This window comes from Paraburkholderia tropica, assembly GCF_900109265.1.
Lineage (GTDB): Bacteria > Pseudomonadota > Gammaproteobacteria > Burkholderiales > Burkholderiaceae > Paraburkholderia > Paraburkholderia tropica.
The window spans coordinates 57672-114354 of the sequence record NZ_FNZM01000003.1 but is presented as its reverse complement, the minus strand read 5'-3'; the positions used below and the strand labels follow the sequence as shown (position 1 = coordinate 114354).

54 protein-coding genes and 1 pseudogene (1 of these 55 running past the window's edge) are annotated in these 56683 nt (G+C 65.7%); 25 read left to right on the top strand and 30 right to left on the bottom strand.

The window, feature by feature from the left end:
* Nucleotides 1-127: 127 nt before the first annotated feature.
* Nucleotides 128-322: a hypothetical protein gene (locus BMY06_RS38450; RefSeq protein WP_124263098.1), complete on the bottom strand. Its 195-nt coding sequence runs from the start codon at nt 320-322 to the stop codon at nt 128-130.
* A 254-nt stretch (nt 323-576) separates the two neighbouring features.
* Here BMY06_RS38450 and BMY06_RS38445 point away from each other — a divergent pair, with 254 nt between their 5' ends.
* The 3 genes from BMY06_RS38445 to BMY06_RS05080 all read left to right on the top strand — a co-directional run bounded on the left by BMY06_RS38445 (nt 577) and on the right by BMY06_RS05080 (nt 2612).
* Nucleotides 577-855 carry a hypothetical protein gene (locus BMY06_RS38445; protein WP_124263097.1) on the top strand — a complete coding sequence of 93 codons (279 nt, stop codon included), beginning with the start codon at nt 577-579 and terminating at the stop codon, nt 853-855.
* An 84-nt stretch (nt 856-939) separates the two neighbouring features.
* Complete coding sequence (locus BMY06_RS05085; protein WP_080180775.1) at nt 940-2163, top strand: MFS transporter; 1224 nt, start codon at nt 940-942, stop codon at nt 2161-2163.
* Nucleotides 2164-2231: 68 nt separating this feature from the next.
* Nucleotides 2232-2612 (top strand): hypothetical protein, encoded by a 381-nt coding sequence (locus tag BMY06_RS05080; protein ID WP_065060994.1) that lies wholly within the window; start codon nt 2232-2234, stop codon nt 2610-2612.
* Nucleotides 2613-2677: 65 nt separating this feature from the next.
* Here the strand turns inward: BMY06_RS05080 and phbB are convergent, their stop codons facing one another.
* The 5 genes from phbB to BMY06_RS39490 all read right to left on the bottom strand — a co-directional run bounded on the left by phbB (nt 2678) and on the right by BMY06_RS39490 (nt 7349).
* On the bottom strand, nt 2678-3421 hold the full coding sequence (gene phbB / locus BMY06_RS05075; RefSeq protein WP_065060995.1) for an acetoacetyl-CoA reductase: 744 nt from the start codon (nt 3419-3421) through the stop codon (nt 2678-2680).
* 212 nt (nt 3422-3633) lie between these two features.
* Nucleotides 3634-4815 (bottom strand): acetyl-CoA C-acetyltransferase, encoded by a 1182-nt coding sequence (locus tag BMY06_RS05070; RefSeq protein ID WP_074981869.1) that lies wholly within the window; start codon nt 4813-4815, stop codon nt 3634-3636.
* 203 nt (nt 4816-5018) lie between these two features.
* On the bottom strand, nt 5019-5552 hold the full coding sequence (gene phaP, locus BMY06_RS05065) for a TIGR01841 family phasin (protein ID WP_074981867.1): 534 nt from the start codon (nt 5550-5552) through the stop codon (nt 5019-5021).
* A gap of 330 nt (nt 5553-5882) precedes the next feature.
* The gene (locus tag BMY06_RS05060) at nt 5883-7007 is read right to left on the bottom strand and encodes a porin (RefSeq protein WP_065061542.1); all 1125 of its coding nucleotides are present in this window, start codon (nt 7005-7007) and stop codon (nt 5883-5885) included.
* A gap of 195 nt (nt 7008-7202) precedes the next feature.
* Nucleotides 7203-7349: a hypothetical protein gene (locus BMY06_RS39490; protein WP_167371395.1), complete on the bottom strand. Its 147-nt coding sequence runs from the start codon at nt 7347-7349 to the stop codon at nt 7203-7205.
* 218 nt (nt 7350-7567) lie between these two features.
* On the opposite strand from BMY06_RS39490, the gene BMY06_RS05055 reads away from it, so the two are divergent.
* Nucleotides 7568-10018 carry a DNA polymerase II gene (locus BMY06_RS05055; protein ID WP_080180897.1) on the top strand — a complete coding sequence of 817 codons (2451 nt, stop codon included), beginning with the start codon at nt 7568-7570 and terminating at the stop codon, nt 10016-10018.
* An 18-nt stretch (nt 10019-10036) separates the two neighbouring features.
* Here the strand turns inward: BMY06_RS05055 and BMY06_RS05050 are convergent, their stop codons facing one another.
* From BMY06_RS05050 to BMY06_RS05030, 5 genes are all read right to left on the bottom strand, one after another.
* Complete coding sequence (locus BMY06_RS05050; RefSeq protein ID WP_074981866.1) at nt 10037-10636, bottom strand: GNAT family N-acetyltransferase; 600 nt, start codon at nt 10634-10636, stop codon at nt 10037-10039.
* A complete protein-coding gene (locus BMY06_RS05045) occupies nt 10633-12657 on the bottom strand; it encodes a heavy metal translocating P-type ATPase (protein WP_244144267.1) in 2025 nt (674 codons plus the stop codon). Before BMY06_RS05045 ends, BMY06_RS05050 begins: the two co-directional genes overlap by 4 nt.
* Nucleotides 12654-13688 carry an SPFH domain-containing protein gene (locus tag BMY06_RS05040; protein WP_074981864.1) on the bottom strand — a complete coding sequence of 345 codons (1035 nt, stop codon included), beginning with the start codon at nt 13686-13688 and terminating at the stop codon, nt 12654-12656. Before BMY06_RS05040 ends, BMY06_RS05045 begins: the two co-directional genes overlap by 4 nt.
* On the bottom strand, nt 13685-14752 hold the full coding sequence (hflC, locus tag BMY06_RS05035; RefSeq protein ID WP_124263345.1) for a protease modulator HflC: 1068 nt from the start codon (nt 14750-14752) through the stop codon (nt 13685-13687). The genes BMY06_RS05040 and hflC overlap by 4 nt, the downstream gene beginning before the upstream one ends.
* A gap of 78 nt (nt 14753-14830) precedes the next feature.
* Nucleotides 14831-16885: an SPFH domain-containing protein gene (locus BMY06_RS05030; protein WP_244144266.1), complete on the bottom strand. Its 2055-nt coding sequence runs from the start codon at nt 16883-16885 to the stop codon at nt 14831-14833.
* A gap of 347 nt (nt 16886-17232) precedes the next feature.
* Here BMY06_RS05030 and BMY06_RS05025 point away from each other — a divergent pair, with 347 nt between their 5' ends.
* Both BMY06_RS05025 and BMY06_RS05020 read left to right on the top strand, forming a co-directional pair.
* Nucleotides 17233-18663, top strand: coding sequence for a sensor domain-containing diguanylate cyclase (locus BMY06_RS05025; RefSeq protein WP_074981859.1), 1431 nt, complete (start codon nt 17233-17235; stop codon nt 18661-18663).
* A 97-nt stretch (nt 18664-18760) separates the two neighbouring features.
* A complete protein-coding gene (locus BMY06_RS05020; RefSeq protein ID WP_074981857.1) occupies nt 18761-20296 on the top strand; it encodes an alkaline phosphatase family protein in 1536 nt (511 codons plus the stop codon).
* A 15-nt stretch (nt 20297-20311) separates the two neighbouring features.
* Here BMY06_RS05020 and BMY06_RS38055 read toward each other — a convergent pair whose 3' ends face one another.
* A complete protein-coding gene (locus BMY06_RS38055) occupies nt 20312-20977 on the bottom strand; it encodes a septal ring lytic transglycosylase RlpA family protein (RefSeq protein ID WP_237181741.1) in 666 nt (221 codons plus the stop codon).
* Nucleotides 20978-21040: 63 nt separating this feature from the next.
* Entirely contained in the window at nt 21041-21814 is a 774-nt protein-coding gene (locus BMY06_RS05010; protein WP_237181743.1) for a peptidoglycan DD-metalloendopeptidase family protein, read from the bottom strand.
* Here BMY06_RS05010 and BMY06_RS38440 point away from each other — a divergent pair.
* Complete coding sequence (locus BMY06_RS38440) at nt 21789-22187, top strand: hypothetical protein (RefSeq protein WP_143064406.1); 399 nt, start codon at nt 21789-21791, stop codon at nt 22185-22187. The two genes, BMY06_RS05010 and BMY06_RS38440, sit on opposite strands and share 26 nt — an antisense overlap.
* A 196-nt stretch (nt 22188-22383) precedes the next feature.
* On the opposite strand, the gene BMY06_RS05000 is transcribed toward BMY06_RS38440, so the two are convergent.
* A complete protein-coding gene (locus BMY06_RS05000) occupies nt 22384-22875 on the bottom strand; it encodes a flavodoxin family protein (RefSeq protein ID WP_065061560.1) in 492 nt (163 codons plus the stop codon).
* A 98-nt stretch (nt 22876-22973) separates the two neighbouring features.
* Between BMY06_RS05000 and BMY06_RS04995 the strand changes: the two genes are divergently transcribed.
* From BMY06_RS04995 to BMY06_RS04985, 3 genes are all read left to right on the top strand, one after another.
* Nucleotides 22974-23498: a DUF1697 domain-containing protein gene (locus BMY06_RS04995; protein WP_065061535.1), complete on the top strand. Its 525-nt coding sequence runs from the start codon at nt 22974-22976 to the stop codon at nt 23496-23498.
* Between the two features lie 98 nt (nt 23499-23596).
* Complete coding sequence (locus tag BMY06_RS04990; RefSeq protein WP_074982169.1) at nt 23597-24262, top strand: DUF2278 family protein; 666 nt, start codon at nt 23597-23599, stop codon at nt 24260-24262.
* Between the two features lie 198 nt (nt 24263-24460).
* A complete protein-coding gene (locus BMY06_RS04985; protein WP_080180896.1) occupies nt 24461-24988 on the top strand; it encodes a molybdopterin-dependent oxidoreductase in 528 nt (175 codons plus the stop codon).
* 20 nt (nt 24989-25008) lie between these two features.
* Here the strand turns inward: BMY06_RS04985 and BMY06_RS04980 are convergent, their stop codons facing one another.
* The 4 genes and pseudogenes from BMY06_RS04980 to BMY06_RS04965 all read right to left on the bottom strand — a co-directional run bounded on the left by BMY06_RS04980 (nt 25009) and on the right by BMY06_RS04965 (nt 29341).
* Complete coding sequence (locus BMY06_RS04980) at nt 25009-25734, bottom strand: copper homeostasis protein CutC (protein ID WP_065061557.1); 726 nt, start codon at nt 25732-25734, stop codon at nt 25009-25011.
* A gap of 42 nt (nt 25735-25776) precedes the next feature.
* Nucleotides 25777-26769: an ROK family protein gene (locus BMY06_RS04975; protein ID WP_074981854.1), complete on the bottom strand. Its 993-nt coding sequence runs from the start codon at nt 26767-26769 to the stop codon at nt 25777-25779.
* A gap of 171 nt (nt 26770-26940) precedes the next feature.
* A pseudogene (locus BMY06_RS04970) lies at nt 26941-28080 on the bottom strand (cysteine desulfurase family protein); the annotation flags it as partial.
* 169 nt (nt 28081-28249) lie between these two features.
* On the bottom strand, nt 28250-29341 hold the full coding sequence (locus BMY06_RS04965) for an aromatic acid exporter family protein (protein WP_074981853.1): 1092 nt from the start codon (nt 29339-29341) through the stop codon (nt 28250-28252).
* A 346-nt stretch (nt 29342-29687) separates the two neighbouring features.
* Here BMY06_RS04965 and BMY06_RS04960 point away from each other — a divergent pair, with 346 nt between their 5' ends.
* Nucleotides 29688-30698 (top strand): glycosyltransferase family 2 protein, encoded by a 1011-nt coding sequence (locus BMY06_RS04960; protein ID WP_074981852.1) that lies wholly within the window; start codon nt 29688-29690, stop codon nt 30696-30698.
* A 16-nt stretch (nt 30699-30714) separates the two neighbouring features.
* On the opposite strand, the gene BMY06_RS04955 is transcribed toward BMY06_RS04960, so the two are convergent.
* Nucleotides 30715-32067 carry an MFS transporter gene (locus tag BMY06_RS04955; RefSeq protein WP_065061531.1) on the bottom strand — a complete coding sequence of 451 codons (1353 nt, stop codon included), beginning with the start codon at nt 32065-32067 and terminating at the stop codon, nt 30715-30717.
* Nucleotides 32068-32353: 286 nt separating this feature from the next.
* Here BMY06_RS04955 and BMY06_RS04950 point away from each other — a divergent pair, with 286 nt between their 5' ends.
* Nucleotides 32354-32806: a PRC-barrel domain-containing protein gene (locus BMY06_RS04950; RefSeq protein WP_065061530.1), complete on the top strand. Its 453-nt coding sequence runs from the start codon at nt 32354-32356 to the stop codon at nt 32804-32806.
* A 120-nt stretch (nt 32807-32926) separates the two neighbouring features.
* Here BMY06_RS04950 and BMY06_RS04945 read toward each other — a convergent pair whose 3' ends face one another.
* Entirely contained in the window at nt 32927-33871 is a 945-nt protein-coding gene (locus tag BMY06_RS04945; protein WP_065061529.1) for a LysR substrate-binding domain-containing protein, read from the bottom strand.
* 154 nt (nt 33872-34025) lie between these two features.
* On the opposite strand from BMY06_RS04945, the gene BMY06_RS04940 reads away from it, so the two are divergent.
* The 6 genes from BMY06_RS04940 to BMY06_RS04920 all read left to right on the top strand — a co-directional run bounded on the left by BMY06_RS04940 (nt 34026) and on the right by BMY06_RS04920 (nt 40450).
* Nucleotides 34026-34871, top strand: coding sequence for an HTD2 family dehydratase (locus tag BMY06_RS04940; RefSeq protein WP_074981850.1), 846 nt, complete (start codon nt 34026-34028; stop codon nt 34869-34871).
* A gap of 55 nt (nt 34872-34926) precedes the next feature.
* Entirely contained in the window at nt 34927-36090 is a 1164-nt protein-coding gene (locus BMY06_RS04935) for an acyl-CoA dehydrogenase family protein (protein ID WP_065061528.1), read from the top strand.
* A gap of 15 nt (nt 36091-36105) precedes the next feature.
* Nucleotides 36106-37284 carry a CaiB/BaiF CoA transferase family protein gene (locus BMY06_RS04930; protein ID WP_074981849.1) on the top strand — a complete coding sequence of 393 codons (1179 nt, stop codon included), beginning with the start codon at nt 36106-36108 and terminating at the stop codon, nt 37282-37284.
* A gap of 113 nt (nt 37285-37397) precedes the next feature.
* Nucleotides 37398-38807 (top strand): MFS transporter, encoded by a 1410-nt coding sequence (locus tag BMY06_RS04925; protein WP_074981847.1) that lies wholly within the window; start codon nt 37398-37400, stop codon nt 38805-38807.
* Nucleotides 38808-38964: 157 nt separating this feature from the next.
* Complete coding sequence (locus BMY06_RS39485) at nt 38965-39129, top strand: hypothetical protein (protein ID WP_167371394.1); 165 nt, start codon at nt 38965-38967, stop codon at nt 39127-39129.
* Nucleotides 39130-39472: 343 nt separating this feature from the next.
* A complete protein-coding gene (locus BMY06_RS04920; protein ID WP_065061525.1) occupies nt 39473-40450 on the top strand; it encodes a LysR family transcriptional regulator in 978 nt (325 codons plus the stop codon).
* A gap of 243 nt (nt 40451-40693) precedes the next feature.
* Here BMY06_RS04920 and BMY06_RS04915 read toward each other — a convergent pair whose 3' ends face one another.
* On the bottom strand, nt 40694-41986 hold the full coding sequence (locus BMY06_RS04915; protein ID WP_065061524.1) for an NAD(P)/FAD-dependent oxidoreductase: 1293 nt from the start codon (nt 41984-41986) through the stop codon (nt 40694-40696).
* A gap of 220 nt (nt 41987-42206) precedes the next feature.
* Between BMY06_RS04915 and BMY06_RS04910 the strand changes: the two genes are divergently transcribed.
* Both BMY06_RS04910 and BMY06_RS04905 read left to right on the top strand, forming a co-directional pair.
* Complete coding sequence (locus BMY06_RS04910; RefSeq protein WP_074982165.1) at nt 42207-42866, top strand: TetR/AcrR family transcriptional regulator; 660 nt, start codon at nt 42207-42209, stop codon at nt 42864-42866.
* Nucleotides 42867-43171: 305 nt separating this feature from the next.
* Nucleotides 43172-43660: a hypothetical protein gene (locus BMY06_RS04905; protein ID WP_231957639.1), complete on the top strand. Its 489-nt coding sequence runs from the start codon at nt 43172-43174 to the stop codon at nt 43658-43660.
* Between the two features lie 21 nt (nt 43661-43681).
* Here the strand turns inward: BMY06_RS04905 and BMY06_RS04900 are convergent, their stop codons facing one another.
* The 5 genes from BMY06_RS04900 to BMY06_RS04880 all read right to left on the bottom strand — a co-directional run bounded on the left by BMY06_RS04900 (nt 43682) and on the right by BMY06_RS04880 (nt 48152).
* Complete coding sequence (locus BMY06_RS04900) at nt 43682-44422, bottom strand: GGDEF domain-containing protein (RefSeq protein WP_074981845.1); 741 nt, start codon at nt 44420-44422, stop codon at nt 43682-43684.
* A gap of 11 nt (nt 44423-44433) precedes the next feature.
* Nucleotides 44434-44820 carry a DUF1987 domain-containing protein gene (locus BMY06_RS04895; protein WP_074981843.1) on the bottom strand — a complete coding sequence of 129 codons (387 nt, stop codon included), beginning with the start codon at nt 44818-44820 and terminating at the stop codon, nt 44434-44436.
* A gap of 17 nt (nt 44821-44837) precedes the next feature.
* Nucleotides 44838-45401: a SiaB family protein kinase gene (locus BMY06_RS04890; RefSeq protein WP_074981841.1), complete on the bottom strand. Its 564-nt coding sequence runs from the start codon at nt 45399-45401 to the stop codon at nt 44838-44840.
* Nucleotides 45402-45415: 14 nt separating this feature from the next.
* Nucleotides 45416-46531, bottom strand: a complete 1116-nt coding sequence (locus tag BMY06_RS04885) for a SpoIIE family protein phosphatase (protein WP_074981839.1) — start codon at nt 46529-46531, stop codon at nt 45416-45418.
* Between the two features lie 487 nt (nt 46532-47018).
* Nucleotides 47019-48152, bottom strand: coding sequence for a GGDEF domain-containing protein (locus tag BMY06_RS04880; protein WP_074982163.1), 1134 nt, complete (start codon nt 48150-48152; stop codon nt 47019-47021).
* 234 nt (nt 48153-48386) lie between these two features.
* Between BMY06_RS04880 and BMY06_RS04875 the strand changes: the two genes are divergently transcribed.
* Nucleotides 48387-49976: a tetratricopeptide repeat protein gene (locus tag BMY06_RS04875; RefSeq protein ID WP_074981838.1), complete on the top strand. Its 1590-nt coding sequence runs from the start codon at nt 48387-48389 to the stop codon at nt 49974-49976.
* 20 nt (nt 49977-49996) lie between these two features.
* Here the strand turns inward: BMY06_RS04875 and BMY06_RS04870 are convergent, their stop codons facing one another.
* Entirely contained in the window at nt 49997-50404 is a 408-nt protein-coding gene (locus BMY06_RS04870) for a DUF2000 domain-containing protein (RefSeq protein WP_074982162.1), read from the bottom strand.
* Between the two features lie 50 nt (nt 50405-50454).
* Nucleotides 50455-51336 carry an AraC family transcriptional regulator gene (locus BMY06_RS04865; protein ID WP_074981836.1) on the bottom strand — a complete coding sequence of 294 codons (882 nt, stop codon included), beginning with the start codon at nt 51334-51336 and terminating at the stop codon, nt 50455-50457.
* A 185-nt stretch (nt 51337-51521) separates the two neighbouring features.
* Between BMY06_RS04865 and zwf the strand changes: the two genes are divergently transcribed.
* Nucleotides 51522-53159 carry a glucose-6-phosphate dehydrogenase gene (zwf, locus tag BMY06_RS04860; protein WP_080180894.1) on the top strand — a complete coding sequence of 546 codons (1638 nt, stop codon included), beginning with the start codon at nt 51522-51524 and terminating at the stop codon, nt 53157-53159.
* 139 nt (nt 53160-53298) lie between these two features.
* Nucleotides 53299-54099: an ROK family protein gene (locus BMY06_RS04855; RefSeq protein ID WP_074981834.1), complete on the top strand. Its 801-nt coding sequence runs from the start codon at nt 53299-53301 to the stop codon at nt 54097-54099.
* A gap of 35 nt (nt 54100-54134) precedes the next feature.
* On the opposite strand, the gene BMY06_RS04850 is transcribed toward BMY06_RS04855, so the two are convergent.
* Together BMY06_RS04850 and BMY06_RS04845 are read right to left on the bottom strand one after the other, a co-directional pair.
* The gene (locus BMY06_RS04850; RefSeq protein ID WP_074981832.1) at nt 54135-54776 is read right to left on the bottom strand and encodes a DUF1109 domain-containing protein; all 642 of its coding nucleotides are present in this window, start codon (nt 54774-54776) and stop codon (nt 54135-54137) included.
* A complete protein-coding gene (locus BMY06_RS04845; RefSeq protein ID WP_074981830.1) occupies nt 54773-55318 on the bottom strand; it encodes a sigma-70 family RNA polymerase sigma factor in 546 nt (181 codons plus the stop codon). The genes BMY06_RS04850 and BMY06_RS04845 overlap by 4 nt, the downstream gene beginning before the upstream one ends.
* A gap of 448 nt (nt 55319-55766) precedes the next feature.
* Here BMY06_RS04845 and BMY06_RS04840 point away from each other — a divergent pair, with 448 nt between their 5' ends.
* Together BMY06_RS04840 and BMY06_RS04835 are read left to right on the top strand one after the other, a co-directional pair.
* On the top strand, nt 55767-56426 hold the full coding sequence (locus BMY06_RS04840; RefSeq protein WP_074981829.1) for a cytochrome b/b6 domain-containing protein: 660 nt from the start codon (nt 55767-55769) through the stop codon (nt 56424-56426).
* A 51-nt stretch (nt 56427-56477) separates the two neighbouring features.
* Nucleotides 56478-56683, top strand: partial view of a molybdopterin-dependent oxidoreductase gene (locus BMY06_RS04835; RefSeq protein WP_074981827.1) — the 5' end (the start) only. 580 nt of this gene lie beyond the right edge of the window; only the first 206 of its 786 coding nucleotides appear in the window; the start codon lies at nt 56478-56480; the stop codon falls past the right edge of the window.

The following is a 56683-nucleotide window of genomic DNA, read 5'->3' as shown; positions in this document are numbered from 1 at the left end:
GTTGTGTTTTTCTTTTAAGAACGATGATCCGCCAGGACGCCAATGGCCGCCAAGGGCGATTCGATTCGCGCTTGAGTGGCGTGGCGAAATGAAGCGATCGATACCGTCGATCGCGACTTCGCAATCGTCATCGCACACGATAAGCGGTTGCGATTGAAGCGCGTTTTTGCACCGGCTTGTGCGCCTGGCCGTTCATCTGATAGCGCGTGGCAAAAGTGAAGCGACGATCACGTGAAGGCACGAGATCTGCGCCTTCCAGCCCAGAATACCCATCGAGGCACACCGCTTCATGCGCACATTTTTTGGCAAACGGGATCGTCATTGTCTACAAATCATATAATGACGCGAAGAACTGTCCTTCGCGGACGCTTTCCATCGCCGAACGCAAGCTCACGCAACAGCCGATCAGCGCCGCGTCGCGCCGCACGATCACCACCAAGAACGCACGCTGCGTCTCGGTGTGAAAGCGATTTGCCGTTTCGTTTGCGCGCAATATAGTCAGTTGCATATCGGTGGCGAACGAAGCCGGACTCGATACACCCCACATCCGAGATGTCGGCCAACGAGCGCTGATTCGTGATCGCGGATGCGGCGTTGTCATGCGCGAACGTGCAACAGGTGATACGCTGCGAACCGGTCTCATCTGAAAGATGGCAAACCGCCGGGCAATACACCGGCAACATCACCGGCCAAATCACCGGCCAAATCACCGACCGAACCAAACTGACAGAACGCCCACTGAACCGCTCAACGCCCGCTCGCGGTCACCCAAAGCTTTCGTCTGCGCATTCGCTTCACACCGTCTTTTTGCTTGCTTTTTTGCACTTGATTTGTGCATTTATTTTGTTCATTTAACCTGCAGCCTCCGTCAACCCGCTTTCCACCACGCCAAATGGGCAAATCGCCCATCCAGTACGCAATAAGTCTTTAGAAAAATTCATGAGTGCCTCTGCAGAAACCCCTGTTCGGGAAGAACACGTCGAGCGCGTCGTGGCGCCGATCGAGCCGCCGCATGGGCTCGGCATCGCCGAACTGTCGCTTGCCCTGGGCGGATTCGCCATCGGCACCGCCGAATTCGCCGCGATGGGCATCCTGCCCGAAATGGCCGGCGATCTGCACGTATCGATTCCGCAAGCGGGCCATATGATCAGCGCGTATGCGGCGGGCGTGGTCGTCGGCGCGCCGTTGATCACCGTGTTGCTCGCGAGAATGCCGCGGCGCGCGCTGCTGATTCTGCTGATGCTGCTTTACGCGATCGGCAATGGCGCGAGCGCGATTTTCCACAGCTACTCGCTCGTGCTCGTGAGCCGCTTTATTGCCGGTCTGCCGCACGGCGCGTATTTCGGCCTCGCCGCGCTCGCCGCCGCCGCGCTCGTGCCGCCGCACAAACGCGGCGCGGCCATCGGCAAGGTCATGTTGGGACTGAGCGTCGCGAATGTGATTGGCGTGCCGGTCGCCACCTGGCTCGGTCAGGGCCTCGGCTGGCAGGCGTGTTTCGCGGCGGTGGCGATCATCGCGCTCGTCACGGCGGGCATGATCGCGTGGTCGGTGCCGGCATTGCCGATGTCGAACAAGGCGAGCCCGCTGACCGAACTCGGCGCGCTCGGCCGCCCGCAAGTGCTGCTCACGCTGCTCGCCTCGGCGGTCGGCTTCGGCGGCATTTTCTCGGTTTATAGCTATGTGGCGTCCACGCTCACCGAAGTCACGCACGTCGCCAGCTATCACGTGCCGTGGGCGCTTGCGCTGATCGGCGTCGGCATGATTCTCGGCAATATGGCCTGCGGCTGGCTCGCCGACCGCTGGCTCAAGCGCACCATGTTCGGCATGTACGCGTTCACGGCGGTCATCCTGCTCGTGTTCGTGGTCGCCGCGCCGCATCTCTGGGCGATGCTGCCGATTCTGTTCTGCGTGGGCTTCGGTTCCGCCTGCACGCCGGCGTTCCAGTCGCGCCTGATGGACGTGGCCGGGGACGCGCAATCGCTCGCCGCCGCGCTCAATCACAGCGCGTTCAATATCGCCAATGCGCTCGGCGCGTGGCTCGGCGGCATTGTGATCGCGATGGGTTTCGGCTGGATCGCGACCGGCTGGGTGGGCGCGATTCTCGCGGTGCTCGGCATCGCCGTGTTGATGGTGTCGTTCTCGCTCGACCGCAAGGCGGCCTGAGCGGCGCGATCACGTATGATGTTTCGCGAGGTCCCGCGCGTGGCGGGACCGTCGAGGAACCGAACACCATGCCGTCTTCCATCCGCAATTCGCTGGTCTGGATTTTCGACGCCTTCGAGCGCGAACCGAATTACGTCCGCAAGCTGATGTTCGGCTGCGACGCCGCCTATCTCGACGGCCTGCTCTGTCTGATTGCCGCCGATCGCGGCGAGCCCTGGAGCGGCATGCTCGTGTGCACGTCGAAAGACCGTCACGCGGCGCTGATCGACGCGATTCCGGCGCTGCGCCCGCATCCCGTGCTCGGGAAATGGCTGTATATCTCGCAGGCCGACCCGGCCTTCGAAACGGTCGTGGAGGAGTTGACGGCCCTCGTGCTCGCGCGCGATGAGCGCGTGGGCGTCGAGCCCAAGCCGCGTAATCGCAGCCGCAAGAGCCTGTTGCCGAAATAATGGCGCAACGGACAACGCGCGCACCACGGCGCGCGTTGTCTTCACTTCAATACTGCATCACTGCGTCACTGCATGTGCTGGCCGCCGTTGATCGGAATATTCGCGCCGGTCACGAAACCTGCGTCGTCCGAACACAGAAACAGCACGAGCGCCGCCACTTCGTCCGGATTGCCGAGACGGCCCATCGGAATTTGCGGCAGGATCTTCGAATCGAGAATGTCCTGCGGAATCGCGGTGACCATTTTCGTCGCGAGATAACCCGGCGAAATCGTATTCACCGTCACGCCCTTGCGCGCCACTTCCAGCGCGAGCGATTTGGTGAAACCGTGCATACCGGCTTTCGCGGCCGCATAATTGGTCTGCCCCACCGAACCCTTCGACCCGTTCACCGACGAAATATTGATGATGCGCCCCCACGCGCGCTCCACCATGCCGTCGCACAAGGGCTTCGAGATATTGAAGATCGAATCGAGATTGGTGCGCAGCACCGCGTCCCAGTTCACCTTGTCGAGTTTGCGGAACGTCATGTCGCGCGTGATGCCGGCGTTGTTCACCAGAATGTCGATCGGACCGATTTCGCTCTGAATCTTGTCGGCGCCGCGCTGGCACGAATCGTAATCCGCCACGTCCATCGCATACGCATGAAATCCGCGGCCCGCCGACTCCATGCGCGACAGCCAGTCCTTCGCTCCGGCGTTATCGGGCGAATGCGTGACGACGACCTTGTAGCCCGCGTCGTGCAGGCGCACGCTGATCGCCTCGCCAAGACCGCCCATTCCACCCGTTACCAATGCAATACGATTAGTCATCCTGTATATCCGCGAGAGTCATACTTCATATAATGGCGTGACACCACTCGATGGTTCGTCACGTTGTTCGTTGCCCGGCAAGCGTCGTGTGTGTGGGGACGCCGCAAGCAAGCGCGCGCGGGTTTTACTAACGTCTGATATTGCGCGAACACTTTTTTGGGGCCCGCCGGCACGCCGGCGCCGTGCGGGACCCCATCAACCTTAAAGGTGGATCAGCCGCGCTCGAGCGCGAGCGCCACGCCCATGCCGCCGCCAATGCACAGCGATGCCAGACCACGCTTGGCGTCGCGGCGCTGCATTTCGTGCAGCAGCGTCACCAGAATCCGGCAACCCGATGCGCCGATCGGATGGCCGATCGCAATCGCGCCACCGTTCACGTTGATCTTCGACGTGTCCCAGCCCATCTGCTTGTTCACCGCGAGCGCCTGCGCCGCGAACGCCTCGTTGATCTCCATGAGATCGAGGTCGCTCGCCGACCAGCCCGCACGCTCCAGGCAGCGCTGCGACGCCGGTACCGGACCGATGCCCATCACCTTCGGATCGACGCCCGCGCTCGCGTACGCCTTGATGCGCGCGAGCGGCTTCAAACCGAGTTCTTCGGCCTTCTTCGCCGACATCACGACCACCGCCGCCGCGCCGTCGTTGATGCCCGACGCATTCGCCGCCGTCACCGTGCCTTCTTTCGCAAACGCCGGCTTCAGGCCCGCGAGCGATTCCGCCGTCACGCCATGGCGCACGAATTCATCGGTCTTGAACACGAGCGGATCGCCCTTGCGCTGCGGAATTTCGACCGGCACGATTTCGTCGTCGAACCGACCGGCTTTTTGCGCGGCTTCCGCTTTGTTCTGCGAGGCTGCGGCGAACGCGTCCTGCTCTTCGCGCGTGATGCCGTATTCCTTCGCGACGTTCTCGGCCGTGACGCCCATGTGGTACTGGTTGTACACGTCCCACAGGCCGTCGACGATCATGCTGTCGATCAGCTTCGCATCGCCCATGCGGAAGCCGTCGCGCGAGCCCGGCAGCACGTGCGGCGCCGCGCTCATGTTTTCCTGGCCGCCCGCCACGACAATCTCGGCGTCGCCCGCGATGATCGCGTTCGCGGCCAGCATCACCGCTTTCAGGCCCGAACCGCAGACCTTGTTGATCGTCATCGCCGGCACGGCCGCCGGCAGACCCGCCTTGATCGAAGCCTGACGCGCCACGTTCTGGCCCGAACCGGCCGTCAGCACCTGCCCCAGAATCACGTCGCTGACCTGCTCGGGCTTGAGTCCCGCGCGCTCCAGCGCCGCCTTGATGACGATGGCGCCCAGATCCGGCGCCGCCACCTTCGCGAGCGAGCCACCGAACTTGCCTACCGCGGTGCGGGCGGCCGAAACGATCACAATCTCAGTCATTATCCATTCCTGCGTTAGAAGTACTCACGAAATCCGCGATGCATATTCACGCTGATCGAACGACCCACCACGCATGCGATGACATGATCGACGCAGCGGTTTGAGGTCTTATCACACGCGAATGACGAATCGGTGAAACCGCGAAAGACGCTGAGCACACGACGTCGTGCGCAGCGTCTTTCCGCGTGACGTAAAGCGAAGGATTATTGTTTGGCGGCCGCGCTGGCCGTGGCGGCGGCCGTGTCGAATTGACCTTGCGTCGCTTCGATGGCCTGACGGGTCATGCCGCGAATGCTCTCGGCAGCATTGCCGAACGCGGAAAACGTGGAGCGCATGGCCGCGATAAAGGCTTCCGAACCCGCGGGTGCATGCTGTGAGAATTGATCGGTCAACGCCTTCAGGCCGCGCTCTTGCTGCGTGGCCTGCGCTTGCACGACTTCGGTCCATGCGGCTTGAGTCTTCGTGGCGATGTCGAATAGATGGCGGCTATACGAGAGGCTTTTCGCGGCCAGTTGCTGCGAGGCGCTCACTTGCTGCGTGAAGAATTCCACCGGGCTGCCGGTTTGCAAGGCGCACTTGAACGCGGCTTCGTTCTCGTTGAGCGCCGCGCGCGCTGCCTGCATGTTGAGCGCGATCACGGCTTCCGCGCCTTGCCATGCGGGCGTGATCAGAGCAAACCAGGTCGCGACGCCGGATGCGTAATTGGCGCGAAGATGCTCGGGTGCGGAAACAGTCATCGACGATGCTCCATGATTAGAAATGCTAAATGGATTGACTAAATGGCGCATCCGAAAAGCGGCCCGGAACGTAGCGTTCGATCTCTCATTTCAGCGGCCTGCTCGATTCGCGGCGCCATTTAGAGATTTGATTCTAAGCCAGAAATTTAACAATTTTGTGCAACACGGAATTAGGTATTAACCCTGGTGTATTCGGGATGGGTTTATTTTTTGCGGTTGTCTGGCAAATAAAGAATAGCCCTTGAATACAGGCTAAAACGTATTAGCGAGCGTTGAACGGCCCAATACCGCAGCCGGACAACGCATCGCCATGGGTTGGAGGTCAGACGATCAGAAGCCGTGAATTATTGCGATGCGATAAATCATCTGGTTTTCTCCAGACGAAATATCGGCCGAACCCGGAATGTTCGCGTAGTCGAATTGGGTACCGGTGTGGGCGCTCACTGCATGCTGCCATGCGCCTTCGAGATAAACGGACGTACGCGACGAGAGGTCGTAATTGAGCTTGAGGCTCACCTGATGCCATTTCGGGCGGAAGCTGCCCACGTTCGAGGTGAGATTCGCCTGGGTGTAGGTGTACGCGCCGCCGAGATACAGCGCGTGCGTGAAGTGATAGAGCGCATTGACTTCGACGTTGTCGAACTTCCACGCGTGCCACGTGCCGCCCGCGGGCTGCGTCGAGCCGCCGTCGGACGTGAAATAGGCGTTAGCGGTCGGATCGTAGACATCGACATGCGAATACGCAATGCCGAGCAGCCAGTCCGCAAACGCGTAATTCACGCCCACGCCGATATTCTGCTGCGACGACGCACTGAACGTGCTGTCGTCGGAGACTGCGCCCGAGGTGGTGCCGGGGTGATTCAGCTTCAAATACGACGCCGCGACCGTCAAGCCGCCGTGCACGTATTGCGCGGCGAAGCCATAAAGGCGGTTATCCGCGAATCCGCCTGCCTGATTGCTGAACGCATACATGGCTTCCGCGCTGAATCCGCGGTAGGTCGGCGAAACGTATTTGACGGCGTTATTCGCGCGAAATGAGTAGTCGGTGTTGTCGTTGTCGTAGGGGTGCGCAAAGATGTAGCCGGTCCAGTTGCCGTTGGCCGTCGTCGGCGAAAACATGTCGACGCTCGGATCGTACTGGCGGCCCAGCGTCAGCGTGCCGTACTGGTCGGATGCGATGCCCACCCATGCCTGACGCCCGAACTCGCGGCCGCCCTGGCTATTGCGCCCGGTATTCACGTCGAAGCCGTTTTCGATCTGGAAGATCGCGTGCGTGCCGCCGCCGAGATCCTCGCTGCCCTTCAATCCCCAGCGGCTACCGTAGTCATACCCGCTTTCCAGTTGATACGCGCTTTGGCCCCGGGCGTTGCTCGTGTAATTGAGCCCGTCCTCGATCTTGCCGTACAGCGTCACGCTGCTTTGTGCGTGGGCCGCACCGCTCGCGACCAGCGCCATGAACAGCAGGCCGCCGCTCTTTCCCCATGTTCTTGCGTACAAATCCGATCTCCCCGATTCAATGGGAACGGCACGGCGCGCAAGCCGTGTCGATCCGTTGTTGATGAAGGGAGGAGTGTCGAATACCGAAATTTTCGCACTAAGTGCTTGTGCGAGAAGAGACCTTTGCGAGATCCGGTGGAATCAACGCGTCCTTCAGCGCGGCTGCGCGACCGATGCGATCGCATCGCGACGCACTTTGTCGATGTACTTGCCCAGCGCGACCGTGGAAATCACGCCCACGGCGAGCGTGATGGCGAAAGCGGCGAGATGCTCGAGCGGCGAGTTGTGATGATTGAACATGTGCGTGGCTCCGTTGTGCGTCGTTAAGCGCGCTGCGTTTTGGGCGGCTGCATCAATCCGAGGCGGACGAGCACGCAGCGCAAAGTAATCTATGTCGGCATCCGGACAGGCTGTGTCCAGATGCGCGAACGCGTTCGGACACAGCCGCTGCACGCTGCCGTCGCCCGGCTTGCGCCGCGCCGCACATCCGCACGTCCGCCGCCGCACGCAGCGGTACAATGCCTGCAATCCAAGCAGGCCTGCGGGTACGGGACGTGAGCGAGTTTCAGGGTGAATTGACGGCGGGCGCCGATGCCGACGCGCAGGCGAGTTTGAACGAAGGCTTCATCCTCACCCGCCATTGGCGCGACACGCCCACGCATACCGAAGTCGACTTCTGGCTGGCCACGCCCACGGGGCCGCGCCAGTTGCGCCTGCGCGCGCAAACCTCGGTGGCCTTCGTGCCCGTCGAGCAGCAGGACGCGGCACGCGCTGAATTCGACGCAAAACCCGGCGTGGAATGGCGCCCGCTCGCATTGAAGGACTTCCATCAGCGGCCCGTGTTCGGGCTTTACGCGCGGCAGTATCGGCAATTGTCCAGCGCGGCGAAGCGGCTCGCGAAAGCGGGCGTGAATATCTACGAAGCCGATATTCAGCCGCCCGACCGCTACATGATGGAGCGTTTCATCACCGCGCCCGTGCTGTTTCGCGGCACGCCCGACGCGCGCGGCGTGCTGATCGACGGCGAGATGAAACCTGCGAGCGATTATCGCCCCGCGTTGAAACTCGTGTCGCTCGATATTGAAACCAGCGCGCGCGGCGAACTGTATTCGATCGCGCTCGAGGGTTGCGGACAACGTCAGGTGTATATGCTCGCGCCCGAAAATGGCGACGCGAGCGGGCTCGATTTCGATTTCGAGTATTGCGACACCCGAGCGCAGATGCTGGAGCGCCTGAATGCGTGGATGGCGCTGCACGATCCCGATGCGATTATCGGCTGGAATCTCGTGCAATTCGATTTGCGCGTGCTGCACGAACATTCGCGTCAATATGGTGTGCCATTGCGCCTCGGCCGCGGTGGCGCCGTCATGGAATGGCGCGAGCACAGTATCAATCAGAATCACTATTTCGCTGCGGCGGCGGGCCGATTGATTATCGACGGCATCGAGGCCCTGCGTTCCGCGACCTGGAGTTTTCCGTCGTTCAGCCTCGAATCGGTGTCGCAAACGCTGCTGGGCGAAGGCAAGTCGATCGACAATCCGTATCAGCGCATGGACGAAATCCAGCGCCGCTTCGACGAGGATAAACCCGCGCTCGCGCGCTACAACCTCAAAGACTGCGAACTCGTTACGCGCATCTTCGAGAAAACCGAATTGATGGCGTTTTTGCTGGAACGCGCCTCGGTTACGGGCTTGCCCGTGGATCGCAGTGGCGGTTCGGTCGCGGCTTTCACGCATCTGTATTTGCCGCGCATGCATCGGCTCGGTTATGTCGCGCCCAATCTCGGCGACATCGTGGGCGAAAACAGCCCCGGCGGTTTCGTGATGGATTCGCGGCCCGGCATTTACGATTCGGTGCTCGTGCTCGATTACAAGAGCCTGTATCCGTCGATTATCCGCACGTTTCTGATCGATCCGGTCGGGCTGATCGAAGGCTTGCGTCAGCCCGGCGACGAGGCCTCAGTGCCCGGCTTTCTCGGCGCGCGTTTTTCGCGCACGATGCACTGTCTGCCCGAAATCGTGCGGCAGGTCTGGGAAGGCCGCGAACAGGCCAAGCGCATGAAAAACGCGCCGCTTTCGCAGGCGCTCAAGATCATCATGAACGCGTTTTACGGCGTGCTCGGTTCGACGGGTTGCCGTTTTTTCGATCCGCGCCTCGCCTCGTCGATCACCATGCGCGGCCACGAAATCATGCGTAAAACGCGTGAATTAATCGAGTCGCAAGGTTACGACGTGATTTACGGCGATACCGATTCGACCTTCGTCTGGCTCAAGCGCGCGCATTCGGAAGAGGACGCCACGCGCACGGGCCGCGAACTGGTCGCGCACGTCAACGCCTGGTGGGAAGCGCATTTGCAGACGCGCTTCGGTCTGGAAAGCGCACTCGAATTGCAATTCGAGCGTCATTATTCGCGCTTTCTGATGCCCACGGTGCGCGGCGCCGAGGAAGGCAGCAAGAAGCGTTATGCGGGCCTGTCGCGCGCGAAAGACGGCAGCGAAGAAATCGTGTTCAAGGGACTCGAAACCGTACGCACCGACTGGACGCCGCTCGCACAACAATTCCAGCGCGAACTGTATCGCCGCGTATTTCAGCGCGAGCCGTACGCCGACTATATTCGCGACTATGTGCAGCAGACCTTGCGCGGCGAATTCGATGAGCAGCTGGTGTTTCGCAAACGGCTGCGCCGCCCGCTCAGCGAGTATCAGCGCAACGTGCCGCCACATGTGCGCGCCGCGCGTGTCGCCGACGAGTTCAATCGCCAGCTCGGCCGCCCGCTGCAATATCAGAATGGCGGCTGGATCAGCTACGTGATGACCACGGCCGGTCCCGAACCGCTCGAAACGCTCAGTTCGCCGCTCGATTACGCGTTCTATCTCTCGCGTCAGTTGCAGCCGGTCGCCGATGCGATTCTGCCGTTCCTGCGCGAAGAATTCGAAACCGTGATTTCCGGCCAGGCGAGTCTCTTCTAGTTTCCGAATTCACGCAGATTAACGCGACTTCAAACGCGCTTTGAGATTCGCCCGCACGTCCGGCCATTCGTCGTCGATGATGGAAAAGCGCACGGAATTGCGTTTGCGTCCATCGGGCATGATGCGTTCGTGGCGTACGATGCCTTCCTGTTTCGCGCCGATGCGCAAAATAGCCGCGCGCGATTTCTCGTTCAATTCGTCGGTGGTGAATTGCACGCGCACACACTGCAACGTGTCGAACGCATAAGTCAGCAGCAGATATTTCGCCTCGGTATTCGCCGCCGAGCGTTGCATCGACGCCGAGAGCCACGTATGGCCGATTTCGAGTTTGCGATTCGCGCGGTCGAGTTTCCAGAAGCGCGTGCTGCCAATCACACGCCCCGTCGCGCGCTGCACGATCGCGAACGGCATGACGGTGCCTGCGCGCTCGCCTTCAAGCGCCTTGTCGATATAGGCGTCGGCGGTGCCCGGTCCCGGCACCAAGGTCACTTTGAGATTCCAGAGTTGGCCGTCGGCGGCGGCATCGATCAGGGCACTCGCGTCATCCGCGCGCAGAGGACGCAGTTCGACGATGTCGCCCGTCAGCGTCGGCGTTGAATGGGAAGACGTGTCGTTCATGATGGTTCGTGTGTTGGCGTTCGGCGCGAGGTAGCGTGCTGTTCGTGGTCCTCGCGGCGCAGCAGGCGGCCCGCGTTCGCGATCACGACGAACGTGCCTACGTTATGCAGGATCGCCGTCGCCACCGCACCCAATGCGCCCAGCGCCGCCAGCGCGATCACGGCCACCGTCCACGTCAAGCCGATCGCGGCGTTGGCCGTGGCGATGCGGCGACAGCGGCGGCCCAGCCGGATGCAGTCGGGCAGGCGGCGCAGATCGTCGGCGAGCAACACCACGTCGGCGGACGCCACGGCGATGTCGGTGCCGCGCTCGCCCATCGCCACGCTCGTCGAGCCCGCCTTGATCGCGAGCACGTCGTTCAGGCCGTCGCCGACCACGAGCGGATGATGCCCCGCATCGCTCTCGCGCAGCACGTAATCGAGCTTGTCGTGCGGCAGCGCCTGCGCCACCACAGTCGCGATGCCGACCTGCGCCGCCAGCTTGTGCGCTACGTCCGCGCGGTCGCCGGTCACGAGCGCTTCGCGTGCGATGCCGAGCGCGCGCAGATCGGCGAGCGCCTCGCGCGCCTCGGCGCGCAAGGTATCCGCGAAACCGAACCACGCGAGCAGCTTGCCGTTTTGCACGAGACCCGCGCGCGGGCCGTCGAATTCAGCGGGCGCGGACGGCAGCGCATCCACGTATTGCGCGAGCAGTTCGTCGCGGCCCAATACGGCTTCGCCGTTGCGCGTGTTCGCGTGCACGCCGAGGCCGCGAAGCTCGCGCAGATCGTGCACGTCCTGCGCCTGCGCTTCGGCTTCCGCATTCAGACCGTCGCGCACCAGCGCGCGGCACACCGGATGCGCGCTGCCTTGCGCGAGCCGCACGGCCAGCGCGCGCGCCCGCGCTTCATTCACGCCAGGCTGCCACGCGATCTGCGTGACGCGCAGCTCGCCGTGCGTGAGCGTGCCGGTCTTGTCGATCACGAGCGAATCGATCTCGGCGATCTTGTCGAGAAACGCCGCGTTGCGAAACAGCATGCCGCGCCGCGCGCCCGCCGCGATGCCCGCGATGGCCGTCGCCGGGGCGGCCAGCACGAGCGCGCACGGGCAAGCCGCGACGATCACCGCGAGCATCGCCGACGCGTTCGCGCTCACGAACCAGACAATCGCCGCGATCAGCAACACGAGCGCGAGATATGCATCCATATAGCGTTCGAGCGCCTGCGTGATGGGCGGCTTCGCGGCTTCCGCGCGCTGCATCAACTCGACGACCTTGCCGAGCGTCGACGCCTCGCCCACCTGCGTGACCTCCACGCGCAGCGGTCCGTCGAGATTGATCGCGCCGCCGTAGACGCTCGCGCCTTCGGCGGCGTCCTGCGGCAGCGACTCGCCGGTGATCGGGCCGTTGTCGACGCTCGACCGGCCTTCGCGCACGCACCCGTCGGCGGGAATGCGTGCGCCCGGCAGCACGTCGACGAGATCGCCGGGACGCAGCGCGTCGTACGCGACTTCCTCGATGGCGCCCGTCGCGCTCACGCGCCGCACGATGCCCGAGGTAAGCCGTCCGAGCGCGCGGATCGCTTCCTGCGAGCCGAGCACGCTGCGTTCTTCGAGCGCGTGGCCGAAGGTCATCACGATGGGCAGCAGCGCGGCGGTCGTCATGTCGCCGACGGCCCACGCACCCAGCATCGCGAGCGCGATCAGGCGGTCGGTCACGCCGTGCAGGCTCGGCGACTTGAGGCTGTGCCACGCACCTGCGAACACCGGCGGCGCGACGACGATCGAAGCGGCCGCCGCGAGCAATTGCGCGAGCGTCGCATCGCCCTGAACGAGATGCGGCCACGCGAGCGAGAGCAGCAGCAAACCGCCCGAGATCAGCGCGAGCAGCGTGTGGCGCGTGATCGCGCGGCGCTCCTCGGCGGACATCGCGAGGCCGGGCGCGAGGTGATCGGCGTGGGCTTCGTGCGTATGGTGAGGTGCCGCGTGCGGGTCGAGGTTCGCTGCATCGCGTTCGAGCGCTTCCGTTTGCGTATTCATCGTCATGGCGCGCGTCCCGGCAAGACGAGGCTCGACGCGTCGTTCGGATCGAGCGTCGTCACGCGCGCGGCCCTGGCCAGCACGGCCTGCACGCGCTCGCGATACGCACGCGCCACCAGCCCCGGATCGTGATCCTGCGCGAGCGCCGCTTCGAGCTGCGCGATCGTCGAGGTTTCGGATTGCGCCGTCGCCACGCGTTCGGCGGCGCTCGCCTGCGCGTCCTGCACGATGCGGTCGGCGTTCTGCTGCGCGCCCTGGCGCGTTTTCTCCGCGATCGTGCGCGCCTTCGCGACATCGCGTTCGGCGTTCTGCATCGACGTCAGCACCGCATTGAACGCGTCGATCGCCGAGCCCGGAAACGACGCCTGCACGTCCACGCGCGCGACTTCGATGCCGAGGCTCGCATGCGCGGCCGCAAGCGCATCGAGATGACGCTGGATCGCCCGCGCGAGATCGCCGCGCAACTGCTCGCGACGCACGGCCATCTGCTGATCGGCGGCCACCATTTCGGGGCGCGCGACGAGAATCGCGTCGAGGTCGCGCTGCGCCGTCGTCTCCACGACCGCCGCGCTGACGATGCGTTCGAGCGCGTCGTCGAGATGATCGAGTTGCAGCGCGTAGGCGTAGGGATCGGCGACGCGATAGAACAGCGTCGCGCTCACCTGCACCACGCCGCTGTCGCCGGTCAGCACGTAGCCCGAACCGGCGAGTGCGTCGCTGTCGAGGCCGAGCGTGGCGCTCGCGCGCGGATCGCGCGACAGCGACACGATGCGCCGCTCCATCACGCGCTCGCTGCCCGGCACGAGCAGCACGTTTTCGAACGGACGTGGCCACGCCACGAGCAGGCCCGCGCCCTGGCTGCGCGCGAACGCGCCGAAGCGCGTGACCACCGCGCTGCTGTCGGCCGGAATGCGGCGCACGTTCGAGGTCGCCCACGCGAGCGCGGCCAGCACCGCCAGCACGGCGACGAACCAGAACGCCAGGCGCACGGCCTGGGCGCCGGGTCCGAGCGCGGGGAAGTCGTCGCGTGTGCTCATCGGGCCTTTCCAGCGGCTTTGGCGCTCGCGTGCGTCGGCGGCGCCGTGAAGGTCGTGCTCGCGCCGCCCAGTCCCGGCGGCCCTTGCACGAGCGCGCGGAACGGCGCGGCGTCGGTGCGCAGAATCAGATTCGTGTTCGTATTGACGACCGAACCGAGCGTGTCGAGCGAGCGCAGCATCGTATAAAGCTGCGGATCGGCGGCGTAGCTCTTGCCGTAGATCGCGGCCGCGTCCTTGCGCGATTGCGCTTCGAGTTCGGCGGCCTTCACGTTGGCGTCGGCGATCAGCACGCGCGCGTCGCGGTCGGCGTCGGAGCGGATCTGCGCCGCTTCGCGCGCGCCTTGCGCCGTGCGCTGCGCGGCCACGGTCTCGCGCTCGGCGCGCATGCGCTCGACGGTCGCCGCGAGCGTCACGGCGGGCAGCGTGAGCTTCTCCAGCCCGACCTGCGTGACGTGCACGCCATACGCGGTGTACACCTGCGCATCGACCTGACGGCGCAGCTGCTCCTCGAATTCGGGGATATGAACCTGCGTGGGATCGGTATTCACCAGCGAGGCGAGATCGAAACCCGCCGACGTCGTCTGCAACGCGGAGCCCACCAGCGAGCGGATCTGCCGCGCCGCTTCGTCGGGCTCGTTGCGCACCGCGCGCACGAAGCGGCCGATGTCGTTCGCGTTCTCCGGCACGCGCCACGCCACGTACGCCTGCACGATGATGCGCAGACCGTCGCGCGTGCCCACGTCCTGCAAGCCGCTCGACGTCGTATGCAGACGCAGATCGACGGGCACCGCCGCTTCGATCGGCGCGGGCCAGCGCCACGCGAGGCCCGGCTTGAGCAACACGCGCACGGGATCGCCGAAACGCGTGACCACCGTGGCCTCGCCTTCGCGCACCTGCACGAAGCTCGCGACCACGAGCGCGATCAGCACGCAGAGCGCGGCCAGCGTCACGCGCAGCACGAAACGCGGGCGCGGCGCGGGCGCGCCCGCCGCGCCGTGCGCGTGGCCGTGATGACCGTGATGATGATGTGAATGCGCATCGCCGTGCGCGTGATAGTGGCCCACGTTCAAATACCCTTGCTCAAGGTTCGCTCAAGTTTGAACCGGTTGATCCGGTCGAATGCCCGCTCAATGTCGCGCCGCTCACCATGCCGGCCTCACGCCCGCCGCCGCCGTGGCCGGCGTGAACGTGCGCAGGTCGATGGTCGCGCGGTTGCCGCTCGCGAGGCGGTCGTCGATGATCGTCACGCTCGCGTTTTGCAGGCCTTTTTGCAGGCGATGCAGGTAATACTCGAACGCGAACGCGGGGCCGCCGAGGCCTTGCGCGATCACGTCGGCGTCGAAATCGATCTGTTGCACGCGGGCGGTGGCGAGCGTGTCGGCGGCATCGGCGCTGCCTTGCGCCACCGCTTCGATCGCCTGCTGCTGCGCGCCGCCGAGCGTGGCCGCCGCGAAGCCGCGCGCTTGCACCACGCTCGCCTGCGCGCGAATCTGCGCCGCCTGCACGCCGTGATAGGCCGCCGCCGCGCCCGCCGGCGGATGCACGCTCTCGATCACCACCGCCATCACTTCGATGCCGCTCGCGAGACGGTCCAGCTCGCCCTGCACGCTCGCGCGCAGCGTGTTGGCCATCGCGGTCTGCGGCGTGTCGATCAGCGACTGCAAGGTGCGCGAGGCGAGATAGCGCACCACGGCGCGGTTCGCGATCGCCCGCACGGTTTCGTCCATATCGACGGCGCGATAGAGCGCCGCGCGCGCCGCCGCGTCCGAGAGCGCGATGCGGTAGTCGAGGCGCACATCGGCGCTCACGACCTGGAAGGCCTGCTGATCGCCGCTCGTGCCCGCGATCACCTGAGTGGTTTCCCACGGATGCGCGACGTCCCAGAGGCGGTTGAGCTGATCGGGCGGCGCGGCGTCGGCGGCCACGCGCGGCGCGGCCTGGCTTGCGTCGTTCGCGCTGCCCGAGACGATCAGTTGATGCACCGCGCCGTTGTCGATCACGCGCGTGCGCCCGAACGGCCAGGGCAAGCCGACGTGCAAGCCCGGTTGCCAGACCGCGACCGGCGCGCCGAAGCGCTCGTAGACGGCGCGCTGATCGGGACCGAGCACGGCGACGCCGCCCAGCAGCCAGCCGAGCACGACCACGGTCGCGATCGCGGCGGGCAGCAGGCGCACGAAACTTTGCAGCGCCCAGTTCTGCCGCAGGTCGATGCCGTAACGCATGCGCAACTGCGCGCTCAGCGCCGCGAAAGGCCGCGCCTGAACGCGCAGTGCATTCGCGAGCGCGCTGTGCAGCAACCCCGAATCCGATAACGATGACGATGCCGATGCCGACGGTCCCGCAACGAACGCGGCCCACACCGAACGCGCCGCCAGCTCGACCGCCACGAGGCCGCTCAACACGGCGACGAGACGCACGAGCCAGGTCAGCGCCTCGCCCGTCTGCGCGAACCAGGCCGCGGCCGCCGCCGCGCTCAACGACACGACGAGGATCACGCGCAGCAGGCCGGCCAGCGCAGCGGGCTCGCGCGAAGCCTGTGCGTCTTGTGACGTTTGCATCGCCTGTGAAGCGCGATGCGTCTGCACGCGTTCGGCGTACAGCGCCGCGAACGCCAGCAGCAACGCCGCCACGCCCGCGACGAGCAACGGCGCGTGCGAACCGGCCGACGCGGCAACAGACGCATCGGCCATATTGGAGAGATCGGCGGAAATGGAAACCGTCGCGGCACCCGGCGCGGGCATCGTCCACGCGAACACCGCGAGCGCAATCGACACGAGCGCGCCAAACGGCACGACGGCGGGCCGCCACGGCAATGCGCGCAACAAGGCTTGCCACTGCGCGCGCTCATCGTCGGCGGATGAGGCTTCGTGCTGCGCGGCGGCGGCCTTCGAGCGGTCATGCCGGAACGCGAGCCGCGCGAGTTGCAGCAGCGTCTTCCAGAGCGGCGTGCTCGCGTGCATACGCTGCATGGCGAGACGCGTGCCGATCACCGCGAGCAGCAGGTTCAGACACGCACTCGCCAGCACCGCGCACGCACGCGCATCGATCATGAGACGCGGCGCGAGCATGGCGGCAAGCGCGAGCCCGGTCCACACGACGACGAGTCCCGCTGCGCAGCCGGCCAGCTTCGCATGACCCGCGCGGGCGGCCAGGCCGTACCCGGCGTCGCGGTTGTCGCGCGCTGCGCGATGCACCATCGGCAATCCTTACATGGAAATTACGGAAATCGGACGCGCAAACGTTGTCTATTCACGCGCCCCGAAACGCGCGCCCAATGTAGCGCGCTCGTTAAGGAAACTCAACATTAATAGACCGCCGTTGAAGCCGTGAGCGCGTGTCGGAGCGGTCCGCATGCATCGCTGAACGGGCATCGCGTTCACGTACGACAGCGCACTTTCGGCGCACTTTCGGCGCACAATAGCCGAGGCGGTGCGGGGGACAGGCAGGACTCGAATTCAAGCGGACGGCAAGCAGGCGATGGGCGGTTCGAGCGCCTGTGCGAGGCTGTCGTCATCGACGCTCAATCCAACATCGGCCATACGCTATGGACGGCTTGCTGATCGGACCGGCAACACGCAGGCAGGCGATCGCCGCAGCGCTCTGCGCGCTCGCGATCCTGCTCGCGCTCGCCCTCGCCGCGCCCCGCGCGCGCGATGCGCTGCCGCCCGTCGCGCCCTTCATGCCGATGTGCGCGCTCACCGTCTTCACCACGTCGGGCATCGCCGCCTTTCTGCTCGGCGGGCGTTTCGCGGCCACGCGCCTGCCGATGCTCGGCGCGCTCGGCGGCGCCTACGCGTTCACGGCCATCGCCGTCGCGCTCCAGCTCCTGATGTTTCCTGGCGTGTTCACGCGCAGCGGCCTGCTCGGCGCGGGGCCGCACAGCGCCGCGTGGATGTGGGTGTTCTGGCACGCGGGCTTCCCGGTCTTCGTGATCGTCGCGGCAAGCGTGCGCAACCGCGCGAACGCCGTGACATCGTCGATGGCGACGGCGTCGACCTTTGGCGGCGCGCGCGGCTGGCTGCTCGTGGCCGGTCCCGCCGTGCTTGCGGCGCTGCTAGGCGTCCTCGTGATCCAGGTCGATTTCGCGCAGCCGTGGCCGGTGGCGCACGTCGCCGCGCCAGCCGGGTTGAGCGTTCAGGGCAATCCGCTTGCGGCGCACGCCGTGGGCATCGTCATCGGCGTGCTGAATCTGGCGGCCATCGCGGTCGTGCTGCTCAAGGGGCGGCTGCGGCTCGTGCTCGATCTGTGGATCGTGGTGGCGCTGCTCGCCTCGTTCGTCGACGTCGCGCTCAACACGCTGAGCGTCGAGCGCTTCACGCTGGGCTGGTACGTCGCGCGTGTGTTCAGCATGTTCGCGCCGGGCGTGCTGGTGTGCGTGCTCGTCTGGGAAGTGACCGCGCTCTACCGGCGGCTCGCGCAGGAGCACGCCTCGCTCGTGCACAGCTCGGCGCACGATGCGCTCACGCGCATCTACAACCGCAGCTTTTTCGACGAGCAGTTCCGCCGCGAGGTCGAGCAGGCGGCGCGCGCGGACCGGCCGCTGTCGCTGGTGATGATCGACGTCGATCACTTCAAGCAGTACAACGACGCCTACGGCCATCTGCACGGCGACGCCTGTCTCGGCGCGGTGGCGGGCGCGCTCGCGAGCACGCTGCGGCGGCCCGGCGAATTCGTCGCGCGCTACGGCGGCGAGGAGTTTGCGCTGGTGCTGCCCGATACCCCCGCCGACGAAGCGGGCACCATCGCCGAACGCGCCCGCGCGGCGGTGGCGCGGCTCGCGATCGCCGCGCCGAGCCCGGACGGCCACGTGACGGTAAGCGCGGGCTGCGCGACCCGCAGTCCCTTGCCCGTCACCGTCGACGACACGCCGAACGCCGGCGCCCTCGCGCTCATCGAAGCCGCCGACGCGGCGCTCTACGCGGCCAAGCGCGCCGGTCGCAACCGCATCGCGCGCGCGGACGCGAGCCTCGCCTGAGGACGTTTGCGTGACGATCGCGCTGCCTCATCGCCGCCGTCGATTCACCGCGCGAAAGCCGTGCTACGCTAGGCCTCTTCCTCAGCGGGAGACGTCCATGGCCGACATCGCACACGTGTTCGTCCTGATGATGGAGAACCGTTCCTTCGATCACGTCTTCGGGCTAGCGGGCCTCGAAGGCGTCGCGCCGCCGCCCGCTTCGTGGGGCTTCGCCGCGGGTGCGCCCGACCGCATCGCGACCGACCCGCCGCACGAATTCGACGACGTGGCCGCGCAGATCGCGGGCACGCCGCCCATGAGCGGCTTCGCAAACGGGCCGAACGCGGCTGTTGCGATGCAGGGCTTCGGCGCGGGCGCGCTGCCCGTCGTGGACCAGCTCGCGCGCGAGTTCGTGCTGTTCGACAACTGGTTTTCGTCGATGCCCGGACCCACCTGGCCCAACCGCTTCTTCGCGCATGCGGCGTCGTCGGGCGGCCTCGCCAACAGTCCGGGCGGACTGACGAGCGCGGCCTCGGAAACCATCGACAGCCTCGGCTTTTCGTTCCAGAACGGCACGCTGTTCGCGCGCCTCGCCGCGAGCGGCAAGCGCTGGCGCGTCTATCACGCCGACGCCTTTCCGCAGGTGCTGGCCATCAAAGGCCTCGTGGGCGGCTTCTTTCACGGCGACACCTTCCGCACGATCCGACCCGGCAGCGCCGACGACGCCTTCCAGCAAGATCTCAACGACAGCAGCGGCTACGACATCGACTACACCTTCATCGAGCCGAGCTACGGACTGCTGAGCGCGAATTTCGCCGATGGCAATTCGCAGCATCCGGTCGGGTCGATGTCCTCGGGCGAGCGCTTCATCCAGTACGTGTACGAGACGATCCGCAACGCGCCGGCCGTCTGGGCGCGCAGCGCGCTGCTGGTGACGTGGGACGAACACGGCGGCTTTTTCGATCACGTGCCGCCGCCCGCCGCCGAGCCGCCGGGCGACGCCGATCTGAACAGCCATCGCGCCGCCGTGCCCAGCGAGTTCGCGTTCGACCGGCTGGGCGTGCGCGTGCCCGCGCTGCTGATTTCGCCGTGGGCGCCGCGCGGACGCACGGGCAGCGCGCTGTTTCCGCGCGCGGCGGGCGCACCGCAGGACACGGCGTTCGACCATGCGTCGATCGTGCGCTCGGTGCGCGAGCTGTTCGGCCTTGGCGCGCCGTTGACGCAGCGCGACGCGACCTCGCCTTCGTGGCTCGGCGCCTTGCTTGCCGCCCCGCGGGCAAGCGGCGACGACGGGCCCGCGCGGTTGAACGTAACCGGCGCGGCCGCTGCCACTGCGCCCTCGCCCGCCGACGCCGCCGCCCCCGCCGTGGCGCGCGCGCCGCTGGCCGGCGTGGCCACGCCCACGTTCAATCAGGTCAGCGGATTCGCGTCGATTGCGCACGCACTCGATCTGCAAATGGCCGAGGACACGAGCGACGTCCCCGCCATCGAGGATCCGTCGCTGTTCGGCGCGCGGCTGCGCGGGCAGTCGCCGGGCTCGGCCATGCCGCGCGCCGCCACGCCCGGACACCCGACCGCGCAAGCCGTGGCCGACTATGTCGCCTATATCGCGAAGCAGACCGACGCGCATCGGCGGCGAAGCGGACGTCGCTGAGCCGCGCGCAATGCGTCAGCGTGCGCGATCGACGCGATCGACGCGATAGCGCTTCGGCGGCGGCACGGGCTTCGCGCGGCGCGCCGGACGTTTGGCGCGCCGCGCGCCGGATTGCGCCGCGGCTTCCCGCGCCGCCACCGGCTCGATGCGCACACGCGCCGACCCCGCGCCCGAATAACCGAGCACGCGCGCCGCGCCGAACGACAGGTCGATCACGCGACCGCGCGCATACGGCCCGCGATCGTTGATGCGCACGACCACGGAGCGCCCCGTCGCGGGCAGCGTCACGCGCGCGAACGAGCCGAACGGCAGCGTGCGATGCGCCGCAGTCAATGCGTACATGTCGAAACGTTCGCCGTTCGCGGTGCGATGGCCATGGAATTCGCGTCCGTACCACGACGCGATGCCGGTCTGAAAGCGTCGCTGCGCGTGCCGCATGCGCTCGACATGCTGGCCGGATACCGCGTGGTGCGACGCGACACGCGTGTGCTTCTGCGCAGAGACTGCGTGCCCTTCGCGCGTCTCATGCCTGATCGGCGAAACCGGCGCGGGCTTGCGCGCCTGCGCCGTGCCCATCAACGCAACAAGCAGCGGCACCAGCGCGACGCGCCAACGCCGCGCGACGGGTGCGTTTTGGCCCCGCGCGCGCCCGAGCGCCACGGCAGACTGGATCTTCTTCAACGTGTTCCCGAGGGTCTGATTGTTCTTCCGCCCGCGCCTGGCAGGCGTGCAGCGTGCGCCCGGTCAGGGCTGCGTGAGCGGCCCCGAGCCGGCAGGCAGATGCGCGAGCGGGTCGACCGGCTTGCCGCCTTCGCGCATCTCGAACTGGAGCAGCGCTTGACCATCGGCGCGTGCCCCCATTTCGGCGATGGACGCGCCCTGCTGCACCGGATCGCCTTCCGCGACGAGCAGGCGGCGGTTGTTGCCGTACGCGGTCACATAGCCGTTCTCGTGCTTGACGATCACCATCAGCCCGTAAGCCTTGATGCTGTCGCCCGCATACACCACGCGCCCGGGCGCGGCGGCGCGAATCGGCGTGCCCGCATGACCGGCGATCTCGATCCCGCGTGCGCCATCGGCACCGAACTCGCGCACGATCACGCCGCTCACGGGCCACACGAAGCGACTGCTCGCGCTCGCCGACACCGCGCCCGCGGACGGCTGCGCTTGAGCCGACGCGCCGTCATGCCACGCACGCCAGTCCGGCGGCCCCATGCGCAGCGTCTGCCCGGCATGCAGCGGCGCGTTTTCCTCCAGGCTGTTCCATTGCGCGACGTCGCGCGCAGTGCGCCCGAAGGCGAACGCCACGCTCTGCAAGGTGTCGTTGGGCTTCACGCAGTAGTAGCCCGCGATCACGCCATGGCACGCGGACGCCGCGCCGCCGCGTTCGAAGTCGCCGTCGAACGCACAACCGGACAGCGTCGCGGCCGTGGTCACCGCCACGGTCGCTACCAGACCACTTGCCCACCCCGCGCCGCGTCCCGGCCTGACCATGAACGACCCCAGCCACGATTTCATTGATTCGTCATCCTATGTTTATCGGCAATGCAGGCGGCGCGTCGATTCGACGGAGGCCGCCACGCGGCCAGTCGAATGCGCAAGCGGCGCAAGTCCCGTTCGGGAGCCTGCGCCGCTGCGAAATGCGCCGCTTCAGGCGGCCATGACGTTGGCGTTAGTGCTGGAATGCCGGCGCCTGATCGAGCGGCTGTGCGCGATCGGCGGGCGATTGCATGGCGACGTCGCGGCGGGCGTGGTGCTTGCCGCTGTGCTTGTGGGCGTGCTTGTGATGATGGCCGGCGGGCGCGGCGGATGCCGTCTGCGTGAAGGCAGCGGCGGAAACGAAAAGGGCGAGGCTGGCGATCAGGATGCGCTTCATGGTGTGACTCGATAAAACGGGATTAAGAAGGATCGAGAACCAACCAAGCGATTGGCCCTCGCCCGCAAAACGCCCACCTTATCGCCCAGTTGACGCCCCGCTCTCACACCTGACAATCCTTTACAACAATGCGCGAAACTCGACCATCTCTGCAAATTTCCCTTAAATTGCGGGGCCGTTTTGCGCGTCGCGGATGACCTTCGCGATCGCCTCAGAACACGCCGAGTGCGAGTCCCGCCGCCAGTCCTTCGCCGAGTTCGGCGCAGCGCGCGAGATCGTCGGGGCCGATGATCTTCGGCGCGAGAATGCGCTCCGGCGTTTGCGCGTGCGTGCACACGATCATTCCTTGCGCCACGGCTTTCAGCCGCCAGCCCGTCGCGATGCGTTCGATCTGGCGCAGCGCGTTTTGTCCGTCGCTGCCCGCGCAGATCATCGCGGCATAAGGACGCCCGCTTACGCGGTCGAGTGCCGCGTAATAGCAGCGATCGAAGAAGTCCTTCATCAGCCCGGACATCGATGCGAGATTCTCGGGCGTCGCGAACAGATAGCCGTCGGCGGCCAGGACATCGTTTGGAACGCTGGCGTCGGCGCGTTGCAGACGCACGTTCACGCCCGCCTGCGCACGCGCCGCGCGCGCGGACGCTTCGGCCATCTGCTGCGTGCCGCCCGTCATCGAGTGATAGACGATCAATAGCGTTTTCATTGCGTCTTTGTGAGCCTGTTCGCTTCGCGAAATGCCGATGATACCGTGCACGCCCGCGCCCACAGCGCGCGCCCGGCGCTTCGCAGTATTATCAGGCGATGCCTACCTCTACCTATGTCGCCCTGCTGCGCGCCGTGAATGTCGGCGGCACCGGCAAACTCGCCATGACCGAACTGCGCGCGATGTGCGAAGCGCTCGGTTTCGCCAACGTGCGCACCTATATCGCCAGCGGCAATGTCGTGTTCGACAGCCGCCTCGCCGCATCGAGCGTGAAGAAGCAACTCGAAGCGAGCCTCGAGGCTTACGCGGGCAAACCCGTCGGCGTGCTGTTGCGCAACGCCGCCGAGATGGCGGCCATCGTCGCCGCCAATCCCTTCGCCGATGCGCCGCCCGATCGCACTGTCGCGATCTTTCTCGACACCGCGCCGCCCGCGAACCTGCTCGAAACGGCGCGCGGCCAGCAAGCGGAAAGCATCGTCGCGGGCAAGCGCGAAATCTACGTGCAGTATCCGGACGGCATTGGCCGCTCGAAGCTCAAACTGCCCGCTGCCGCCGACGGCACCGCGCGCAATATGAACACCGTCGCCACGCTCGCGCAATGGGCCAATCAGCGCGCCGAATAAAAATGAAAGCTCGCTGACGCCTTCGCGAAGCCGCGGTGCAGCACGGCTGTCACGCGTCTGTCTTATGATGAAACGCCATGCACCCGGAGATGCAGACGATGACGCTTCCCTACGGTTTCGCAAAAGGCAAGATCACTTCCGCGCCGCAACTCAAGCCCACGCAGCGGCCGCATGAAGTGCAGTATCACCTGCATTTCGGCCTCGATGTGGGCGGCGCGCAGTGGGATGTGGCGGTCAATGTCGGCACCACCGACGCCGACGACCTGCTCAAATACAAGCTGCTCTTCGATTTTCGCCACGCCATGTTGCAGACGCTGCAAGCCGATGCCTCGGGCGAGCAGAATCTCACGGGCCAGCACGCGCTGCCCGCGCTCGATTTCCAGCGCAGCGACTTTCTCGCCAACACCGGCGCATGGCGCAACAGCGACGTGATGGACGGCACCGATGCCGTCGAACCGGTCGCCACGCTCCAGCGTCTTTTGTTGCGCGCGCAACAATCCGGCTACGACGTTTATGTGTATGGCCGCTTCTACAGCGAAGGCAACGGCGTCCACGACGTGCACATGAATCAGGGATCGAAAGGCGAATTCATTCATCGCGCGGGCAACGACCGCAACGATCACAACGACATCTGGCAGGACGGCGCGCTGCTCGTCGACGTGGGCGCGCCGCAATGGGTGCTCTATGTGGCCGCGTTCGATCAGCAATATCTGCCGACCGACGATCTCGGCAATCCCACCGCGGACTCGAAACCGATCGCCTGAGCAGTCAGCGCGATTCAGCCCCGACGCAAGATAAGCGCGGCAATATGCGCGACATGTCAGGCCGATCGTTGATACAGCGGCGCGGGCTATCGTAATATACGCGAAGTTATATCGACGCTTTGTCGATTTTTCCGGTCGATTTTCAGCCGATCCCCTGTCGATCGCCGTCAGGCCGCCGCGCGGCCCGGAGCCTCCACGATGAACCTCGCGCCCCACGCCGCTGCGGCCACTTCCACCGATCACACCGATCACACCGATCGCACCGATCCTGCCGACGAAGACGTCGTACTCACGCTCTCCGGCAGCGTGGTACGGCCTCAAACGCTCACGCTCGCAGCCTTGCGCGCGATGCCGAGCGTCACGTGCGCGCCCTTCGATCTGCGTTGCTACACCACGCAGCGGTTCATCCGCACGGTCGAGCCTTATCGCGGCGTGCTGCTGACGGCGTTGATCGAGCACGCGGGCCTGCACTACGAAGCGCCCGGCGACTTCAAGCGCATGATCTTTCTGGCCGTCGGCCATGACGGCTATGCCGTGCCGTTCACGTGGCACGAGCTGTTCAACTCGCCGGTGGGCGAGCAGGCCATCGTCGCCTATGAATGCGGCGGCCAGCCGCTCAGCGCCGCGGACGGCGCGCCCGTGCTGTTCTCCGGCGCGGACAGCGTGCCCGCGCCGCGCCATCTGAAGCGTCTCGCGCGCATCGAAACGCGCGTGCTTGCGCCTTGAACATGCCTTGAGCACGCCGCTCAGGCGAGCGCCGCCATCGCGTGCTTGAGGCCCATCACCGCGCGCGCCGACGTCATACTCCCGCGCTCCGGAAAGAAGCCAAGTTCGACGCCCTTGTGCTCGCCGTGCGCAAACACCGCGCGGCATGACGCGTGCACCTGCGTCGCGCCGCTCGCGCGCACGATGCCCGCCACGTTGAGCGCGTCGATGCCGCTGCCCGGCATGATGCCGATGCGGTTCGCCGCGTGCCGCACGAGGGCGTTCAGCGCGACGATGCCATCGGCCGCGCGCGCGGCGCCGCCCGAGGTCAGAATGCGTTCGAAGCCCAGCGCCACCGCTTCTTCGAGCGCGCGCGCCGGATCGGGCACGAGATCGAAGACGCGATGCAACGTGGTACCGAGCCCGCGCGCGCGTTCGCACAAGACGGCCAGCATCTGCACGTCGAGCTGACGATCGGCCCGCGCCGCGCCGAGCACGACGCCCGCGAGACCGGCCGCGCGCATGGCGTCGATATCGGCGAGCATGGCTTCCGTGTCGGCGGGCGACCACGCGAACGAGCGCGCGTGCGGCCGGATCATCGCGTAGACGGGAATCGGCGCGTGCGCCGCCGCCGCGATCAGGCCGGGCGTCGGCGTGAGGCCCCCCAGATCGAGCGCCGAACACAATTCAATCCGATCGGCGCCGCCCGCGACGGCGGCGTCGAGTCCGTCCACGCTGTCCACGCAGATTTCGAGCGTTATAGGCATCGGCGATCCTTGTTTCATGAGGTGAAAGAGCGTTGACGAGGCTTAGCGGTTTGAAGCCTGGCGCGCGAGCAGCGCCGCGCCGATCAGGCCGCCATCGGCGCTGAAACGGCCGGGCACCACGAGCGGTTCGTCGCGCCGATGCAGCACGTGCGAGCGGACCGCCTGATCGAGCCGCCCTATTAGCGCGGGCGAACCGGCGAGCCCGCCGCCCACCGTCACGCGCGACGCGCCCGTGACGTTGACCACGGCAGCCAGCGGATCCGCGACCAGTTCGAGCCAGACGCCGATCGTGCGCACGGCGGCGCGATCGGCGTGCGTCCAGGCATCGAGGATCGCGTGGCTGTCCAGCGCGGGTGTCGGCGAATCGGTGGTCGATGCCGCGTTCAGGAACACATGCAGCCGCTCGATCCCGCGCGCGCCGCCTATCGTATCGACACAACCGCGCTGACCGCAGCCGCACGCGAAGCGCGGCACGTACAGCGGCTCGGGCTCGCCTTCCGGCTGACATTGCGTGTTGACGATGGGACCGTGCCCCCACTCGCCCGTCACGCCGCCCGCGCCCTGTATCAGTTGTCCGTTCGCGACGAGGCCGCCGCCGACGCCCGTGCCGAGCACGGCGGAGAACACCACGCGATGACCGGCGCCCGCGCCGGCCACGGCTTCCGCGAGCGCGAGGCAGTCAGCGTCGTTCGCGGCGAACACCGGGCGGCCGAGCCGCGCGCCGAGTTCGCTCGCGAGCTTGCGGCCCGTGATACAGGGAATATTGGCGGAAAACGCGGTGCCGTCGGCGGGATCGACGAGGCCCGCAATCGATAGCGCGAGCGCCGCATCGGCGGCACCGTCGACATGCGCCGCGAGCATTGCACTCAACGTATCGACGAATTGAGTCCAGTCGTGCGCGGGCGTAAGCTGCTTCGCGAGCGCGACGAGTTCGCCCGCGTGCGTGCAGGCGGCGAGGCGAATGAACGAGCCGCCGATATCGGCGGTATAGAGCGTGCGCGCGCCCGCGAGTGCGGGCAGGGCGTGATCCGGCATGAAGGGCCTCTCGCAGCGCCGCCCGCGCGGCTTGCGCGCGCCGCGCCGGGCAATCCCGGCCGACGCCTGTGAGCGGCAGCCCTCACACTTTACGCGGCGCGCCGTGGTCGAAGCAAACGCACCGTCTTGAGCGCTTCAAACCGCCGCCGGCGCTTCGCGGCGTTGCACCGGCCGGCATTGCGCCACGACCTGGGCGAGACGGGCGATGGCGTGATCGACATCGGCTTCGGTCGTGTAGCGGCCAATGCTGAAACGCAGCGTGCGGCTCGCGGCGTCGGCGTCGAGGCCGATCGCACTCAGCACATGCGAAGGCGCGCCCGATGCCGAGTTGCACGCCGACGTGGACGACACCGCCACATCCGCCGCCAGCATGAACGGGAAAAAGCCCGCGTGGCCGATCGTGAGACTCAGCGTATGCACAATGCGGCGCGCCGCGCGCGCGTTCTGCGTGACGCCGTCGAGACGCAGCGCACCGTCGAGCAAACGCGCGGCCAGTTGCGCGATGCGCTGCGTATCGGCGTCCATGCGCTCGGCGGCCAGCGCGCACGCCGTGCCCATGCCGACGATCTGATGCGTCGCGAGCGTGCCCGAACGCAACCCGCGCTCGTGGCCGCCGCCGTGCATCTGCGCCGCGATGCGCGCGGCCGCTTCGCGGCGCACGTACAGCGCGCCGATGCCCTTCGGCCCATAGACCTTGTGCGCCGACATCGACAGCAGATCGATGCCGAGCGCGTTCACGTCGATCGGCGTCTTGCCGAGCGCCTGTGCGGCGTCTACGTGCAGCAGCGCGCCCGCCGCGTGCACGATCGGCGCGATGGCGGCAATGTCGGTCAACGTGCCGATCTCGTTGTTCACGAGCATCAGCGAAACGAGGCCCGTGTCGTCGCGCAACGCGGCCTGCACGGCGGCGGGCGTGATGTCGCCGTGCGCGTCGGGACACACGAAGCTCGCTGTCATGCCGCGCTTTTCGAGGCTCGCGACGGTGTCGAGAATCGCCTTGTGTTCGAGGCAGCTGGTGATCAGATGGCGTCGGTCGGCGGCGTTATCCGCGTAGCCTTTCAAGGCGAGATTGTTCGATTCGGTCGCGCCCGAGGTCCAGACGATCTCGTCGGCGTGCGCGCCGATCAGCGCGGCCACCTGGGCACGCGCGGCTTCGACGAGCGAGCGCGCCTGCATGCCCGCCGCGTGCGAACTCGATGCCGGATTGCCAAACGCGCCTTCCATGCCGAGGCATTCGCTCATGGCGGCGATCACGCGCGGGTCGGCCGGCGTGGTCGCCGCGTAGTCGAAATAGTGCAGTTTTTCAGCCATTCTCGTGGTACTGGGAAGAGAGATTTCGAGACTCGAATGGCCATCCATGCTACGCGGCAGCGACGAGAAAATGATTCCAAATCGCTCGCCGATTTCGGGCAAACGCAGAATTATTTTTTCTTTCGTGCCAGATCGCACGCGTCTCGCGTGTCTTTAAAACGAAAAACGGTTAAACCGGCGCTTCGCCGAGATGTTCGGTATGCATGTCGCTCAGGCGGCACAGCAAAATGCCATAGCCCGTGAGATGCCCGAGATACACGCTGGTGTAGACGCCTGCCGCGGGCAGCGCTTCGAATAGCGTCTGGAGCGTGGCAAGCCGCAGCGGCTTGGCGTCCAGGCCCGGCCGTTCGACCCGCAGATCGGCGACATCGGCCAGTTGCCGGTGCGCGGCGGCGAGCAAACCGAGCCCGCGCAGATATTCCGTTTTCCAGTGCCCGTCGAGCGCTTCGAATTGCGCATGAAACGTGTCGAACGTTTCGAGAAAATTAACCACCGAATCGAACAGTTCGTGATAACACCAGAACAGCGGCAGGCGCGAGCGATTGCGCTGTAAATGCGGCGACACCCACGACTGCGCGAGATCCGCCTTCAAAAGATCGTGCGCCTCTTTCAGATTGCTGCTCGATTTGCGCAGCGCGGCCGTAAGCGACTTCAATTGCGTGCGGTCGAGTTTCTCTGCGGCGATTTGCGTGAGCAACGCCGTCGCTTGTTCATTGCCGCTATTCACGAGCGTATTCGCCCAAAAACCATGATCGGGCGGAAACACAATCTGCTGGATCACGAAACCGAGCAGCATGCCGAGCACCACGCCAATCAGGCGTTGTTCGAGCAGCGGAATATGTTCGCCGGTATAGAGCACGAGCGTCATGGGCACGGTGATGCTCGTCATCTGAAACACCGAGGGACGCAGGCTCACGATCGCGAAGATCACGATCGGCAGCAGCAGCACGCCCAGCCATAAATGCGGCGCGGTCAGCCAGATCAGCAATGTGCCGATGGGCATGGCCACGAGATTCGAGGTCACGCGCTTGTAGAAATAACCGCGCGCGGCCGAAATCGAACTGCCGAGCGCCAGCGTGAGCATCGCCGAACCGGCGAGCGCGACGGCCGCGTCGGGATAACCGAAATGGTAGGGAATGGCAAAACCGATCCATAAGCCGAGCGTGAGCTTCGTGTACTTCGCCATTTCCGATAACGAAAAGCGCGCGAACGAGCGGCGAAACGGCGTTAAGGGTTTGTGGACGTATTGGGATGGCGTCATGGGTGTCGATCGGTACAGGCGATATCAGGATGCTAATCGAGCCGACGCATTTTCCGGCAGCCATTTACGCGATGACGTGGCGCTATTTTCCGGAGCCGCGCCGATGACCCGTGGTTATCTTCCAGTTAGCGCACCGCAAGCTTTTATTTGCACTGCACCATGCGTTTTTCTTCTTGAATCGTCTGACGAATTCGCGCAACGCCCGCCCAATCAGCGTTTTCCCGAATTCGCCAAGCTTGCGATTTATTTTCAATTTCTTTCGAGTTTTTATCCCTTACCGTCTTGCAAGTTGTTTGGCGTTCGCATGGCGAACCTCACTATGATTACTGAGCAATGGGGTAGGCCCATGACGATAAAAACCAAGGTCTCGATATGTCTGCCTACGTGCAATCGTCCCGATCTGTTGATTCGCTGCATTGAATCGTGTTTGCAGCAAACACATACAAACATCGAAATCGTGATTGGCGACGATTCGCAGGACGACCGTACGGCGGCTTTAATCGCCGCGCGTTACGGCCGAAATAAGCGCATCGCGTATCGGCGCAACACGCCTCCGCTCGGACAGGCGCGCAATGTCGCGAGTCTGTTCGCGCGCGCCACCGGCGAAAAGATTCTGCTGATTCACGACGACGATTTGCTGGTCGCAAACGGCATCGAAAGGCTGCTGGCGCAATGGACGCGTTATCCGGATCTACAGGTCGCGTTCGGCAATCAATATGAAGCCGATCATCGCGGACGCATCGATCTCGCAGGCAGCCGGCGGCTCAATCTCGCGTTTCATCGCACGCCCGCGGCGGCCGGTTTGCTGGCGCTGCCCGGACGCGCGGGCATCGTGCAGATGTTCCCGAACAACGGCTGGCTCGCCGACGCCGCGCTCGTCAAGCAGATCGGCTATGGCGGTCACGACGAAGTGTGCTGCGACTTCGTGTTCGGCACGCAGTTGTGTCTCGCGGCACGCAAGGTCTGTTACGTCGACGATTACGTGTCGGTCTATTGCAAGACAGACGTGTCGGTTTCGCAGGCCACGCGTCACACGCCGAATGCCGCTTCGCTCGCGGCCTGGCGTTTCGTGCAGGCGCTGGCCTTGCCGCCCGCACTCGAACCCGCGCGGCGTATTGCTTTGCGGCGGCTCGTGCCGATCGTCGTGTCGCTGCATGCGCGCAATCGCGAGGCGCGTATCGGCCTGAAGCTCGCGCTGCGCAATCTGCGCGCGTATCGCTTCGGCTTGAGTCCGCGTCTCTACTATCACCTGCTGATGATCTGGCGCAGCGCGCGGCGCGTGAATCCAGCGTTGCCGTCGCTGGATTTCGACGCGAGCGAACAGCCCGTCGACATCACGCGCACGCGACTTCCTTAGGATGTCGATATTTTTGCTATGAGCCCATGACCTTGTGCGCGTCGGACGGTCCGGCGCGGTCGGGCGTGCCCATGGTTTCGAGCGCGGCGTCGTGATGCAGCAGCAGCGCGGCCGCCGCGCCGACGAGGCCCGCGCCCGCGAGGCACAGCAGCCCCGCGCCGAAACCGCCCGTGCTGTCCTTGATCCAGCCCATCGCATAGGGGCCGAAGAAGCCCGCGAGATTGCCAAGCGAGTTGACCGCCGCGATGCCGCCCGCCGCCGCCGCGCCTGAGAGAAAGGCGGCGGGCAGCGTCCAGATCACCGGCAGGCAGCCGAAGATGCCGAAGCCCGCCACGGAAAGCGCGAGCATCTTGAGCACCGGATTGTCGAGCCCCGCCGCCGCCGCAATGCCTGCCGCGGCCACCGCGAGCGCAAACGCCACGTGTTTCTTGCGTTCGAGACGCCGGTCCGAGTGACGGCCCCAGAACACCATCGAAATCACGCCGACGATATACGGCAACGAAGTCACGAAACCGGTCTGCACATTCGTGAGCCCGAACGCCTTGACGATCTGCGGCAGAAAGAAACTCAAGCCGTAATTGGTGGCGTTCGCACCGAAATAAATCAGCGCCACGGCCAGCACGCGCGGATTGATCAGCGCTTCCACCACGCTGAAGGTATGGACCGCTTCGCGATGCTTGCGCTCCTGCGCCTGACGCGCGACGAGCCATTCGCGTTCGTCGTCGGCGAGCCAGGTCGCTTGCGTGGGTTTGTCGGTGAGATAGAACAGCACGACGAAGGCCAGCACGAGCGCGGGCGCCGCTTCGATCAGATAGACCCATTGCCAGCCCGCGAGTCCGGCGAGGCCGTCCATCGACAGCAGCGAGCCCGACACCGGACCGCCGATCACCGTGGAAAGCGGAATAGCCGCCATGAAATAGCCCACCACGCGCGCGCGATATTTGGCCGGAAACCAGAGCGTCAGCAAAAAGATGATGCCGGGGAAAAAGCCCGCTTCGGCAATGCCCAGCAGAATGCGCAGCGTATAGAACACGTGCGCGTTCGACATGCCGCTCCACTGCGCGATATGCGGAATGAACGCCATCGCGCCCGCCAGCAAGCCCCACGTAAACATGATGCGGGCGATCCAGCGCCGCGCGCCGAAACGTTCGAGCAGCAAATTCGACGGCACTTCGAAAAAGAAATACGCAATAAAGAAGATACCGGCGCCAAAGCCAAATGCGCTCGCCGATAAATCGAGCGCCTTGTTCATTTGCAGCGCAGCAAAACCCACATTCACGCGATCCAGATAGGCGATGAAATAGCAGACGATCAGGAAAGGCACGAGGCGTGCCGTCACGCGGGTCATCGTGCGCGTTTCGAGGTCCATCGGTTGTCTCCTTCAAGGCTGGCGTCTCGCTCCGCCGCACCTGCGCCGAATCCGGGCCAGTCCGTATCATGTGGTTACAGACTAGGCGCTCGCGCGCCGTTGCGAAAGGCGCGTTTCATAAAACGTCCGTTATGTCATCGAGTACCGATCGACCGTCGAATGACCGTGGGCTTTCTGCCGCATTGCACCTTAAGCGCAGCTTTTTTTCATTCCGGCTACTATGGCCGTTCGATTTTTATATCGGGCGGCATCGCCGCAAACCCAACCTGATTCAGGAGCACCAGAAATGTCTTTCCGCATGACGATGTTGGCGGCCGCAGTCGTGGCCGCGAGTGTGGCCAGTGCAGGCGCGCAAGCCCAGGTCGCCGGCGCGCAGCCGCTGAGCGTGACGGTCGAACAGTCGCAGGCGCTGCTCGAAGGCTGGAGCGTGAAGAAGAGCGTGCTCGGCAAGGCCGTCTATAACGACGACAACGTCAAGGTGGGCACCGTGCGCGACCTGATCGTGGCGCCGGACGGTTCGGTGTCGGCGGCCATCGTGGCAGCGGGCGGCTTCCTCGGCGTGGCTGCGCACGACGTGGCCGTGCCCATCGCTTCGCTCGAAGTGCGCAAGGGCAATCTCTATCTGCCGGGCGCGACCAAGGAAGCGCTCAAGGCTACGCCGGCCTTCCAGTACGCGAAGATCGAATCGCCGCCGAAGCCCAAGCGCATCGACAACAAGCAGCAAGAACAGCAGCAATAAGCAGTAGCAAGCAGCACGACACGGGCGGCGCAATGCCGCTCTCGCACGCCAGCGTATGTATGACGCTGGCGTGCGGTCGTGAAAACAGTTGTTTTACCTATGGCTCGCGGGCCGCGCTGTCTAGCCGCCCTGCGCCATCTCCCGCAGTTCGATCCCTTCCCACGACCCGCGCGCGCACAGCGCCTCGATCGTTTCGCAGATCGTGCGGCGCACCGCCAGCGACGCCGAACTCACCGGCAAGGCATTCGGCCAGCAGATGCTCGCAGGCCGCCGGATCACCGGATCGACGATGCGGCGCATTCTGGGCCGGTCGGCGCTCGCCCGCAGCGCCAGCGCCGAAGCGGGCAAGATCGTGCACGCCGCGCCCGACTGCGCGAGCGACAGCAGAATCGGCAACGAATCCACATCGGCGATGATATTCAGCGGCACCTGTTCGCGCGCGAACGTACGCTCCAGCAGCAGGCGCAAGCCGTTCGCCACGCCGGGCGCGACCATCGGCACGTCGGCGAGCGAGGCCAGCGTGACGGTGCGCGTGCGCGCCGACACGCCGCGCGGCTCGCCCAGCAGATACAGCTCCTCGTCGAGCACCGGCAGCGCGGAGATGCCTGGCGTGGCCGTGTCGCGAAACAGAATCGCGAGGTCGAGCCGCCCGTTCGCGAGCAGTTCGTTCAGGTAGCCGCTCATGCTCTCGAAGAATTGCAGGCGAATGCCCGGATAACGCTCGCGCACACGCTCGAATACCGGCATCGCCAGCACGGACGTCATGGTCGTCGGAAAGCCGATGGCGACCGTGCCCGACTCCGCGCCCACGCCGTCGCGCACTTCCTGGCGCAGCTGTTCCATCTGATGCAGCACGAGCCGCGCATGGCGGTACAGCGCCTGCCCGGCCGCCGTGGGCTTCACGCCCTGCGGACTGCGTACGAGTAGCGGCACGCCGAGATCGTCTTCGAGCTTCGCGATCTGCTGGCTCAGCGAAGGCTGCGCCACGAAGAGCTTTTCGGCGGCCTTGCCCAGACTGCCGTAATCGACGATGTGCACGAAATAGCGAAGCTGACGAACGTCCATGAGGTGCTGCCCTTCCTGCCGGTTCAAGCGAGGGTCATAGGATACCCTTATGACCGGCACATTCAATCGGTATTTCCGCCGCGCCGGACATTCGCCTACAGTCGCCTCATTCCTATTGCAAAAAGCGCTGGCCGCACCGGCGCTGGAGACGGCGATGCACGCATGCCAACCCGATCGGCTCGAACAGCCGACGCAGAACGTCACAGATTTCCTCTCCCCCGCTCCCGCCGCCGCGCTGGCCGCCACGCTCGATTGCCGCAGCACGCCGCGTTCGGGCGACGCGCTGCCGCCCATCTGGCATTGGCTCTACTTCTGGTCCGCCGCGCCGCAAGCCGAACTGGGCAGCGACGGTCATCCGCAAAAAGGCGGCTTCCTGCCCGATCTCGGACTGCCGCGCCGCATGGCCGCGGGCGGGCGCATGAGCTTTCATGCGCCGCTCAGGATCGGCGCGCAGGCCGAGCGCGTCTCGCGCGTGCTCAATATCGAGCACAAGGAAGGCCGCAGCGGGCGTCTCGCCTTCGTGACCGTCGAGCATGCGATCGAATCCGATGGCGTAACGGCGATCCGCGAGGAACAGGACATTGTGTATCGCGAGCCGGCGCAGCCTGGCCAGCCGCAACCAAAGCCCACGCCCGCGCCGGCGAACGCCGACTGGACACGCGAGATCACGCCGAGCGAAACGCTGCTGTTCCGCTATTCGGCGCTCACCTTCAACGGCCATCGCATTCACTACGACCGCGAGTACGCGCGCGGCGTCGAGGGCTATCCCGATCTCGTCGTGCACGGTCCGCTGATCGCCACGCTGCTGCTCGACCTCGTATCGCGCAGCGTGCCCGGCGCGGTCGTGCGCGAATACGCCTGGAAAGCGGTCCGGCCGACGTTTCTCGGCCACCCGTTTCGCGTCTGCGGCCGCCGCGCCGAAGACGCTCAATCCATCGAGTTGTGGGCGCAGGACCACGACGGCGCGCTGACCATGTCGGCGCGCGCCGTGCTCGCCTGAAGCATCGCGCCCCGCAGGCTCCTTCCTTCCACCGAGATTCACCGAGATCCACGACATGAACGACGCCACGCCCGATCAATTCCAGGACATTCGCGAAGCCGTCCGCGATCTGTGCAGCCAGTTTCCGAACGAATATCACCGCAAGATCGACGAAGCGCGCGGCTATCCCGAAGCCTTCGTCGACGCGCTCACGCAAGCGGGCTGGCTCGCCGCGCTGATTCCGCAGGAGTACGGCGGCTCGGGACTCGGCCTCACCGAAGCGTCGGTGATCATGGAAGAGATCAACCGCAGCGGCGGCAACTCGGGCGCGTGCCACGGCCAGATGTACAACATGGGCACGCTGCTGCGCCACGGCTCCGAAGAACAGAAGCGCAAGTATCTGCCGAAGATCGCCAACGGCGAACTGCGCCTGCAGTCGATGGGCGTGACCGAACCGACCACCGGCACCGACACCACGAAGATCAAGACCACCGCCGTGCGCAAGGGCGACCGTTATGTGATCAACGGCCAGAAGGTGTGGATCTCGCGCGTGCAGCATTCCGACCTGATGATCCTGCTCGCGCGCACCACGCCGCTTTCGGACGTGAAGAAGAAAAGCGAAGGCATGTCGATCTTCATCGTCGATCTGCGCGAAGCCATCGGCAAGGGTCTCACCGTGCAGCCGATTCTGAACATGGTCAATCACGAGACCAACGAGCTGTTCTTCGATAACCTCGAAATTCCGGCGGAAAATCTCATCGGCGAAGAAGGCAAGGGCTTCAAGTACATTCTCGACGGCCTCAACGCGGAGCGCACGCTGATCGCGGCCGAGTGTATCGGCGACGGCTACTGGTTCGTCGACAAGGTGTCGCAATACGTTAAGGATCGCCAGGTATTCGGCCGTCCGATCGGCCAGAACCAGGGCGTGCAGTTCCCGATCGCGCGCGCGTTCATCAACGTGGAAGCCGCGAACCTGATGCGCTTCGAGGCCGCCCGCCGCTTCGACGCGCACGAGCCTTGCGGCGCGCAGGCCAACATGGCGAAGCTGCTGGCCGCCGACGCTTCGTGGGAAGCCGCCAACGCCTGTCTGCAATTCCACGGCGGCTTCGGCTTCGCGTGCGAATACGACGTCGAACGCAAGTTCCGCGAGACGCGTCTCTATCAGGTTGCGCCGATTTCCACCAACCTGATTCTCTCGTACGTCGCCGAACATATTCTCGGCCTGCCGCGTTCGTTCTAACCGGAGAGCCGAATCATGCGCCCTCTCGAAGGCATCAAGGTCGTCACGTTCGAGCACGCAATCGCGGCGCCGTTCTGCACGCGCCAGCTCGCGGATCTGGGCGCGCGCGTCATCAAGGTCGAGCGTCCCGGCGTGGGCGATTTCGCGCGCGGCTACGACGAGCGCGTGCACGGTCTCGCCTCGCATTTCGTCTGGACCAACCGTTCGAAGGAAAGCCTCACGCTCGACGTGAAGCGCGCTGAAGCGCTGGAGATCGTGCACACGCTGCTCGCCGACGCCGACGTGTTCGTGCAGAACCTCGCGCCCGGCGCGACGCAGCGGCTCGGCCTCGGCTACGACGCGCTGCGCGAGCGTTATCCGCGTCTGATCGTCTGCGATATCTCGGGCTATGGCGGCGACGGTCCGTATCGCGACAAGAAGGCCTACGACCTGCTGATCCAGAGCGAGTCGGGCTTTCTGTCGATTACCGGCACGCCCGACGAATCCGCGAAAGCCGGTTGCTCGATCGCCGATATCGCCGCCGGCATGTACGCGTACTCGAACATTCTCGCGGCGCTGATCGAGCGCGGCAAAACCGGGCGCGGCCGCCATATCGACGTGTCGATGCTCGAAAGCATGGTCGAGTGGATGGGCTATCCGCTCTACTACGCGATCGACGGCCAGACGCCGCCGCAACGCAACGGCGCGGCGCACGCCACGATCTATCCGTACGGTCCGTTCAAGGCCGGCGACGGCAAGTCGGTGATGCTCGGCCTGCAAAACGAGCGCGAATGGAAGGCGTTTTGCGACGTCGTGCTGCGCCAGCCCGAACTCGCCGCCGACGAACGCTTCGCCTCGAACAGCCGCCGCGTCGAGCATCGCGCGGCGCTCGGCGCGCTCATCGTAGCGGCCTTCGCCAGCCTCAGCGCGCGCGACGTGGTCGAGCGCCTCGAAGCCGCGAAGATCGCCAATGCGCACATCAACGACATGCAGGCCGTGTGGGAGCACGCGCAGCTCGCCGCGCGCGAACGCTGGACGCAGGTGCAGACGCCCGCGGGCGCGGTGCCCGCGCTGCTGCCGCCCGGCGTCACGCTCGCGGACGCGCCGCGCATGGACGCCGTGCCCGCGCTCGGCGAGCACACCGACGCAATCCTGAACGAACTCGGCTACGACGCGACGCAGATTCGCGCGCTGCACGACACCGGCGCGGTCTGACCTGAGCGGACGACCCGCGCCCACCATAGAACGCCGCAGCAATAAGCGGCGCATGGCAGCAAGCCCCCGCGGCCCTTCGGCCTCGGGGGCCGCATCACAATCGGAGACATCACATGCACCACGCGGTCAATGCCGCCGGACGCCTCGACCGGCTACCCGTTTCACGCTTTCACTGGAAGATACTCGGCCTCATCGCGGGCGGCGCGTTCCTCGACGCCTTCGACATCTATCTCGCCAACGGCGCGATGGCGTCGATGGTCAAGGACGGCTTCACCGACATGCGTCACGGCGCGCTGTTCGTCTCGTCGACGTTCATGGGCATGATGGTGGGCGCGTTCATCGCGGGCTGGCTCGGCGACCGGCTCGGGCGGCGCTATTCGTATCAGGTCAATCTCGCGGTGTTCGGGCTCGCCTCGATCGCCGCGTGCTTCGCGCCCAACATCGAATGGCTGATCGTGCTGCGCTTCATCATGGGCCTCGGGCTCGGCGCGGAACTCGTGGTGGCGGCGGGCACGCTCGCGGAATTCGTGCCGCCCGCCACGCGCGGCAAGTGGGTCTCGCTGCTCGCGGTCATCACCAATAGCGGGCTGTTCGCGGCGCTCGCGGCGGGCTACTGGGTCATCCCGCATCTCGGCTGGCGCTATATGTTCGCGCTCGCGGGCGTGGGCGCGCTGGTGGTGTGGTTCCTGCGCCATCGCATGCCGGAGTCGCCGCGCTGGCTCGAATCGGTCGGCCGTTTCGAGGAAGCCGAAGCCACGCTCGCGGAAATCGAGCAGGAAGTACGCGCGCAGGTGGGCGAGCTGCCGCCCGTGCAGCGCGCCGTCGATCTGCACAAGGGCAGCGTGCCGCTCAGCGCGCTGTTCGCCAAAGGCATGCGCGGACGCATGCTGGTCGCGGCGCTCACGGCCATCGGCGTGAACGTGGGGCTGTATGGTTTCATCGCGTGGCTGCCGACGTTCTTCGTCGCGCAAGGTCTGTCGATCGTGAAGTCGCTCGGCTTCGTGTTCGTGATGTCGATCGGCTCGCCGGTGGGCGGCCTGATCGGTTACTTCATCGCCGACCGGGTCGGACGCGCGCGCGGCATCGTGGTGTCGTCGATCGTGAGCGTCGCGCTCGGCTGGCTCTACGTGACGCTGCGCGACCCGACCGCCATCATGCTCGTGGGCTTCTGCCTCGTGAGCGCGATCTACACCATCTGCACGCTCGGCCTGTTCGGCTACATTCCCGAACTCTTCCCGACCGAAATGCGCCTGCGCGGCACCGGCGTGGCGGGCACCTGCGGACGCGCCTCGTCGATCGCCACGCCGTGGCTCGCGTTGATGCTCTACGAACGCTTCGGCGTCTCGGGCGTGATCGCGATGGTGACAGCGATTCTCGCGGTGCTCTGCGTGGCGATTCTCGCGCTGCGCGTGGAAACGAGCCGCGCCGCGCTGGAGGATATCGCGGGCGACGTGGGCAATGCCGGCAACGCAGCTGAAAATCTCGACGACGCGCCGGCCGTGCTCGCGCCGGAAGGCCGCTGATCGAGGCCGATATTGCGGGGCATTTCAAGGCCCGCTGCGAAAGCGCTTTCCGCGCGTAAGGAACGGTAAGCGCTTTCGCAAACCCCCGCTTTCTGTCACAAAGGAAACTTCCCTGGACTGGGTACTATCCGCGCATTGCTTACAAACGGATCACGCCATGTCCGCATTTCGACGAACCCTTGCGGTGCTGAGTCTGTGCGCCGCGCTCGCGGGCCTGAACGGTTGCGCCACCACCATTGGCAATATCGGCCTCGGTGCGGGGTTGGGCGTCGCGGCCACGGTCAGCGCCCTGTATTGCGTGCTCGCCTGCTCGCATTACTGATCCCCATCTGATCCCCGCCTGATCGCAGGCTTTCGAAGCCTGTCCCGCGATATCGAAGCGACGCGCCGTGCAACGCGAGCGCGCCGCCCACGGTCGAACACCTTCATTTCCCTCGCATCCGCAGTCCGCTCCAACCCGGCGATCACCGTCGCGGCCTGACGCTTTCACTCGCTTTCCGGATCTTTCCTTGCACTCGCGCGCGGCGTGCATCCTCGAAAATGCCTACGTAGAAGGCTTTTCGTAAGCATGCACACTTTGACACACGCTCGTCCCGCGCAGTAAAATTATTTCATCACGCGCTGAATATATGCGCGAGTGGCCTCCCCTCCCCCTACGGAATCCGATGGACAAGCTGGGCAGCATGAAGATGTTCGTTGGCGTCGCCGAAGCCGGCGGTTTCGCCAAGGCCGCGTCGCGCGCCGCGCTCAGCACCGCAGCGGTGTCGCGCGCGATCATGGAACTGGAGGCGAGTCTGCAAACGCGCCTCTTCAACCGCACCACGCGCCAGATCTCGCTGACCGAAGCGGGCCGCCGCTATCTGGAGCATTGCGAGCGCATTCTCAACGAAGTCGCGCTCGCCGACGCCGAAGCCATGGGCGCCGCCGCGCAACCCAACGGCCGCCTGCGCGTGCACGCCACTGCGAGCTTCGGCCAGCATTACCTCACGCCGCTGCTCGCGCGCTACACGCAGCAATTCGAAGATGTGTCCGTCGACCTGGTGCTCGCGCAGCGCACGCCCGATCTGCTCGAAGAACGCTTCGACGTGGCGATCGTCGTCGCGCAAACGCTCAAGGATTCGTCGCTCGTTTCGCAGCGGCTCGGCACGTCGCGTTCGGTGCTGTGCGCCGCGCCGCAATATCTTGCGCGACGCGGCACGCCACTCGACATCGGCGATCTGGAGCGGCATACCTGCGTGCAGCTCACGCGCCAGGATTTGCCGGTACTGGCGTGGGAATTCGAAGGCCAGCACGAAGGCGAGCCGGCGCGGACCTTCCGCCCCACGCAGCAGGCGCCGCTCACCGTGAATATTGCGGAGGCGCTCGGCGAGGCCATACGCGCGGGGATGGGCATCGGCATGTTGCCGATCCCCACGGCGCTGCAAGGCATGCGCGACGGCACGCTCGTGCAGGTGCTGCCCGGCGCGCGGCTCAAGCCGTTCAACGTGTTCGCGCTCTATGCGTCGCGCCAGTATCTCGATGCGAAGATCAAAACGCTCGTGGAGTTTCTGCGCGAAGCGGTTCCGCGCCGCATGGCCGAGCACGAACAGGAACTGCAACTGCTGAACGCGCGCTACGATCACGACGTGGTGTGCGAGAGCTGACGCGCGCGGCTTGAAGCTTTACGCGCGTTTTCGCCTGCATCTTATTTGTAGTTATCCGAATCAATTCGAATCGATGCCATGACAAACGGCGCTCAGCGCCTCGCTCGCTTCATCGCATGGCACGCGATGAGCGCGAGCGACGATCCGCGCACCGCGCCTGCCGATGCTCACGACCGTCTGCCCGCTCGCGATGCGCGTGGCGCTTCGTGCGCCTCGCGCTCCCGCACAGCCGCCGCACGGACTTCACGCGAGCCGGATCTTCGGCTGCACCCAGCCGTTGATCCGCTCGGCGGTCCACAGAAGCGTGGCCTTGCGCAATCCATGCAGCGATTGTTGATGGCGGCGATACAGCATCGCGTGGCTCAGTTGCGCCACGCGTCCGCGAATGAAACCGCCACGGAAGAAGCCGAATCGCCCGAGCGTGCCGAACGCGTCGTAGTCGCTCAGCGAGACCAGCGCGCCGAAATCGCGGAACGCGAAATCGGGCAACGGCTTGCCCGCCAGCCAGCCGGGCAGATGGCGCGCCAGATACTCCGCCTGCTGCGTCGCCACCTGCGCCGTGGGCGCGAGCGCACGCTCGGCGCCCGCGGGCGTGAGGCTCGAACAATCGCCGAGCGCGAAGATGTGATCGTCGCGCGTGGATTGCAGCGTCGGCCCGACCACGATCTGGTTCGCGCGGGTGGTTTCCAGTCCGCCGATGCCGCTCAGGAATTCCGCCGCCTTCACGCCCGCCGCCCACACCATCAGATCGGCCTGTGCCAGCGCGCCGTCATCGTGGACGAAGCCGCCCGGGCACGCCTCGGTCACGCGCGTGCCGGTCTTCACCGTGAAGCCGATCATCTCCAGTTGCTGCTGGCTCGACGCCGAAATAGCCGGCGGAAACGCGCCCAGAATGCGCGGTCCGCTTTCGAGCAGCGTGAGTTGCAAACGTTCGCGCACCGAAGCGTCGCCGTACGCGCTCGCCACTTCGAGCAGACGGCTCAGTTCGGCCGCCAGCTCCACGCCGGTCGCGCCGCCGCCGACGATCGCCACACGCAGCGCCTCGTCGCGCGCCACGCTGCGAAACGCCCGCGCGCGCAGCGCTTCGTTGAAGATCTCGGCCTGCTTCTGGCTGTCGATAAAGTGACAGTGCGTCTTCACGCCCGGCACGCCGAAGTCGTTCGCGCGGCTGCCGAGCGCGAGCACCAGCACGTCGTAACCGACTTCGCGCGGCTCCAGCACCATCGTGCCGTCCGGCATGGTGATCGCGCCCAGTTGCACGCGGCGGCGCTCGCGGTCGAGACCGAGCATCTCGCCCGGCTCGTAGGCGTAGCCGTGCTCGCTCGCATGCGCGAGGAAGATCACCTGCTGCTGCTGCACGTCGCGCGTGCCGGCGGCGATGGTGTGCAGCATCGGCTTCCAGATGTGCGTGGGGCTGCGGTCGATCAGCGTGACCTGCGCCTTGCCCGCGCGCCCGAGCGTGTCGCCGAGCTTCGTTGCCAACACAATGCCGGCGATGCCGCCGCCCACGATCACGATACGAACCGGTTTCGACATTTTCAATTCAACGCGTGATGAATAAAGACCGATGGTAAACCCGCCCCATGCTGTGTGTCAAACGGACGCAGAATCGGACGCAGAATCGAATCCAGATATCGACGCAGCCCCGCAAGCCGAGCCGCGCGCCGCGTCAACGCGTCCGATACGGGCTCCCGCGGTGACGCGGCCAGGCTCGGGTACACTCACGTCCATCGAAAATCATGGAATGCAGACCCGCATGAAAGAGAAGGCCACCGCATCGTTCACGCCTACGCCGATGAAGCGCGGCCGCGGGCGGCCGGCGCAGGACGCCTCGGTCGGCCCCGACGTGCTGCTGCGCAATGCGCGCAAGACCTTCGGCACGCGCGGCTACGACGCGACCAGCGTGCGCGAGATCGCGCGCGAGTCGGGCGTCGATCCCGCGCTGCTTGCGCATCACTTCGGTTCGAAAGAGGCCTTGTGGACGGCCGTGGTCGAGCAGATCGCCGAACACGCCGCGCCCATGATCGCAGCCACGGCGGCCTTGCGCGACTCGGATCTCGGCCCGAAGGCGCGCGTGGACCGTGCGCTGGAAATCTATATCGACAAGGTGTTCGATCAGCCCGATATCGGCCTGTTCTTCGCCACCGCCGCCACCGAAGAAGGCGCGCGCCTCGACCGCCTCGTCGAACGTCTCGTGCGGCCGGTTCACGACGTATTCGTGCCGTTGCTCGCGGATGCCGCCCGCGCGGGCGAGCTCAAGGTGCAGGACGCCGAGATGCTGTTCTTCGTGCTGATGAACGGCATCAGCAAGACCGTCAGCTACGCGCATCTGATGGCCGCGTTCTCCACGCTGCCCAATCATCCGAAGAAATTCAAACGCAGCGTGCTGGAGACGACGCTCGCGCTGCTGGCCTGAGCACGGCCGGCACGCGGACCAAATCAGCCAGACCGGACGCGTCGGGCCCGTACGGTGCGCGCGACAACCGGCTGCGCATCGTTCGCGCGCGTACGGTCGCCAGCGCACACATTGAACTGGCAGGACGCGCAGGACTGACTACAATGCTTGGGTGTCCTTCACGCTTCTGTCGCGCGAAGCGGCACAGGCATTCGCTTTCGGTACTTACCCCAGGCGTACCCCAGGTCGTGTGACGTTTCAATTCCTTCATTGGAGGCATGGTCATGACGTGCCTGAACGAAAGGATTGTCGGCGCAATCATTTTTATGCTGAGCGGATATGCATTCGCGGACGGCATCGCGACCGATGCGCCCGGAACCCTGACGCTGGCGAACATCGCGCCCACCCTGCCCATGGAAGTCGTCGCGGCGATACCCGAGCCGCAACGCTACGTCTATCGCTACGAGATGGCGTATCAGAGCCGCACGCCCGGCGCGCCAGAGACGCAATTCGAGAACTTCTACAGTGCGGATGTCGCGCACGAGTACCGCTTCGCCGATGCGAAGGCGGCGGCAGGCAGCGCGCCGCCCGGTGCGGCCGGCCAGCCCGCGCAGGCGTATCTGCGCATGGGGCCGTCCACGGCGCCGCAGCTCTCGATCATGCAGATACCCAACTCCACGCTCACGCTCGGCGCGCAGCCGCAACGCCGCCTGTCGCTGATCGTTGACGACTGGGTGTTCTCCGGCACGGCGCGCGTGGCCGTGCTGCACTCGCACGACACGGGTGCGACGCTGACCGTGCGCCACGGTTTCTAGCGAGCCGCAACGAAGCCGGCGTTACGCCGAAGCGAGCGGCCCGTCGAACGACACGCGGTCGCGGCCGCCGCGTTTCGCCGCGTAGAGCGCGGCGTCGGCGAGACCATAGGCCGTGTCGAAGTCGGTGCCCGCCGCGTTGTCGCTCACGCCGAAACTCGCGGTGATGCTGCGGCTCACCGGATCCGGAAACGCGTGCGCCGCGATCGCCGCGCGCATGCGCTCGGCCAGATCGAGCGCATCGCGAATCTCGAAGCCCGGCAACACCACCGTGAACTCCTCGCCACCCACGCGGCCGATGAGACCGTGCTCGCCCAGAATCCCACGCAGGCAGTTGACGATGCCGAGAATCACCGCGTCGCCCGCCGGATGGCCGAAGTCGTCGTTGACCTTCTTGAAGTCGTCGATATCGAGCAGGATCATCACCGCGCGATCCGCGCGCAACGCCTTGACGGTGCGCTCGATCACCGCGCTGCGATTGAACACGCCCGTGAGCGCGTCGTGCGTCGCGCGATAGTGCAGTTGCTGCGTCAGCGCCTGCATCTCGCGCTCGGCGCGGTCGCTGCGCCCGATCAGGCGGCGCGTCTCGCGCATCAGGCGCTCGTAATGGCGGATCAGTTCGTCGAGCGCCTGGCGATAGGCGTTGGCATCCGCGTGCGGGTCCGCGCCGATCGCGCGCGCGCGTTCGAGCGCTTCGCTCTCGTTGCGAAACAGGTCCGGCGCATGATCGTGAGAGACCTCGCGGCGATATGCGGTGGCGTCCACGCCCGCGGTCCTCAAGTCGCCACCGGACAATCGTTGAACTGGATCGCCGTGAAGTCGGTCTGCAACTCCTCGCCGAATTCGAGGATCGTCTCGTCTTCCTCGTCGCGATACCAGTTCACCTGCACCTGATTGCCCGCCGATGCCGCGCGGTCGAGCGCGTCGAACACGCTGAACAGCATCTTCGTGCTGGAGCTGTTGAAATACGTGAGCGTGACTTCGACCGTGATGGTCGCGGCCGTGCTCGCATCGAGCCACGCGTTGAGCTGCTCGATGATCGGCGCGTAGAACGCGGCGGCGTTCTCGGGATACGACTCGCCGCGAAGCGAAAGCCATTGCTGATCGAAGCGGAAATCGATTTCCGGCGAAGTCGCCGTGGCGGCGATAAATAGGTTTTCCATTCTGTAACCGGCCCTGGTCAGATGATGGTCTTGAGGCAAAAGAGCGTGGTCTCGGGATCGTCCTCGCGCGGATAGAACGCGAATTCGAGCGGCGCGCTCGCATCGCGCGCCATCGTCAGAAAGCCCAGCCCCGCGCCCTTGCTTTCGGTCGGCGTGTCCGCGCGCAGCGACAACTTGTAGGCCTGCTTGATTTCCTCGATCGACATGGAACGCAGCGGCTCCAGCTTCTCGCGCAGATCGTTCACGGCCACCGTCGCGATCGGATTCATGCACACCATCAGATGGCGCTCGCCGTCGGCGGAAATGCACATCGCGCCTTCGCGCACCGCGCCGCCCTGCTGCCAGTTCTCGGAGAGCGCATCGGACGAGTAATGCACGATGTTCTGCGAGATTTCGATGAACGATGAGAAGATCTTGCGGCGCGTCGGCCCGCTCAGTCCGGCCACTTCCAGTTGCAGCTTCACGACCTCGCTCATGGCGGCCACGATGCTGTGGGAGAAATAGCCCTTGTGATAAAAAATCAGGTTGCGCTGACGCGCAATTTCAAAGAAACAATGGTTCTGATCCAGAATGGCAGACATATTCGTGGATTGCCTTAAACACGTGCAAAGAAAAGTGTGACGTCGTCGCGGCGCGCCTGCGCGCCTTGCCACTTGCCCAGCGCCTCGAGCAGGCGCGCCGAAATTCCGGCGGGCGTGTTCTCGCGGTCGGCAAGGATCAGTTCGAGCGCGCGGCGTTTGCCGAACGCGATCTTGCGCGGGCCGCCGATCTGATCGGTCAAACCGTCGGTCGAGACGAACAGCAGATTGCCTGGCGGCACGTCCACGGTATGCAAACCCCACGCGTAGTCGGCGAGACTGTCGACATAGCCCACGCCCATGCGGTCGCCCGCAATGCTTTCGAAGGCGTCGGCGTCGGGGCGCAATACATGCAGCGCCACGCGCGCGCCCGCGAACAGCAGTTGCGCGCGGCTCGCGTCGTACCAGAAGAACGCGGCGTCGAGACCGTCGTTGGATTGCGGCGCGTCGCCCACGCCGTTGATCTGGCCGAGCAGCGCCTTCACGCTGCGATTGACCGCCGCCAGCAGCGCGGACGGATCGCGCGGACCCAGTTGCTCCAGCGCCTGCGAAAGCGACGCCGACGCCAGCAGCGTCATGAACGCGCCCGGCACGCCGTGACCCGTGCAGTCGGCCACCGCGCCGAACCAGCCGTCGGCGAACGCGGCGAAGTGATAGAAGTCGCCGCCCACCACGTCGCGCGGTTCCCAGACGAGCGCCGCGTCGGGCAGCGTGGTCGAGAGCGTTTCGCGCGAAGCGCGCAGCATGGCTTGCTGGATCACGCTCGCATACTCGATGCTCTGCATGATCTGGCGATTCTTCTCCGCCTGCATTTCCGCGACGATGCTCAGCAGACGCAGCCCGTTGCCCACGCCCAGGAAACGGCCTTCGCGCGTGACGATGAAGCCATCCACCAGCGCCTTCTCGCCCACCTCGACGGTCTTGAACGTGAGCGCCTCGATGCTCATGTCCGCCTCGACGATCAGCGGCTCTTTGTCCATGAACGCGATGCAGCTTTTTTTATCGTAAAGCTCGCGATGAAACGGCTTGCTCATTTGCGACAGAAAAATATCGCGATTGATCAGGCCGATGGGGCGATCGTTTTCGATCACCGCCAGACTGGCCATATCGCGCCGCGAATAGAAAATCTCCATCACCAGAGAATTTGAATCCGCAGCGTCGATGGCCGGTACGTCCTGTGCCAATTCCCCGGCGCTACGCGGACCTGCTGAAAGTCCCGGACGACGAAACTGCGCAAGCGCGGGATGCATGGCTATCCGTTCCAATAAATAAGGAAAACCAGCACGCTAATGACTCTTTATGTCAGTTTCGTTACATTCGTCTGAGAAATAGCTCGAATCGATGCGTTCGCATTCGACGGCTTGCACGCTAACGTTTGCGCGTTTTTTGTCTGCTCGAAGCGGGTAATTTTGACTGCCCCGCGCACGCGGAGCCTTTTTTTGAGGGTTGCGGTGCAACACGCCTCGCGGCGCGAATGCACGATGCACCGTTAGCGGCATGCGCGCGGCGCGAATGGATTATTTCTGGAAATTAAATAAATAACGCCAGTTGGCAATCGTTAATCGCGGCGCGATTTATTTCGAAAAGAGCGAATCGCCATCTGGTTTTTTTATCAGCGATTCAAGCATGCATGTCGAGCGTCGATACGCGATTGCGGCCTTCGAGCTTGGCCTGGTACATCGCACGGTCGGCGGCGTCGAGCAGCGTCTGCGCGATGCTGGCCGCGTCGTCGCGGTTCGTTGCAGCGGAATCGGCGCGATGTGCGCGATGGGCCCGATAAGCGGAAACGCCAATCGACACGCTCAGCTCGAGGCACGCGCCGTCCTCGCTATGGACTACGATCGATTGCACCGCGCGCCGGATGCGCTCGGCCACGTTGAGCGCGTCGGGCATATCGCATTGCAGCAGCGCGACGAATTCCTCGCCGCCATAGCGCGAGATCGTGTCGCCCACGCGCACATGCTGACGCAGCGCGACGCCAATCGCCGCCAGCGCCTGGTCGCCCACCGTATGACCATGCGCATCGTTGATCTGCTTGAAATGGTCGATGTCGATGAACAGGCACGAGATCGGCTCGGCGTGATGCGCCGCGCGATACACGTCGTGATGCAGGCGCTCGTCGAAATAGTGCCGGTTCGACAGGCCCGTGAGCCGGTCGGTGATGCCGATCAGGCGCAGATGCTCGCGGTGCGCGACGTTGTCGAGACTCAGCGCGGCGACGTTTGCAAAGCGTTCGAGCAGATCGGTCGCCATGCTCGCCTCGTAACGATGCGGGTCGCCGCTCGCGAGGCACAGATAGCCGAGCACCGCGTCGTGCGCGCAGAGCGGCAGCACGATCGCGCTGCCCTTGTGCGCGCGTGCGTCGATAAAAGTGTCGCGGGTCGCCGCGTCGAGTTCGCTCGCCGGGCCCAGCCAGCAATGCGCAAGGGCGGCCTGCGCGCCGCACAGACGCGCGAGCGCCGCACCGTGGCCGCGCCCGGCTTTCAGGCACGCAGCAGCGGCTTCATGCGGCGCGTCGATCTCCAGCAGCTCGCGCAGCAACGGTTCGCGCTCATCGACCCAGAGACTGACCGACGCAAGCGCGAACACTGTGCGAAGCCGCACGAGCACGCCGTCGAGAAAAGTGCTCCAGTCGCGCGCGCCGATCAATTGCAGCTCAACGCTCTGAAAGCTTCGTAGTGTGCGCTCGTTGCGCTGCACGGTTTCGATCAGCGTAGCCAGATCGCTTGCGGCGGGGGTCGCGGAGTCGGTCAAAATGCGCGCAGGAAATGCCAAATATTACTAATTACGGCAAATTACGAAATTGCTTGAGCGATTTGCGCAATCGGTACGCGTGCACAGCGCTTCGCGGCGGGCCGTTCGTATCATGCGACCGTGCGGGCGATCCCTTACAATGAGCCGCTTTCGGGCCGCGTTGCCGGGCGCGCTTGTCGTTCGTTCACGGCGCGTTTATCGTCGGCCCGACGTCTGCCTTTCTCCCGCCTCGCCATGAATCGTGATATCGAACGCGCGCTCGACGCCGCGCAACAACACGCCGCCGCCGGGCAAACCGACGACGCCGCGCGTCTCCTGCAAGACGTCCTGAACCACGCGCCCGATCACGGCGAAGCACTCGAAGGTCTCGGCTATCTCGCCGCGCGTCAGGGCGATCACGCGCGCGCCGCCGATTATCTCGTGCGTGCGGCGGCCAATATGACGATGTCGACGGAGCAATTGCATTTCGCCGCGCAGGTCTGCCAGCTCGCGCAGCGTCACGCCGATGCACTCGCGCTTTACGAACGCGCACTCGCGCGCTCGCCGCATCACGCGGAATCGGTGCTGGGCGTGGCGATGGCGCTGATTCGTCTGGAGCAGCCGGCGCGCGCGCTGGCCACGATGGAGCAACTCTGCAAATTGCAGCCGCGCTCGCCCGAAGCGCATTACAACCGCGGCACGCTGCTCGGCACCATGGCGCGCTACAACGAGGAACTCGACGCGTACCGGCACGCCATCGCGCTCAATCCGCGCTTCGTGCTCGCGCATGTGAATCTGGGCGTGGCGCTGCGCGATCTCGGGCGTTTCGACGAGGCGATGCAGCAGTTCAAGAAGGCGCTCAGCATCGATCCGAACGATGCGGGCGCGCGCACGAATCGCGCGCAGACCAATTTGCTGCGCGGCGAATTCGAGCACGGCTGGCGCGAATACGAATGGCGCTGGCGCGACGGCAGCCAGGATCACGGCTTCCCGGCGCAGACGCTCTGGACCGGCGCGCAGCCGGTCGCGGGCAAGACGCTGTTCGTGCATCACGAACAAGGTTATGGCGACACGCTGCAATTCCTGCGTCTCGTCGATCGGTTGAGCGCGGCGGGCGCGCGCGTCGTGCTGCGCGTGCAGGACGCGCTGTTGCCGCTTCTGCGCGGCTATCGCGGCGCGGCCGAGGTGATCGGCGAAGCGGACGCAGCACCGCCGTTCGACTATCACATCCCGCTGTTGAGCCTGCCTTTCGTGCTGAAATTGCGCGCGGCCGATCTGGCCGCGACTGCGCCGTATCTCGATGCCAACGTGGATACCGCGCCATGGAACGACGTGCTCGCCGATAACAACGGCAGCAGTGATGGCAGCAGCGAGCGCAAACCCAACATCGGCATCGTCTGGTCGGGCAGCCGCACGCATCTGAACGACCGCAATCGTTCTATGACGCTCGAACAGCTCTTGCCGCTCTTCGACGCCGACGCGCGCTTTTTCGCGCTGCAACCGGATATCCGCGAGCGTGATCGCGACACACTCGCGCAACTCGAACAACGCGGCGTGCTGCGCGACGTGTCGGCGCGCCTTTCGAATTTCGCCGACACCGCCGCGTTCATTTCACGGCTCGATCTTGTGATCAGCGTGGATACGGCCGTGGCGCATCTCGCAGGCGCGCTCGGCAAGCCGGTGTGGATCGCGCTGCCCTTCATGCCCGACTGGCGCTGGCAACTCGCGCGCAGCGATACGCCGTGGTACGCGAACGCGCGCCTGTTTCGCCAGACGCGGCGCGACGACTGGTCGAACGTGGTCGGCGAGTTGCGCGCCGCGCTCGACGCGCTGCCGCGCGACTGATTCGGCGCGAGGCTTGACGCTCACGCGTGCAGCTTGAGACCTTTCACGGCCTTGTCGACGGCCTTCTTCGGCCCGTGCAACGCGATGCCCACGAGATTCAGATGGTCCGCGTCCTCGGCGCGAAACACCTCGCGATTGGCGGCGTCGTGGCCCGTCGAGAACATCGCGTGCACATAGGGCACGATCCGCACCTCGCGCGAAATCGCCTGGCGATGCGCGGCCTGCAAGCCCGGCAGATCGGCGGTGAACACCATCATCGGCTGGCCGAGCATGCGGCCGTACCGACGCCCGGCGGCGTCCTCGTACGGTTCGCCCAGCGCGTCGGGCGCGGCGGCGGCCACGCCGGTCGCGAGAAACGCGACCACATTGAGCTTTTGCCAGACGGCGAGATCGTCGCGCACGATCAGGGCCACTTTCGTATCGAACATGATTGCATCCGGAATGAACAAGCCGCCCATGATCGGCGACGTCCGGGGCATCAGTCTGGAACGTTTGTGCACATGCGCCGGTAGGCGGCGGGCGTCATCCGGTAGGCGCGGCGGAACCAGCGTCCGAGGTGGCTCTGATCGGCGAAACCGACTTCCGCCGCGACCTGCGCGGGCGTGCGCCCCGCCGCCAGCAGACGGCGCGCGGCGCGCAGCCGCAAGCGCACCAGATACGCGTGCGGCGACGTGCCGAACGCGCGCTGAAACAGCCGCGTGAGCCGGAAACGGTCGATGCCCGCGATCTGCACGAGGTCGTCGAGGCCGAGGTTGCCGTCCATGTGCGCGTGCAGCGCGTCGCGCACGCGCGCGATCGCGGGCGGCGCCGCGCTGCTGTTCAGGTGAGCGGCATCGGCCAGTGTCTCGCGCAACTGGCCGCCGAGCAGCATCAGCAGGCGGTCGAGCGACTGGTCGCGCGCGAGGCGGCCCTCGTCGCCGTAGATCGCGAGAAAGGCCTGACGAATCGACTCGACGAGCGCGCGGTCGTCCACGAGCGTCTGGCCGAACGCGGCCTCCACGCGGCCGAGGCCGGGCAGGTCGAGCCGCTGCGCCGCGTGCGCGACCCACGTCTGCGGCAGGTAGAGCATCGCGTAGGTGAAGCCCTCGGTCTCGGGCGCGTGGCCGTCGTGCAACGCGCCCGGCTCGATCAGGATCGCGCGGCCCGGCACGCTCGTGTGCAGCGCGCGATGGCACTGGAAACGCTGGACGCCCTGCTCCGTGTAGCCGATCAGCATGTCGTCGTGATCGTGCGGATCGTAGGCGTGGCCGCTGAAATGCGCGCGCAGGCCTTCGATGCCCGTCTCGGCGTCGCGGCGCGCGACGAGCCAGTTGCCGTCCACGCTTGCATCGGCGTTCGCATCGGTCATCGCGTTCGTCATGATGGGCGGGAATCCTCGTCTTCGGCAGCGGAATCAGCTAACCAGTTTACGTCAGCCGCGCGCGCCCTCGTGTTACAGAACGCTTTCGGCGCGGCAGGCGGATGGAACTCCGCGCGCGGCGCGCGGGTCCGTCAAGGTATCGCACTTGCTCACAGAGAACGTTCACGTTCAACCGAAGCGAAATCATGCCGACGAATACCCCCGCAAGCACCGCGAACCAGGCCGCCAAGCTGCCCGCCGATCCGCACACCGCCCAGAACCCGCAAGCCGCGCCGCGCGCGAGCGCGTCGGCCGCCGGCGAACATCCCGCGCCGCCCTGCACGCTCGTGATCTTCGGCGCGGGCGGCGACCTGACGAAACGCCTGCTGATGCCGGCGATCTACAACCTCGCTGTCGACGGTCTGCTCGACGGCGGCATGCAGATCATCGGCGTCAATCACGGCGAGCGCGCCACCGACGCCTGGCGCAACGACCTGCACGACGCACTCGCGCAATTCGCCGCCGACAAGGCCAGCACCTTTCACGCCGGCAAGCTCGACGAACGCGCGTGGGACTGGGTCGCGCAGCGTCTGCACTACATGGCCGGCGACTTCGAGGACGACGCGCCTTATCAGCAGCTCGCACAAAAGCTCGACGGCGAAAAACGCGGCAATGTCGTGTTCTATCTCGCCGTGGGCGCGCGCTTTTTCAAGCCGATCATCGAGCGGCTCGGCAAGGCGGGTCTGCTCAAACAGGACGGCGATGGCGACAAGAATGGCGATCAAGGCAGCGGCCCGTTCCGCCGTATCGTGATCGAAAAGCCCTTCGGCACCGACCTCGCCACCGCGCGCGATCTGAACCAGCATCTGCTGCGTTTCGCGCAGGAATCGCAGGTCTATCGCATCGACCATTTTCTCGGCAAGGACACCGTGCAGAGCATTCTCGCGGTGCGCTTCGCGAATGCGATGTTCGAGCCCATCTGGCGGCGCGAATATATCGACAGCGTGCAGATCACGGCGTCGGAAGTGATCGGCGTGGAAGGACGCGGCAGCTTCTACGAGCCGACCGGCGCGTTCCGCGACATGGTGCCGAACCATCTGTTCCAGTTGCTCGGCATGATCGCGATGGAGCCGCCGAACTCGTTCGACGCGGAGTCGGTGCGCAACCGCAAGGCCGAGATCTTCGACGCACTGCAGCCACTCAAACGCGAGGACGTGGTGTTCGGGCAATACGCGAAAGGTCCGGCGGGCGCGGCGTATCGCGACGAACCGAACGTGGCGAAGGACAGCACGACGCCCACTTATGCGGCCGCGCGCGTGCATATCGACAACTGGCGCTGGGCGGGCGTGCCGTTTTATCTGCGTACCGGCAAGCGGCTCGCAGCGCGGCACACGGAAATCTCTGTGCAACTCAAGAGCGTGCCGTTCCGGCTGTTTCGCGACACGCCCGTCGACGCGCTCACGCCGAACGTGCTGACGCTGCGCATCGACCCGACGCACGGCACGCGCTTCGATTTCAACGTGAAGGTGCCGGGGCCGGTCATGCGAGTGGGCCCGGCGTATTCGTCGTTCGACTACAACCAGTTCTTCGCGGAGCAGGCCAACGTCGGCTACGAGACGCTGCTGTACGACTGCATGCTCGGCGACCAGACGCTGTTCCAGCGCGCCGACAGCATCGAGTCCGCGTGGGCCGCCGTCGATGGCGTGCTGCATCCGCGCGGCGCGCCGATACCGGTGCACGACTATCCCGCAGGCAGCGCCGGCCCCGCCGAAGCCGACGCGCTGCTCGCTCGCGACGGACGCGCCTGGCGCGCGCTCGCTGCGGACGAGCCCGCAAGCTCATAAACTCGAGTTATCGCACGGACGAACCATGGAGGAGCGAGTGGCAACAGCACGAAAAACAACGACGCCGAGTACGTCGGGTACGCGGAAAGCAACGGCGAAGCGCGCTACGGCGGTTAAAAAGACCAGCTCGAAGCAAACCGTGGCGAAGCAAGCCCCCGCCAGACGCACGCGCGAGCCCGAAAACATTCTCGCCATCGACATCGGCGGCACCGGCCTGAAAGCGGCCATCATCGACGCGAACGGCACCATGCGGACCGACCGCGTGCGCGTGGCGACGCCACATCCGTGTCCGCCGGATCTGCTGGTCGAGACCCTGCATACGCTCGTTCAGCCGCTGGTCGAGCAATATCCGCCGCAGCACATTTCGATCGGCTTTCCGGGCTTCGTGCGCGACAACCGCGTGCTCACGGCGCCGCATCTCGGCGTGGACGGCTGGAACGACGTGCCGCTCGCGCGGCTGCTCGGCGAGCGGCTCGGCGTGGCGTCGGTGCGCATGATCAACGATGCGGAAATGCAGGGTTTCGCCGCCATCGAAGGACGCGGCCTCGAATTCGTGCTGACGCTCGGCACGGGCGCGGGCACCGCGCTGTTCCGCGACGGCGAGCTGATGCCGCATCTCGAACTCGCGCATCATCCGGTCAGCAAGAAGCACGCGTATGACGAATATATCGGCGACGCGGCGCGCAAGAAGGCGGGCAACAAGCGCTGGAACGCGCGCGTCGAGAAGGTGATCGGCATTCTCGAATCGCTCGTGCATTACGACAAGCTCTGGATCGGCGGCGGCAATGCCGAACGGCTCACTTTCACGCTGCCGCCGAACGTGGCGACCGTGCCGAACGATCGCGGCATCGAGGGCGGCGCGCGGCTATGGCATCCGCGCTCGATGCGCGAGACGCGGCAGTTGGCCGCCGCAACGCAGCGCACCGGCGAATTCGAGTAGACGCCGACTGCCCGATCGACCGCGCGCGGCCGCGCTTACCAGCGCAGCAGCCGCGGCCCGAGCCACGCGCCGATGGCGGCGGGCAGCAACATGCCGATCGCGTACCAGACGCTCCAGAACGCCGGGCTCATCTCCGGGCAATGCGCGCAGTAGGCGATGGTCGCCAGCGCGCTCGCGAACAGTCCGGCGGCGGCGCCCGCCACGCGCGGGCGCGTCGGCGCGAGACCGCGCGCGGCCCAGAACACCGCCGCGAACGTGGGCACCGACAGCAGCACGATATTGAACGGACAGGTGCGCCACGAGAGGCCGAGCACGAGCGTCGCGCGCTGCGCGGGTTCGGCTGCGCCGAGCGTGATCCAGCCGCCCGCCCACACGGCCACGAACGGCACGACCAGCAACGCCCACGCATAACCGCCACGCACACCGGGACGGCCGACACGGCTCACCGCGAGCGCCGCCGCCAGCGCCACGCAAACCGGAAACGCGAGCTTGGCCCAGAAGATCGGCGTCTGCGCGACCGTCAGCAGATCGTGGCGCACACCGAACACGATGCTCATCAGCACGAGCGAACCCGCGAAACCCAGCGGCAGCGCGCGCGCGAAGCGGCGCAGCACGACCTTGCGGTCCACTCTGGCGACGCCCGTCGACAGCAGGCTGATCAGGTCGTCGGTTTTCATTGCGCCCCCCGGATGCGCGCGGCGAGCGCCTTGAGGCCGCGGTGGATGCCCACTTTCACCGCCGATTCCGAAAGCCCCGTGAGCTTCGCCGTCTCCACCACCGACATGCCTTCGAGCTTCACATGCACGATGGGCAGGCGCTGCTTGTCCGGCAACTGGTCGAGCAGCTTGCCGATGTCGCGGCGCGCCTGCGCCGGTTCGTCGTCGGGCGTGGCGAACAGATCGGCATGGTCGTCGAGCGGATCGTTGAGCGATTCGCGGCGCGCGCGCGAGCGGAAAAAGTCCATCAGTTTGTAGCGGGCGATCGCATGCACCCAGGCCGTGAGCGGTTCGTCGGGACGCCACGTGTGACGCGCGTTGTGCACCGCGAGCAGGATTTCCTGCACGAGATCTTCGACGTCGTCGTGCAATTGCGGAATGCGGCGGCGCAGATAGCCGCGCAAATGACGCGTCAACTCTTGCAGGAAGCTGCGATAAGCGTCCGCGTCACCTTCCAGTCCGCTGACGAAGAGCGCTTTGAGACGGATTTCCGCGGGATACAAAGGGCGTCCTGGGCTGTCGCAGCGGTCGGTTGGCGTGACGGGAGCGCCCGCCTGGTGAAAGCTTGCAACGGGCTTGCGGCTGGCCGAACCCGCGTGTAATACGGGTTCGATGCTCCGAGCGTAGCCGAACCCGTTGCGCATCGCAATAGCGCCCGCGCCGACGCCGTCGCCACCTCCGCTGTCGGGTTCCTGCATCCGCCATCGCTTTGCCGCTTTTGCCCAGCTCACCTTGTTGATGCTCCGTATTCGTTCGCCCATACGCCGCTCGCTCGCGCGTGCTGTGTCGACGTAATTCGTCGCGGGCGGCGCGCCGGTTACACGCGGCGTGAATTGAATCGCGCGGCGCAGCGCGGCACGCGCGAAAATTTTTCACGCGCGCTGTAACCGGCGAAGCGCACGCGGCGAATTCACCGTAACCGCAACGCACTTGCCCCACGAGGAATTCGCCATGGGACCGACCACCGGAACGCCGAACGCCATCGAGCACACCACGCCGCCAGCGTCGCCTGCGGCGCGCCGAGAACGCCCGATTCATCCGCTCTGGCTGCGCGTCACGCACTGGCTCAACGCGCTCGCGGCGCTCGTCATGATGTTCTCGGGCTGGCGCATCTACGACGCCTCGCCGGTGTTTCGCGGCGTCGTCATTCCGCCGTCGATCACGCTGGGCGGCTGGCTCGGCGGCGCGCTGCAATGGCATTTCGCGGCGATGTGGCTGCTGTTCTTCAACGGCCTCGTCTATCTCGGCCTGAATCTCGCGAGCGGCCGCCTGTTCGCGAAGTTCTTGCCGCTGAGTCCGCGCGCCGTGCTGCGCGATCTGCGCGCCGCGCTCGCGGGCAAGCTCTCGCACGCCGACCTGCGCGAGTACAACGCCGTGCAGAAGCTCGCGTATCTCGTCGCCATCGGCGATCTGATCGTGCTGGTGCTGTCGGGTCTCGCGATCTGGAAGTCGGTGCAGTTTCCCGTGCTGCGCGAACTGATGGGCGGCTACGACCGCGCCCGCGTGGTGCACTTCTGCGCGATGGCGCTTCTCGCGGCGTTCGTCGTGGTTCACGTGACGATGGTCGCGCTCGTGCCGCGCTCGCTGCTCACGATGTTGCGCGGACGCTGAACGCCGCGCCGTTTCGCGAAACCGGCATCGAGATTTCCATAAGGATTCCAAATGAATACGAAGAATACGCGCATCGTCACCGTGGACCGCGCGGCGATTCTCACCGACGCGCGCCGCGCGATCGACAAGCTCGACATGCCCGCGCGGCGTCTGTTCGGCAAGCGCCTGCTCACGCTCGGCGGCCTCTCGATGCTGACCGGCTGTTCGATCACCGACGACGCCTCGGTCAACACGCTGCTTGGCGCCGTGTCGCGTCT

Coding starts and splice junctions, on each gene's coding strand:
- BMY06_RS05080 (WP_065060994.1), top strand. CDS start 2,232: ATGCCGTCTTCCATCCGCAATTCGCTGGTCTGGATTTTCGACGCCTTC.
- BMY06_RS04870 (WP_074982162.1), bottom strand. CDS start 50,404: ATGTTCGATACGAAAGTGGCCCTGATCGTGCGCGACGATCTCGCCGTC.
- BMY06_RS05055 (WP_080180897.1), top strand. CDS start 7,568: ATGCCTGCAATCCAAGCAGGCCTGCGGGTACGGGACGTGAGCGAGTTT.
- BMY06_RS04940 (WP_074981850.1), top strand. CDS start 34,026: ATGCACGCATGCCAACCCGATCGGCTCGAACAGCCGACGCAGAACGTC.
- BMY06_RS38450 (WP_124263098.1), bottom strand. CDS start 322: ATGACGATCCCGTTTGCCAAAAAATGTGCGCATGAAGCGGTGTGCCTC.
- BMY06_RS05085 (WP_080180775.1), top strand. CDS start 940: ATGAGTGCCTCTGCAGAAACCCCTGTTCGGGAAGAACACGTCGAGCGC.
- BMY06_RS04885 (WP_074981839.1), bottom strand. CDS start 46,531: ATGGAGATTTTCTATTCGCGGCGCGATATGGCCAGTCTGGCGGTGATC.
- BMY06_RS04960 (WP_074981852.1), top strand. CDS start 29,688: ATGACGATAAAAACCAAGGTCTCGATATGTCTGCCTACGTGCAATCGT.
- BMY06_RS39490 (WP_167371395.1), bottom strand. CDS start 7,349: ATGTTCAATCATCACAACTCGCCGCTCGAGCATCTCGCCGCTTTCGCC.
- BMY06_RS04965 (WP_074981853.1), bottom strand. CDS start 29,341: ATGACGCCATCCCAATACGTCCACAAACCCTTAACGCCGTTTCGCCGC.
- BMY06_RS04935 (WP_065061528.1), top strand. CDS start 34,927: ATGAACGACGCCACGCCCGATCAATTCCAGGACATTCGCGAAGCCGTC.
- BMY06_RS04985 (WP_080180896.1), top strand. CDS start 24,461: ATGAACCTCGCGCCCCACGCCGCTGCGGCCACTTCCACCGATCACACC.
- BMY06_RS04980 (WP_065061557.1), bottom strand. CDS start 25,734: ATGCCTATAACGCTCGAAATCTGCGTGGACAGCGTGGACGGACTCGAC.
- BMY06_RS04840 (WP_074981829.1), top strand. CDS start 55,767: ATGGGACCGACCACCGGAACGCCGAACGCCATCGAGCACACCACGCCG.
- BMY06_RS04945 (WP_065061529.1), bottom strand. CDS start 33,871: ATGGACGTTCGTCAGCTTCGCTATTTCGTGCACATCGTCGATTACGGC.
- BMY06_RS04995 (WP_065061535.1), top strand. CDS start 22,974: ATGCCTACCTCTACCTATGTCGCCCTGCTGCGCGCCGTGAATGTCGGC.
- zwf (WP_080180894.1), top strand. CDS start 51,522: ATGCCGACGAATACCCCCGCAAGCACCGCGAACCAGGCCGCCAAGCTG.
- BMY06_RS04930 (WP_074981849.1), top strand. CDS start 36,106: ATGCGCCCTCTCGAAGGCATCAAGGTCGTCACGTTCGAGCACGCAATC.
- BMY06_RS05030 (WP_244144266.1), bottom strand. CDS start 16,885: ATGGTGCATCGCGCAGCGCGCGACAACCGCGACGCCGGGTACGGCCTG.
- BMY06_RS04875 (WP_074981838.1), top strand. CDS start 48,387: ATGAATCGTGATATCGAACGCGCGCTCGACGCCGCGCAACAACACGCC.
- BMY06_RS05040 (WP_074981864.1), bottom strand. CDS start 13,688: ATGAGCACACGCGACGACTTCCCCGCGCTCGGACCCGGCGCCCAGGCC.
- BMY06_RS05060 (WP_065061542.1), bottom strand. CDS start 7,007: ATGGCGCTGGTCGCGAGCGGTGCGGCCCACGCACAAAGCAGCGTGACG.
- phbB (WP_065060995.1), bottom strand. CDS start 3,421: ATGACTAATCGTATTGCATTGGTAACGGGTGGAATGGGCGGTCTTGGC.
- BMY06_RS04955 (WP_065061531.1), bottom strand. CDS start 32,067: ATGGACCTCGAAACGCGCACGATGACCCGCGTGACGGCACGCCTCGTG.
- BMY06_RS04905 (WP_231957639.1), top strand. CDS start 43,172: ATGCTGAGCGGATATGCATTCGCGGACGGCATCGCGACCGATGCGCCC.
- BMY06_RS04895 (WP_074981843.1), bottom strand. CDS start 44,820: ATGGAAAACCTATTTATCGCCGCCACGGCGACTTCGCCGGAAATCGAT.
- BMY06_RS04990 (WP_074982169.1), top strand. CDS start 23,597: ATGACGCTTCCCTACGGTTTCGCAAAAGGCAAGATCACTTCCGCGCCG.
- BMY06_RS05020 (WP_074981857.1), top strand. CDS start 18,761: ATGGCCGACATCGCACACGTGTTCGTCCTGATGATGGAGAACCGTTCC.
- BMY06_RS38440 (WP_143064406.1), top strand. CDS start 21,789: ATGAACGACCCCAGCCACGATTTCATTGATTCGTCATCCTATGTTTAT.
- BMY06_RS04925 (WP_074981847.1), top strand. CDS start 37,398: ATGCACCACGCGGTCAATGCCGCCGGACGCCTCGACCGGCTACCCGTT.
- BMY06_RS05000 (WP_065061560.1), bottom strand. CDS start 22,875: ATGAAAACGCTATTGATCGTCTATCACTCGATGACGGGCGGCACGCAG.
- BMY06_RS04910 (WP_074982165.1), top strand. CDS start 42,207: ATGAAAGAGAAGGCCACCGCATCGTTCACGCCTACGCCGATGAAGCGC.
- BMY06_RS04950 (WP_065061530.1), top strand. CDS start 32,354: ATGTCTTTCCGCATGACGATGTTGGCGGCCGCAGTCGTGGCCGCGAGT.
- BMY06_RS04920 (WP_065061525.1), top strand. CDS start 39,473: ATGGACAAGCTGGGCAGCATGAAGATGTTCGTTGGCGTCGCCGAAGCC.
- phaP (WP_074981867.1), bottom strand. CDS start 5,552: ATGACTGTTTCCGCACCCGAGCATCTTCGCGCCAATTACGCATCCGGC.
- BMY06_RS04890 (WP_074981841.1), bottom strand. CDS start 45,401: ATGTCTGCCATTCTGGATCAGAACCATTGTTTCTTTGAAATTGCGCGT.
- BMY06_RS04850 (WP_074981832.1), bottom strand. CDS start 54,776: ATGAAAACCGACGACCTGATCAGCCTGCTGTCGACGGGCGTCGCCAGA.
- BMY06_RS05070 (WP_074981869.1), bottom strand. CDS start 4,815: ATGACTGAGATTGTGATCGTTTCGGCCGCCCGCACCGCGGTAGGCAAG.
- BMY06_RS05045 (WP_244144267.1), bottom strand. CDS start 12,657: ATGACGATGAATACGCAAACGGAAGCGCTCGAACGCGATGCAGCGAAC.
- BMY06_RS04915 (WP_065061524.1), bottom strand. CDS start 41,986: ATGTCGAAACCGGTTCGTATCGTGATCGTGGGCGGCGGCATCGCCGGC.
- BMY06_RS04865 (WP_074981836.1), bottom strand. CDS start 51,336: ATGACGAACGCGATGACCGATGCGAACGCCGATGCAAGCGTGGACGGC.
- BMY06_RS05010 (WP_237181743.1), bottom strand. CDS start 21,814: ATGAAATCGTGGCTGGGGTCGTTCATGGTCAGGCCGGGACGCGGCGCG.
- BMY06_RS05050 (WP_074981866.1), bottom strand. CDS start 10,636: ATGAACGACACGTCTTCCCATTCAACGCCGACGCTGACGGGCGACATC.
- BMY06_RS05025 (WP_074981859.1), top strand. CDS start 17,233: ATGGACGGCTTGCTGATCGGACCGGCAACACGCAGGCAGGCGATCGCC.
- BMY06_RS04975 (WP_074981854.1), bottom strand. CDS start 26,769: ATGCCGGATCACGCCCTGCCCGCACTCGCGGGCGCGCGCACGCTCTAT.
- BMY06_RS39485 (WP_167371394.1), top strand. CDS start 38,965: ATGTCCGCATTTCGACGAACCCTTGCGGTGCTGAGTCTGTGCGCCGCG.